A 57,671-nucleotide genomic window follows, 5' to 3' on the forward strand; every position below is an offset into this window, starting at 1 on the left:
TTCACCATCGACACCGAGCGCAATGCCGCCCAGGGCCAGACCAGCGTCAGTGAATTCCTGCAGAAGTCGGCGATCGGCGCCGCCGAAACGCAGATCACCAATCAGTTCGGCGGCTTCACCACCAATGGTGGTACCGGCGTACAGACGTTCTCGCTACGCGGCCTGGGTGCCAATCGCACGCTTATCCTGCTTGATGGCCAGCGTCCGGGCCCGGCCGGTACCCGCGGCGCGGTCGGCGCGTTCGACCTGAACGTGCTGCCCACCGCCGTCCTGCAGCGTGCCGAGATCGTGAAGGATGGTTCGTCCTCCATCTATGGCTCCGATGCCGTCGCCGGCGTGGTCAATCTGATCACCAAGAAGAACTTCGACCGTCCCGAGCTGACCGTCAGCGGTCGCGTTCCGACCGAAGGCGGCGGTGAAGTATTCTCGGCGTCGCTGGCCAACGGCTGGAACTTCGACAATGGCAGCATCGTCGCCGCCGTGGAATGGTACCGCCAGAACGAACTGACCCGCGGTGACCGCGATTTCTTCAAGTGCGCCGAAGATATCGTCTGGGACGACAAGGGCAACCGCATCGACCGCGTCGACCGCTCCATCCTGGCCGGCACCAACCTGGCCAACTGCCAGAACATGCTGCACAACGTCATCGACGTCGGTTCCGTCCGTTACGTGCCGAGCACCGATGGCAGCACGGTTGGCCCGTTCCCGGGCTATCGTCCGCGCGCCAACCAGACCTATGCCAACGGCAACCCCGTGGCGACGTATCAGGAGCCGTACAACTTCCAGGCTTACGGCCAAGCCCAGATCATCAACCGCCAAGAGCGCAAGACGGTCTACTTTGCCACTGACTTCGGCTTTGATTCGTTCAACTGGAAGACCCAGTTCCTCTACAACAACCGCACCACGGACAACTTCTCGTGGCGCCAGTTCTTCCCGACAGTGCTGATCCCCGGCACCACCACCCGCGCTCAGCCGGTGCTGCCGTTCAAGTCTGCTTCCGAGACCGAAGTTGATTACTACTACTTCGCCAACAAGTTCGATGGCGGCTTCGGCAGCAGCACCTGGGGCTGGGAAGTCAATGCCAACTACAGCCACTCCAGTGGCAAGTACAGTAACCTTGGCATCCGCAACTCGATCAGCGGCGACATCGGCCGTCCGGGTACCGGCACTGCAGCTGCGAACTACTTCGACCCGGGCTATCTGAATGGCTCGAAGGTCGACGAGCTGGTCTCGATCCTCGGCGTCTGGGCCAAGGGCAAGACCACCTACGATCAGACCACGGTCAACGCCGTGTTCAGCGGTGAGCTGTTCGATCTTCCGGCCGGTGCCGTGGCTTCCGCCGTCGGTGTCGAGTACCGCAACTACAAGATCGACGACCAGCCGGGTGCCGATTTTGCCGACATCTGGGGTTCGACCACCGCCGGTCGCACCAAGGGCGACGAGAAGGTGAAGGAAGCGTTCGTCGAACTGGATGTGCCGGTCTTCAAGGGAGTTCCGGGCATCGAGTCGCTGTCGCTGAACGGCTCGGCCCGCGTCTTCAAGTACGACACGGTGTCCGGTTCGGACAAGGTGTGGAAGTTCGGTGTCAACTGGCAGATCATCCCGTCGCTGCGCCTGCGCGGCACCATCGGTACCTCCTACCGTGCACCGGGCCTGTATGAGCTGTACCTTGGCAATCAGACCGGCTTCCAGGCGCAGACCGCGATCGATCCCTGCATCCGCTGGGCTGAAGGCAACAACAGCAACGCTGCTGCCAACTGCGCCGCTGCCGGTATCCCGGGCGACTACACCGCCGCAGGCAACAGCAGCGCCACCGTCTTCACTCGTGGCGGCGCTGGCGGCGACCTGAAGCCGGAGACCTCGCGTGCACGCAGCATCGGCCTGGTGTTCACCCCGGAATTTGCTGACCTGAGCGTTGCGATCGACTACTTCGACTACGAAGTCAGCGACCAGATCACCGCGCTGAGTGCAGCGTCCATCCTGGAAGGCTGCTACGAGTCGACCACCTATCCGAACCGCTACTGCGACCTGATGCGTCGTAATCCGAATTCGGGTACCAACGCGAACATGATCACCGAGGTGTATGCGCAGTACCTGAACATCAACCGCCAGCGCACCCGCGGCTGGGATCTGACCCTGAACTGGGAACACGAGTTCAGCTTCGGCAAGTTCTCGCTGGACTCGCAGGTCACCTACACGGTTGAAGACACCGCCGAGCTGTTCGACAGCGCAGCGGCCAGCGGCCTGTCCTCGTCGGACCAGCTGGGTGATTTCGGTCGCCCGGACCTGGTCGGCAACCTGGGCCTGAGCCTGGAGCGTGGCGACTGGACCTACAACTGGATGACCCAGTACATCGCGTCGACCAAGGACCCGGACCTGCTGGAGACGTTCACCTATCAGGGCCGTCCGAATTCCTACCGCGACATCACCGCTGGCAGCCGCTGGTATCACACCGCCTCGGTGAGCTACGAGCAGGCCGATTGGCAGATTCTGGTGGGCGTCTCCAACGTGTTCGATGCCAAGCCGCCGCTGATCTCCAGCAGCGTCTACTCTTCGCGCTACGGCAACACCCACCCGTTCGCCACCCAGTACGACTACTACGGTCGCACCCCGTTCGTGCGCCTGAAGTACAAGTTCTGATCCACCGCTGACCGCAACACCCGACAGACCCGGCTTTTGCCGGGTCTGTCTTTTCCGGGCCACCAAGCGGCCCCCTTGCACCCAGCCGTGACCTTCGACACCCTTGCAGGTCTGGCCGGCGGCGTATCGTTCGGCCCACGGCCGTCCCACGGCCTTTCCCTGACTCACTCGGCCTGGAGGCCATCAAAGTGACCCGTACTCCCAAGATCGTGCTGCTGACCCTGGCCGTTTCGGCCGCGCTGGTCGGCTGCGGCAAGACTGAAACCCCGGCCAAGGACGCCACCGCCTCCACGCCGGCCGCGGCCGAAGCCACCAACTACACGCTGGACGAAAGCAAGCTGCCGGCCTACAACGCTTTCCAGCCCAGCGATCTGGATCCCACCAAGGACGCCTGCGGCGCCTTCGGCGACTATGTGAACAGCAAGTGGCTGGCCGCCAATGAAATTCCGGGCGACCGCACCAGCTGGGGTGCGTTCACCATCCTCGACGAGCGCTCGGTGGCCGTGCAGCACCAGCTGGCCGAACAGGTGGCGCAGGTCAAGAATCCGAACCACATCGAGAAAATCGTCGGCGACCTGTGGGCCACCGGCATGGACGAGGCCAAGATCAATGCCCAGGGCATTGAGCCGCTGAAGGCCGACCTGGCCGCCATCGACGGCCTGCAGGACAAGGCGGCCATCGCCGATTACCTGCGCACCAGCGCGGCCAGGGGCGACAACGTCCTGTTCGGCTTCGGTGCCGAAGCGGACTTCAAGAACTCGGCCGTGAACATGGCCTACGCCAGCCAGGGCGGCCTGGGCCTGCCGGACAGCACCTATTACACCGACGCCAAGAATGCCGACAAGCTGAAGGCCTACCAGGCGCACGTCGCCAAGGTGCTGGAGCTGTCCGGTGTCGCCGCTGCCGACGCCGCCAAGCAGGCCGAGGACGTGGTCAAGTTCGAGACCCGCCTGGCCAAGGCCTCCAAGTCGCGCGTGGAGCTGTCGCGCAACGTCGAGCTGTACTACAACCCGGTCACCCTGGCCGATGCCGACAAGCTGACCCCGAACTTCAGCTGGACCGAGTTCTTCAAATCGCAGGGCGTGGCCGCGCCGGAGAAGTTCTCGCTGGCCATGCCGGCCTTCCATGAGGAAGTGAGCAAGGCGCTGGGCGATACCGACCCGTCGGTGTGGCGCGCCTACCTGCGCTTCCACACCGTGGACAGCGCCTCGCCGTACCTGGCCGATGCCTTCGTGCAGGAAAACTACGAGTTCTACGGCAAGACCCTCAACGGCCAGAAGGAACAGAAGCCGCGCTGGAAGCGCGTGCTGAGCACCATCGAAAACGATGCGGGTGAAGCCTTCGGCCAGCTGTACGTGAAGGTTGCCTTCTCGCCGGAAGCCAAGGCGAAGATGGAAGAACTGGTGAAGAATCTGGCCGCCGCGCTGAAGGAGCGCATCCAGGGCTTGAGCTGGATGAGCGAGGAGACCAAGGCCAAGGCCATCGCCAAGTGGGAAACCTTCACCCCGAAGATCGGCTACCCGGACAAGTGGCGTGACTGGTCGGGCCTGCAGACCCAGCGCGACAGCTTCCTGGGCAACGTGCGCGCGGCCAACGAGTTCAACTACAAGTTCAACCTGTCCAAGATCGGCAAGCCGGTGGACAAGACCGAGTGGGGCATGACCCCGCAGACGGTCAATGCCTACTACAACCCGCTGCAGAACGAGATCGTGTTCCCGGCCGCCATCCTGCAGCCGCCGTTCTTCGACCCGAAGGCCGACGACGCATTGAACTACGGCGGCATCGGCGCGGTGATCGGCCACGAAATGACCCATGGTTACGACGACCAGGGCGCGCGCTTCGGGCCGACCGGCAACATGGAAGACTGGTGGACCGCCGCTGACAAGAAGAACTTCGAAGGCCTGACCGGCAAGCTGGTCAAGCAGTTCGACCAGTACAAGGTCGACGGCCAGGCGGTGAACGGCCACCTGACCCTGGGTGAGAACATCGCCGACCTGGGCGGCCTGGCTACCGCCTACGATGCCCTGCAGAAGGCCAGCGCCGGCAAGGAAGACCCGAAGGTGGACGGCTTCACCCGCGACCAGCGCTTCTTCTTCAACTGGGCCACCGTGTGGCGCACCAAGTACACCCCGGAGAACGCCAAGGTCCGCCTGGCGACCGACCCGCACGCCCCGGCACAGTTCCGCGCCATGGGTGCACCGTCGAACCTGCCGACCTTCGCGGCCGCGTTCCAGTGCAAGGCCGGTTCGCCGATGGCCCGCACCGGCGAGCAGCAGGTGGTGATCTGGTAAGTCCTGGCTGACGCTGTTGCAGACCTGCAAAGGCCCGGGAATTCCCGGGCCTTTGTTTTTCCGGGGTGTCTTTCATCCACGCATGGCGTGGATCTACTGATCCCGGCGCTCCCCGGTAGCTGCCGACCTTGGTCGGCGAATGCACCGCGACGCGTGCATCCCGCGCCCATGCCTGGCTTGCTATAGTGCGCGCGCCCTCAATCCATCACGGATTCGTTCCACATGCCCAACTTCCGTCCGCTTGCCATCGCCCTGGGCATCAGCCTGGCGACCCTGGTCCCGACTCACGATGCGTTCGCCGCCAAGAAGAAGGCCGCACGCGCTCCGGCCGTCAGCGCCCAGTGCAGCGACTTCTACGACGCCACCAATGCAGGCTGGCTGAAGGCCAACCCGGTGCCGCAGACCGGCGCCGTCACCGCGCTGGGACAGCTGGTTGACCGCAGCCGCCAGCAGCAGCGTGAACTGCTCGACGCCGCGATGAAGTCGCCGCAGGGCAATGTGCAGAAGCTGCTGGGCGACTTCTGGGCCAGTGGCCTGGACGAAGCCGCCGTGGAAGCAGACGGCTCCAATCCGATTGCGCCGCTGCTGACCCGCATCAACGCCATCAAGAAGGCCAAGGATGTGCCGGCCTCGATCGCCGCGCTGCACCAGGTCGGCATCCCGGTGGCCTTCAACTTCGGCCCGGACGTCGACCTGAAGGCGCTGGATCGTCACATCGGCTACTTCATGCAGGGCGGCATGGGCCTGCCGGATCCGGCGTTCTATACCCGCACCGACGCCGACACCGTGGCGCTGATGGGCCGCTACCGCAACTACGTCAAGCAGATCCTGGCGCTGACCGGTACCCCGGCCGCCAAGCTGGATGCCGAGTCGCAGGCGGTGATCGCGCTGGAAACCGAACTGGCACGCAATGCGCAGTCGCTGGCCGGCATCAACAACCCGTTCAACAACTACGCGCCCATCTCCACCAAGGAGCTCAACAGCCGCTACCGCAACCTGCAGCTGGATGCCTTCCTGAAGGCACAGGGCGTGGACGATGACCTGGTCTCGCTGGCCGACCCGGGCCTGTTCAAGCAGCTCGATGGCATGGTCACCAAGCTCAAGCCGGAGCAGTGGAAGGCGTACCTGCGCTGGCGCGTGGGCGACTCGATGGCGCCGTACCTGTCCAAGGCCTACCGCGACGCCGAGTTCGAATTCCGTGGCCGTGTGCTGCGTGGCCAGACCCTGCCGCCGCAGCGCTGGGAATCCGTGCTGGATGCAATCAATGTGGCCGCCGGCCCGATGGTCGGCCGCGAGTACGCCGCCCGCTACCTGTCGGCCGAAGATCGTCGCCAGGCCGCATGGATCGTCGACAAGGTGCGCGAAGTACAGATCGAGGCGGTAAAGAACAGCAGCTGGATGAGTGCCGAAGCCAAGACCGAAGCGCAGGCCAAGCTGGCTGCGCTGAAGATCGAGATCGGCACTCCACTGCGCGACCTGGACTACAGCGTGCAGCCGATGGGCCGCGGCTCGTTCGGTGGCAATATGCTGATCGCGTCGACCTGGCGCCATCGCGAGGAAATGAAGCGCATCGGCAAGGGCAACGCCGACCGTCGCTGGGACGTGCTGCCGCAGCAGCCGTCGCTGGCCTATGACCTGGCGCAGAACCGCCTGATCGTCACCGCCGCGATCCTGCAGGGCCCGGTGTTCAACGCCAAGGCCGACGCCGCCGACAAGTTCGGCAGCTTCGGTGGTCTGGTCGGCCATGAACTGACCCGTGCGATCGATGCCAAGGGCGCGCTGGTCGATGCCAAGGGTGAGCTGCGCAGCTGGTGGACTCCGGCCGACAAGACCGCCTGGACCCTGCTCGGCAATCGCGTGGCAGCGCAGTACAGCGCCTACGACTTCCCGGGCGTGAAGGGTGCCAAGGTCAACGGCACGCTCACCCAGGAAGAGAACCTGGCCGACATCGCCGGCCTGGAACTGGCCTGGGCCGCATACACCGCGCAGGAGCCGAAGGCCAAGCCGGCACAGCAGCAGGGCTTCTTCCGCGCCTGGTCGACGTTGTGGGCGCAGCAGCTGTCGCCGAACGAGGCCGCGCGCCGCCTGACCGCCGACATCCGCGCGCCGGGCCTGTGGCGCAGCAATGGCACGCTGGCCAACCTGCCGGCCTTCGGTGCCACCTTCAGCTGCAAGGCCGGCCAGCCGATGCAGCGCAGCGAAGCCGACCAGATCAAGGTCTGGCGCTGAGCCAGCCGTCACGCTGGGGATGCAGAGGGCGCCTTCGGGCGCCCTTTTTTTTGCGGATGCAGCACGATCCCGGGTTAACACCGCCCGTGCTATCGCTGCGCCTTCGTCCGCTGCGGAGCCCGACCATGGCACACAAGAACACGATCTGTATCTGGTACGACAACGGCGCGCTCGAGGCCGCCACCTTCTATGCCAACACCTTTTCCGACAGCGCGGTGACCGCTGTCCACCACGCCCCGGGCGACTACCCGGACGGCAAGGAGGGCAACATACTGACCGTTGAATTCACTGTCTGCGGTATTCCCTGCGTCGGCCTCAACGGCGGCACCGCGTTCAAGCACAGCGAAGCCTTCTCCTTCCAGATCCAGACCGAGGACCAGGCCGAGACTGACCGCTTGTGGGACGCCATCGTCAGCAACGGTGGCCAGGAGAGCCAGTGCGGCTGGTGCAAGGACCGCTGGGGCATTTCCTGGCAGATCAGCCCGCGCATGCTGATCGAAGCGGTGACCAGCCAGGACAAGGCACTGGCCAAGCGCGCCTTCAACGCAATGATGCCAATGAAGAAGATCGACATCGCCAGCATCGAAGCAGCGATCAAAAAAGGGGACGGAGGGGATTAAGTCGTTTTTCCCCATTGTCTGTGACCCAATGCGAATTGCGACTTAATTCCCTCCGTCCCCTTTTTCCGAGGTGCTGATGTCCTGGGATGCGATCATCATCGGTGGCGGCCACAACGGCCTGGTCTGCGCGGCCTATCTCGCACGCGCTGGCAAGAAGGTGCTGGTGCTGGAACGTCGTGGCGTTCTCGGCGGCGCGGCGGTCACCGAGGAATTCCACCCCGGGTTCCGCAACTCGGTGGCGTCCTACACGGTATCGCTGTTGCAACCGAAGGTGATCGACGACCTGCAACTGCATGCGCATGGGCTGCGCATTGTCGCGCGCCCGGTCAACAACTTCCTGCCATTGCCGGACGGCCGCTACCTGCTGTCCGCACCGGGCCGCACCCAGGTCGAGGTCGCGAAGTTCTCCGAGCGGGATGCACAGCGGCTACCCGAATACGAAGCGCGCCTGGAGATCTTCGCCGACGTGCTGCGCGCTTGGGCCCTGCGCGCGCCACCGGACCTGGGTGTAGCAGGCGGTTGGCGTGCGCTGCCCGCGCTCTGGCAGATGGGCCGCCTCGGCCGCGAACTGGCAACGCTGGATGCTTCGCTACGCCAGGAACTGCTGGACCTGTTCACGCTGTCGGCCGCCGAGTACCTGGACCGCTGGTTCGAAAGCGAGCCGATCAAGGCCCTGTTCGGCTTCGACGGCATCGTCGGCAACTACGCAAGCCCGTATACACCGGGCAGTGCCTACGTGCTGCTGCACCACGTATTCGGCCAGTGCAATGGCATGAAAGGTGCGTGGGGCCATGCGATCGGTGGCATGGGCGCGATCAGCCAGGCCATCGCCACTGCCGCGCGGGAGGCCGGGGCCGAGCTACGCGCGGATGCCGGTGTGCAACGCCTGCTGATCGAGCAGGGTCGTGTCGTGGGCGTGGCACTGGCCAACGGCGAAATCCTGCGCGCACGCGCGATGATCGCCAACGTCAATCCAAAGCTGCTGTACGAGCAGATGCTGGCACCGGAGCAGGTACCGGACGCAACGCGCGAACGCATGGCGAACTGGCGCTGCGGTTCCGGCACGTTCCGGATGAATGTCGCGCTGTCGCAGCTGCCGGACTTCCGGGCTCTGCCCGGTCCCGGCGATCACCTCAGCGCCGGCATCATCATGGCCCCAAGCCTGGATTACATGGACCGTGCCTGGCTGGATGCGCGTCGCAATGGCTGGTCACGCGAACCAATCGTGGAAATGCTCATTCCCAGCACGCTGGACGATTCGCTGGCGCCGCCGGGGAAGCACGTCGCCAGCCTGTTCTGCCAGCACGTGGCGCCCGTGCTGCCCGGTGGGCGTCACTGGGATGATCATCGTGAAACGGTGGCCGATCTGATGATCGCCACCGTTGAACGGTATGCGCCGGGTTTCGCTGGCAGCGTACTGGGCCGCCAGGTGCTGTCACCGCTGGATCTGGAGCGCACCTTCGGCTTGATCGGCGGCGACATCTTTCACGGAGCGCTCAGTGCCAACCAGTTGTTCTCGGCACGGCCGATGGTTGGCCAGGCTGGCTATCGTGGCGCCCTGCCCGGCCTGTATCTGTGCGGGTCGGGAACACATCCCGGGGGGGGCGTGACCGGTGCGCCGGGGCACAACGCGGCACAGGTAGTGCTGCAGGATCTCTAGAGCCGTGCCGACCAACGGTCGGCACCTACCGCGTCAGATGATCCTGGCCAAGGTGTGCCAACCGAGGTTGGCACCTACCCGCGTGAAGCGAGGCGCATCGCGCCTCACTTCACGCTGCGCAGATGGTTCGGGCGCTTCGGGGGGCCGGGCGGGCGGCGCTTGTTGAACGGCGATTGCCCGCGCCAGTAACGGATCAGCAACCAGCCAAACAGCATGCCGCCCAGGTGCGCGAAGTGGGCCACGCCTGGCTGCCAGCCGGTCATGCCCAGCACCAGTTCGCCCACACCGAACAGGATCACGAAGGTCCGTGCCTTCATCGGGATCGGCGGGAACAGCAGCATCACCCGCTGGTTCGGGAACAGCATGCCGTAGGCCAGCAGCAGGCCGAACACGCCGCCGGAGGCGCCCAGCACCGTGGCCGGATTCTCCAGCAGGGTACCGACCAGCAGCTGGCAGACACCGGCGCCAGCCACGCACACCAGGTAGTACAGCAGGAAGCGCTTCTCGCCCCAGGTCTGCTCCAGCGGCGCGCCGAACATGAAGACCGCCAGCATGTTGAAGAACAGGTGGCCGAAGCTGCCATGCAGGAAGCCATAGGTCAGCAGCTGCCACGGCTGGAAGTTGCCGCCCGGCGAGAACGCATCGAAGCCCTGCTGCAGCGGTTGCAGCATGAACGGCTCGAAGGTCTGCATGCCGAGCAGGAACGGCTGCTGCAGCAGGAACAGGATCGCGTTGGCGATCAGCAGGGCCTTGGTGACGGTAGGCAGTCGCGGGAACATGGGAGCACCGGCATGGAACGGCCTCCATCATAGCCGCAGCACCGTGTGTTGTTGGCGACCGGCAGGCGCAGCCTGTTCAGTCGCCAGCGGTGCTCAGCCCGGGCCCCACACGGCGGCATCCAGCGCCGCGGCCGGATCGGTGGCCGGCATCCGCACCCGGCCGTTCTCCACCACCACACCTTCGGCACGCAGCCGTTGTGACTGCTCGCGCCAACCAGCCGACCCTTCTTCCATGGCAATGCGCCCGTCCGAACGCAGCACGCGATGCCAGGGCAGGTCCGGGTCGTCGTTCTGGCCGAGGATGCGCGCGGTCAAGCGCGCACGCCCCGGCAGGCCGGCACGCATCGCCACCTGGCCATAGCCCATCACCTGCCCCGCCGGGATCGCGCGGATCACCGCCAGGATGCGCGCCCGCGCCTGCTCCGGCGTCAGCGCCGCAGGCGGGTCACCAGTAGTACACCGATCAGCACCAGCACGGTGCCGGCGATCTGTGCCGGCCCCATCGGTTCGTCGAGCAGCCATAGGCTCATCACGATGGTGGAAACAGGGCCCAGCATACCGACCTGCGCGGCCAGCGACGAACCCACGCGCTGCACCGCCAGCATGATCGCCAGCACGGGCAGTACCGTGCACACGGTGGCATTGACCAGCGACAGCCATTGCACCGGCGCCGGTGCCTGCCACAGCAACGGCAGCGGATGGGTCACCGCGAAATGCAGCAGCACCAGCACGCTGGCCACGCAGCTGGCGTAGGCGGTGAGGCGCACCGCACCGATGCGCGCGACCACCTGGCCACTGCCGAACAGGTACAGCGCGTAGCTGAGCGCACTGCCCAGTACCAGCAGGCTGCCGACGATGATCTGCCCGCCCTCGCGCTGAAGATCGTGGCCGAAGGCGAGCAGCACGCCCAGATAGCTCAGCACCAGCGCACCGATCTGCCAGCGGCCCGGGCGCTGCCGTGCCAGCAGCACGTTGATCAGCAGCACCAGGGTCGGGTTCAAGTAAAGAATCAGCCGCTCCAGGGTCACGCTGATGTACTGCAGGCCCTGGAAATCGAGCAGGCTGGACAGGTAGTAGCCGGTGAAGCCCAGCCACAGCACGCGGGCGCGGTCGGCCCAGGACAGCGGCTCTGCCCGGCGCGCAGCCCACAGTGCCATCAGCACGAACAGCGGCAGCGCCATCAGCATGCGCAGGGCGAGCAACGTGGTGGCATCGACGCCGTGGCGCAGGCCGAGCTTGACGATGATGGCCTTGCCGGAGGCGGCGATGGCGCCGATCGCGGCCAGGCCGATACCCCCCAGCGCGATGCGCGGGGAAGCGGTGGCGATACGGGAAGCGGGGCTGGACATCAGGACGACGGCGGGCCGCATAGGGCGGCCCGGAAACGCATTGGGGGGCGCCCAGTATCGCATGGGGGCGCCAGGTTCCCTGTAGAGCCGAGCCTGCGCTCGGCTGCACCATGTCTGCACGGAATGCAGCCGAGCATAGGCTCGGCTCTACAACTGCGGGCTCAGCGCATCAGCACCACTTCCTCGGCCGAGGTCGGGTGGATCGCCACGGTGTCGTCGAACTGGGCCTTGGTCGCCCCCATCTTCACCGCCACCGCGAAGCCCTGCAGGATCTCGTCGGCTGCTTCGCCCAGCAGATGGATGCCCACCACGCGTTCTTCCGGGCCGGCACAGACCATCTTGAACAGGCTGCGCTGGGTGCCGTTGGCCAGCGCCTGCAGCATCGGGCGAAAGCGGCTGTGGTAGATGCTCACCTGGTCGAAACGCCGGCGCGCTTCCTCCTCGCTCATGCCCACCGCGCCCAGCGGCGGATGCGAGAACACCACGCTGGCCACGTTCTCGTAATCCATCTTCGACTGCGGGCGGCCCCCGAACAGGCGATCCATCAGGCGCCGCGATGCAGCCACCGCCACCGGGGTCAGGCCAACCTTGCCTGCGATGTCACCTACCGCATGCACGTTCGGCACGCTGGTGGTCTGCCATTCGTCCACCTCCACCTGCTGGTGCTCACCGATGCCGATGCCCAGCGCTTCCAGGCCCAGGTCGCGACTGTTGCCGCGACGGCCGGTGGCGAAGAACACCGCATCGAACACGCTGTCGAGCGGGCCGTCATGACCGAACGCACGTACGCGTTCGCCATCGCGCTGCAGTTCGCGCAGGCGATAGCCGAAATGGATGCGCACGCCCTGCTGCTTCAGGTTCTCGGCCAGCTGATCGGTCAGCTCGTAATCGAAGCGATCCAGCAGCCGCTGGCCGCGCACCAGCAGGCTGACCTTGCTGCCCAGTGCCTGCAGCAGGCCGGCCAGCTCCACCGCAATGTAACCGCCACCGATGATCGCCACCTCGGCCGGTGCCGCGCGCAGATCGAAGAAATCATCGGAGACCAGGCCCAGTTCGGCACCGGGAATGTCCGGGCGCAGCGGGTGCGCGCCGGTGGCGATCAGGATGTGCTCGGCGCTGTAGCGCACGCCATCGCTGCAGGCCACGGTATGGGCATCGAGCAGATGACCACGCGCCGGAATGCGCACCACGCCGGTTTCGTCCAGGCGCTTGTGGTAGCTGGTGTGGATGTTGCTGATATAGGCCTGGCGATGGATCACCAGTTCCTTCCACGACAGCGCCGGGCGCGCTTCGACATCGAAGCCCATCGCACTGGCCAGGCCGATGCGCTCGTGCAGGTCGGCCGCCAGCCACATGGCTTTCTTCGGCACGCAGCCGACATTGACGCAGGTCCCGCCCAGTTCGCCAGGCTCCAGCATCGCCACGCGCTTGCCGTGCTGCGCGGCGCGGATCGCGCCAGCCAGGCCGGCGGAACCGCCGCCAAGGACGATCAGGTCGTAATCATAGGGTGCAGTGCTCATCGGAATCGCTCGGGTCGGTAAGGGGCAGGATCGATCGCCGGCGTGCGGCCGCAGACGAGATCGGCGATCAGCTGGCCGGTGCCGGCGCTCATGCTGATGCCGAGCATGCCATGCCCAGCTGCAAGCCAGACGTGAGGATGCGCGCCCTGCATCGATCAGCCCTGCCCGGCTCCACGCCGCATCGGTGGCCACTGGCGATAGGTCATTGCACGCCATAGCCATTCCACCGGACCAAAGCGGAAGCGCGCCAGCCACGCGTGCGAAACAGCCACCTGCGCTGCGAATACCAGCAGCGCGAACAGCAACTGCACGCTGCGCGGCATCCGCTCGAACCCGCCCAGGCCATAGTGGTAGAACAGCCAGGTACACAGCAACGACTGGGCCAGGTAGTGGGTCAATGCCATGCGCCCCACCGGCGCCAGCCATCCCAGCCGCGCGCGCCAACGCACGATCCACGCCAGGTAACCCAGGCACATCGGCAGCCCGCCGATCGTCACCAGTGCCATCGCTGCGGTCACCGGCAGGTCGTAGGCGCCCGGTGCCAGATACGGCTTCCAGGCAACGCCGAGCAGCGTGACCGCCAGGCCCAGCGGCAGCGCCACCCAACGCAACAGCACGTACAGCCGTGGGAAGCGCTCGGGTGATACCAGTGCACCGCTGCTGGCGAACCAGCTGCCGATCAGGAACATGCCCAGCACTTCCGGACCGGTAATCAGCAGCGCGCCCATCGACGATCCGAACTCGTGCAGGCGCTGTGCGGTGGCCTGCATCCAGCTGCCGTGCCCGTACACCAGGCGCTGCTGCGCGATGGCCTGCTGTGCTTCGGCAAGCATCTTCTGCATGTCTTCGGCCGAAGCCATCGACACCATCGCACCCACCAGCAACATCATCGCTACACCGCCGAGGTAGACGATCACGCCCATCCACGGCAGCCAGCTGCGCGGCGCCTCGCGGCAGGCCAGCAACGGCAACGAGACCAGTGCATACATCACCAGGATGTCGCCGGACCAGACCAGCAGTGCATGGCACAGGCCGATCAGCAGCAGGCCGGCGCTGCGGCGCAGGTAGAACGGGGTGAAGTCGCGCCCGGCCACCTCGGCGCGTTGCGCCATCACCGCAAAGCCGGCACCGAACAGCAGCGAGAACAGGGTGAAGAACTTGCCCTGCACGAACACATAGACGAAGGCGTCGGCCCAGTAATCGATGCCCCGCCAGTGCACGTCAATGCCGGTGAAGGCCAGGTCCAGCGGACCGCTGAAGGCCTCGATGTTCATCAGCAGGATGCCCAGCAGCGCGGCACCACGCAGCACGTCCAGCACGGCGATGCGTTCGCCGGAAGCCACCGGCTGCAGGGAAGGAGAGACAGCGTTCACGGGGCGTCCGTCAGGCAGGTCCGCCATTATGCCGCCGGCCCGCGCGCCATGGATGGCCGCGCCATGTTCCAGAAACGCAACGGCCCGCCGAAGCGGGCCGTCGCATCCATCACGATCGCGCTGCGATCAGTGCTGGTGACCACCGTCGCCGTGGACGTGGCCGTGGTCGAGCTCTTCCTTGCCGGCTTCGCGCACATCGACGATTTCCACGTCGAAGTGCAGGTCCTTGCCGGCCATCGGGTGGTTCAGGTCGACGTCCACGACGCTCATGCCGACCTTCTGCACGGTCACCGCACGCGGGCCGAAGTTGGTCTGCAGCACCACCTGCTGGCCCGGGGCCAGCTTGGTGTTGCCGAAGTGCTTCTTCGGCACGCGCTGGGACAGGCCCTCGCGGCGCTCGCCGTAGGCATCGGCCGCCTTGACGTCGACGCTGAAGGTCGCGCCGGCTTCCTTGTCCATCATGGCGTTTTCCAGGCCCGGGATGATGTTGCCATGGCCGATCAGGATCGCCAGCGGCTCGCCGCGGTCCTTGGACGATTCAATCGGCTCCTGGCCGACTTCGGAAACGGTGTAGTGGAAGCGGACAACGCGGTCTTTTTCGATCTTCATGCGCAACTCTGTCTGGATCTGCCGGAGGCAGGCGGGTTGGGGCGGGTTGTCGCCCGACGGGGACGCCGCCATCATGACGGCCATTCCAAGGTGGCGCATTATCCGGAGATCATGCACATCACGCCAGTTTCGTCCGGCCCGCGCCGGTTTCTCGCCCCGGCCCTGCTGCTGGCCCTGCCCGTGTTGATGACCGCCTGTGGCGGCGGCAAGGCCACCCGCCCGGCGCCGCCCCCGCCGACGGCGAACTGGCCGAAGACCGTGCCGGACAACCCCGAGGCCGCCAACTCGGTGCTGATGCGGGCCATCAGCCTGGTCGGCACGCCCTACCGCTATGGCGGCAACACCCCGGACTCGGGCTTCGACTGCAGCGGGCTGGTCGCCTATGTCTATCGCGAGATGCTGGACCTGCGGCTGCCGCGCACCTCGCGCGACCTGGCGGCGGTACAGGGCCCCAGGATCGATCCGCAACGCCTGGCCACCGGCGACCTGGTGTTCTTCGGCAGCCGCGGCAGCGTCACCCACGTGGGCATCTATGTAGGTGAAGGGCGTTTTGTGCACGCGCCGAGTACCGGCGGTACGGTTCGCCTGGACTCGCTCAGTGGCCCCTACTGGAAAGACCACTACACGGGCGCGAAACGTGTCCTTCGCTAAGCTGAACAGGCGATATGTCTAAAACTGTGACATACGTCACTATATAAATAACGATTTTATAACGGAATTTTTAACTTATCCGCGCTTTTACAGGGCATGATGCCCCATCGTTTTTTTCCTGTGACCGACGCGTGACGACTGACGACCTGAAAAGCGAAGGCCAGACTTCCGTATCTTCACGTAGTGCCCGCCCGCTGTTGCTTGGCCTGGCACTGTGCCTGACCAGCCTTCCGGCCTGGTCGCAGACTGCTCCAAACCGTTCCGATGTGACCCCGGCCCCGGTGGCCGAGAGCACCGCCCGACCGGCCGCCAAGGCCGAGGCTGCCGCTCCGCAGCGCAGCCGAGTCGATGCCGCCGCCAGTGCCACGCTGGCCGCCCTGCTGCCGCACCTGGCCGCCAACGACACCATTCCGCTGATGGATCGCTCGGCCGTGGTGGCCGGTGACCTCAGCCGCCTGCTCGCCAACTACGACACCAGCAGCGCCGCCAATGGCAGCGTCGTCGGCACCGCCGCCGACAACGGCAAGGTGCAGTCGCTGCTGCGCCGCGCGATGACCCTGCTGGGCACCCCGTACCGTTGGGGTGGCAGCAACCCGGACAGCGGTTTCGACTGCAGCGGCCTGGTCGGCTATGTGTTCCGTTCGGCGCTGGGCATCGAGTTGCCGCGCGTCTCGCGCGAGATGGCGCACGATGACAACGCCGAACTGATCAACGACCGCACCGCGCTGGCGGCGGGCGACCTGGTCTTCTTCGGCCGCAAGGGCCGCGTCGACCACGTCGGCATCTATGTCGGCGACGGCCGCTTCCTGCACGCCCCCAGCTCGGGCAAGGATGTGCGCGTGGACACCCTGCTCAGTGGCTACTGGGGCAACAAGTTCATGCAGGCCCGCCGGGTGGATCTCTGACCCCTGGCGCTACAGCGCCGCCTGATGCAAGAAGCCGCTGCCCTGCAGCGGCTTTTTTGTTGGGCCCGTAATGGTGGGTGGCTGCCGACCTTGGTCGCCACCGGCTCCATCCATACATGGTGTGGATCAAGCGGAGGCCGCCTTGGCCGACACCGCCTCGGCCATCCCCCAAAAAAAAGGCCCGCCGGTCAGGGCGGGCCTTTCAATTCAGCACACCACCTCAGGCGCGTGGTGGTGTCGGGTCGGGATCATCCACGCCCACATTGCTGGACGGGTTGTCGTACACCGCCTGGTCGAGCAACCCGGTCTCCTTGGCCACGATCACCGGTACCAGCATCTGGCCCGTCACGTTCGTCATCGTGCGCATCATGTCCAGGATGCGATCAATGGCATACAGGTAGCCGATGGTCTCCAGCGGCAGGTTGGCCGCACTCAGCACCACCGTGGCCATGATCACCGCAGTACCCGGCACGCCGGCGGTACCGAAGCTGCCCAGCACTGAGGCGATCAGCACCACCACGTACTGCTCCGGAGTCAGCGGCACACCGCTGTACTGCGCGATGAACACCGCGCACAGCGCCGGGTAGATCGCGCCGCAGCCGTCCATCTTGATGCTGGCGCCCAGCGGCACCGCAAACGAACCGTAATCCTTGTTCACGCCCAGGTTGTGGGTGATCGAACGCAATGCCACCGGCATCGCCGCGAAGCTGGAAGAGCTGACGAACGCAACCTGCATGCCCGGCGCCGCACCACGGAAGAACTTCAGCGGGTTCAGTCCGTGCGCCAGCAGCAGTGCGCTGTAGACCACCACGATGTGCAGGGCGCAGGCCACGTACAGCGCCAGCACGAAATGCCCCAGCGGCAGCAGCTTCTCGAACCCGTAGCTGCCGACCAGACCGGCGATCAGGCCAAAGGTGCCGATCGGGGTGACTTCCAGCACGAAGCGGGTCACCTGGATCATGATGTCGCTCATCTGGCCGACCAGCTTGCGCGCCTCGGTCACCTTCTCGCCGAGCTTGACGATGGCGAAGCCGACCAGGCCAGCGAAGAAGATGACCGGCAGGATCGAGCCACGGCCGGCGGCCAGCACGGTTTCGCCGGCCGCGTTGACCTTGGTGCCGATACCGGACAGCGCATAGAAGACATTGGCCGGTACCACGTCCAGCAGCACCTGCACCACGCTGGGCACTTCGCGCGGCACGTAATTGCTGGCCATCGTCAACTGCAGGCCACCGGCGCCGGGCTGCAGCACGGTGCCCACGCCCAGGCCGACGCACACCGCCAAAGCAGCAGTGATCACGAACCACAGGAAGGTGCGGCCACTGAGCGCGGCAACCGACTTCTGGCCGTGCAGCGACGAGATCGCATTGATCACCGCGAAGAACACCAGCGGCACGGCGATCATCTTGATCAGGGTGACGTACAGCTCGCCAAGCGGGCCGAACCACGTTTCCGCGGCCGGGCCGAGCGCCCAGCCTGCCAGCGCGCCGAGCACGAAGCCACCGACCACGCGCTGCCAGAATGGAATCCGCAGCCAGGCAGAGACCAGCTTCATAGGCAATCCAGAGGGAAGGAAGGGATGCTGGCACGATAGCCCATCAACGGCTGGGGAACGACCGCCCGACCGGCAAATCAGTGTGTCATCGGCGTGCCTTGCGAGGGCGGGCATAATGAACGTCCCGTTACAGTTTGTGAGATCCCAGCGTCCATGCGCCGTTCCGTCTCCCTGTTGGCCGCCTGCGCCACCACCCTGCTGCTGGGCGCCTGCGCCAGCACCACCCCCGCCTCTGCCCCGGCCGGCCTGAAGGTCGCCGTCGATCCCGTCGCCCACCCGGCCGGCGAAACCCCGCAGTGGTGGTACCGCAGCGGCGCTGCCCAGGCCGCCGCCAACGGCGCGATGTCCGGCAAGGCCAAGAACGTCATCCTGTTCCTCGGCGACGGCATGAGCCTGACCACCGTGGCCGCCTCGCGCATCTACGAGGGCCAGCGCAAGGGGGGCTCCGGTGAAGAGAACCTGCTGTCCTGGGAGCGCTTCCCGGCCACGGCGTTCAGCAAGACCTACAACACCGATTCGCAGACCCCGGATTCGGCCGGCACCATGACCGCCATCACCACCGGTGTGAAGACCCACATGGGTGCGATCGGCGTCAGCGCCGGCAGCCGCACCGACTGTGCCGACAGCCTGTCCAAGGGCCTGCTGACCTGGCTTCAGCTGGCCGACAGCGCCGGCCTGGCCACCGGCGTGGTGTCCACCGCGCGCCTGACCCATGCCACCCCGGCCGCGACCTACGCGCACTCGCCCGAGCGCAACTGGGAAAACGATACCGACCTGACTGAAGCGGCGAAGGCGGCCGGCTGCAAGGACATCGCCCAGCAGCTGCTGTCGACTTCGCGCTACGGGCGCGGCCCGCTGGTCGCCCTCGGCGGCGGGCGCGGGGAATTCACCACCGTGGAAGAGCGCGACCCGGAGTACGACGACAAGGTCGGCCAGCGACTGGATGGGCGCAGCCTGGTGCAGGAATGGCAGCAGGCCCATCCGCACGGCGCCTACGTGTGGAACAGCAAGCAGCTGGCCGCCGCCGCCAACGCACCGGCGATCCTCGGCCTGTTTGAACCGGACCACATGCGCTACGAGTACGAGCGCCCGCAGGATCCGGGCGGTGAGCCGAGCCTGGCCGAACTGACCGCGGCGGCGATCAAGAATCTGTCGAGGCACCCGGAAGGCTACGTGCTGATGATCGAAGGCGCACGCATCGATCACGCCAACCACAGCGGCAACGCCTACCGTGCACTGACCGAAACCGTGGCGCTGTCCGATGCGGTGCGCGTGGCCAGCGAGCTGACCTCGGCCGACGACACCCTGATCATCGTTACCGCCGACCACTCGCACACGCTGAACTTCGTCGGCTACCCGGCGCGCGGCAACCCGATCCTGGGCAAGGTGAAGGACAAGGGCGGCGAAGATGGCGCCGGCAAGCTGGACTACGCACTGGACGGCACCGGCCAGCCGTACACCACGCTGAGCTACGCCAATGGCCCGGGCCACACCGGCAGCAGCAACCAGCAGCCGGCCGGCCCGAAGCGCTATCCGCACAACCCGAGCAGCTTCGAACCGGCCAACGGCCGCCCGAACCTGCGCGAGGTCGACACCGAGCATCCGGACTACATGCAGGAAGCGCTGGTGCCGATGAAGTCCGAATCGCACGGTGGCGAGGACGTCGGCATCTGGGCACGCGGCCCGGGCAGCAAGGCGATCCGCGGCACGCTGGAACAGAACGCGATCTATCACATGATCGTGCAGGCCACCCCGGCCCTGCGCGAGCGCCTGTGCCAGGCCGGCACCTGCGATGACAAGGGCGTGCCGGTGCAGCTGCCGGCACCGACCGCGTTCGAGCGCAAGGCCGAGGCCAAGTGATCGCACGGCAGGCCCGCCCTGACGCTGCCAGCGGCTGCTTCGCGCGGTCGCTGGCCCTGCTTGGCGTGCTGGTCAGCGCCACTGCAGCGGCACAGGCTCCGGCATGCAGGCTGCTGACCGACGAACACGGGTTGTGGCCGCTGCCCAACTGCGAGGTGATCGATCACCGGCCGAAGATCAGTACCGAGACGTTGAAGGGCCTGAACTACGACGACCACGGTCTAGCGGTGGTGTACGCCGACCAGGGTTTCCACTACGTCGACCGCAAGGGCCGCAGCCTGCCGGTGCTGACCTGGGACAACGGCCCGGAAACGCCGCAGGAAGGCCTGCTGCGCGGCCGCGTCGGCAATCGCGTGAGCTACTTCGATCTGGAATTCCGCCAGGTGGTGCCGGGCACCTTCGATTTCGCCTGGCCGTTCCAGGATGGCGTGGCCGAGGTCTGCAACGGCTGCCGGCGTGGCATGCCGGATGCCGATGGCCACACGCCGATGGAAGGCGGAGAGCGGTTCCGCATCGACCGCTCGGGCCGCCGGGTGAAGTAGGGTTTCGGCAGGGCTGCGCCCTGCACCTGCAGACGCAACGGCAACGGCAACGGCCGGAAGCAACAGCAACAGCGTGCATCCCGTGGGATGGCGGGGCACTGTGGGTGTGCGGGGACGGCGCGAGTACGTCCATGTAGCCTTGGTCGCCGCATCCATGCGGCTCACACCCCGCAAACCCACAGTGCCCAGCCTTCGACAGTTTTCCGGCGGCTGTTGGTAGGTGTCGACCTTGGTCGACACATCTGTCAGATATCGAATGAGTCATCCACGCATGGCGTGGATCTCTGTGTCCACCAAGGTCGACACCTACCAAAGCGGTGCAAGACGCCGTTCCGACAGATCGCGGCAATCTGTCGAAGGCGGGGTGGGTCCGGTTGCGGGGGCGTGAGCCGCATGGGCCCGAGGCATGCCTCGGGCGGGTTGGGCAGGACGCCCAACCCCGGTCTTGCCGTGTGCGCAGGACTGCGCACACGTGCAAGCGGCGACCGAGCTTACATGGGTGAGGGGGCTTTGCTTGCGAAGCACTGCTTCGCAAGCGCCCGAACGCACAGCCGCCAGCGGCTGGGCCGGGCCCCGGAGGGGGACTTGCAGCGTCCCCCGCAACCGGACCCACCCCGCCATCCCTCAGCAGACCAGCTGTTGCTGTTGCTCTGGCTCGTAGCAGGTGCAGGGCGCAGCCCTGCCAAGCAAACCCCACCCTATACTTGCCGCCGTGACTGCCTTCCCTGCCCTCGTTCCGCTGGATGCGCCGCTGCTGGTGGGTTACAGCGGCGGTGTCGACTCGACCGTGCTGCTGCACTGGCTGTGGCGCTGCGCACAGGCCTCCGGCACGGCGCTGCGTGCGGTGCACGTACACCATGGCCTGCAGGCCGATGCGGACGCCTGGGTGCTGCATTGCCAGCAGCAATGCGCGGCACTGGGCATTGAACTGGCCGTGCATCACGTGCAGGTCGACAAGCGCGCGGGCCTCGGCCTTGAAGGCGCGGCGCGGCAGGCACGACGTGCAGCGTTCGCCGCCGAACTGCGCGACGGCGAAACACTGGCACTGGCGCAGCACCAGGACGATCAGGCCGAGACCTTCCTGCTGCGGGCCCTGCGCGGATCCGGCGTCGACGGCCTTGCAGCGATGTCTGCACACAGCCATCTTGGCGAACATCCCCTGTGGCGACCACTGCTGTCGACGTCGCGCGACGCGCTGCTCCACTACGCCCGGCAGCACGCGCTTCAATGGATTGAAGACCCCAGCAACGCGGAAGACCACGCCGATCGCAACTTCCTGCGCCTGCAGGTGTTGCCGTTGCTGCGCCAGCGCTGGCCGCACGCGGCGTCGGCATTGGCCGGCAGCGCGACGCATTGCCGGCAGACCCGCGAACTGCTGGACGAGGAAGACGCCGAGCTGATCGCGCATCTGGAAGTGGCACCGCGCGTGCTGTCATTGGAACTTCTGCGCCAAGTGTCGCCGGGCCGCGCCGCACGCGTGCTGCGCGCCTGGGTGCTGGGCCATGCTGCAGCACCGTTGCCGGCCACGGTGCTGAAACAGGCGCTGGACGAACTGCTGCCGGCCGGCAACGATCGCCAGGCCCGTGTGCGCTGGCACGATCACGCGATCCAGCAATGGCGCGACCACGCCTACCTGCTGCCAGCCCGGCTACCTGCGCTCCCCCCCGCGTGGCAGGCCGAATGGGACGGACGCGCGCCATTGGCGCTGCCCGATGGCGGACAACTGCGCCTGCAGGGCGCCCCGGCCTTCGAACGCCCATTGCAGGTACGTGCGCGCGCGGGCGGTGAGCGCATCCTGCTACCCGGTCGCCAGCATTCGCACGCGCTGAAGGACTGCCTGCAACGTGAGCGTCTTGCCCCGTGGCGCCGCGCGCAGCTGCCGTTGATCTTCGATGGCCCGCAGTTGCTCGCCGCCGCCGACGTGGTCATCGCCGCGCCCCTGCAGGCCTGGTTGCAGGCGAACGGGGCACAGCTGCGTTGGCGTCCCGGCGGCTGGTGAATTGACCCCCGCGCGCAGCCCGTCCACACTTGCCGCATGGCCAAGAAGTCCCCCGAAAACGCCTCCCCGGTCGCCCAGTTCGAGCAGTCGCTTGAATCGCTGGAACAGCTGGTGGAGCAGATGGAAACCGGCGAGCTGAGCCTGGAAGCCTCGCTCAGTGCTTACGAACGTGGCGTCGGTATGTATCGCCAGTGCCAGCAGGCGCTGGAACAGGCCGAACTGCGCGTGCGCCTGCTCAGCGATCCGGCGCAGCCGGAAGCATCCGAGCCGTTCGATCCGCCCAGCCATGACGGCTGAAGCCCTGTTCGCGCGCTGGCGCGACCGCATCGAGAGCCAGCTCGACGCCGCCCTGCCCTCGCCCGCCGAGGCCCCGCAACGCCTGCACCAGGCGATGCGCTACTCGGTGCTGGGTGGCGGCAAGCGCATGCGGCCGCTGCTGGTGTACGCCAGTGGCCACCTGTTCGGCGCGCAACTGGAGCACCTGGACGCGGCCGCGATGTCCGTCGAGCTCATCCACGCCTATTCGCTGGTGCATGACGACCTGCCGGCGATGGACGACGATGCCCTGCGCCGCGGCAAGCCGACCACCCACATCGCCTTCGACGAAGCTACCGCCATCCTCGCCGGTGACGCCCTGCAGACCCGCGCCTTTGGCCTGCTGGCCGATGCGCCGCTGACGGCCACGCTGCGCGTGGCCTGCCTGCAGACCCTGGCCCACGCGTCCGGTGCCTCCGGCATGTGCGGCGGCCAGGCGCTGGACATCGATGCCACCGGCCAGCAACAGACCCTGGCGGCACTGACCCGCATGCATGCACTGAAGACCGGCGCACTGATCCGCGCGGCGGTGCGCATGGGTGCGCTGTGCGGCCAGGCCCACGAACCGCAGCTGGCCCAGCTCGACAGTTTCGCCGATGCACTCGGCCTGGCCTTCCAGGTCCGCGATGACATCCTGGATGTGGAAGCCAGTTCTGAACAACTGGGCAAGACCGCCGGCAAGGACCAGGCACAGGAAAAGAGCACCTTCCCGGCGCTGCTGGGCATGGACGGCGCCAAAGCACAGCTGCGCGAACTGGCAGCGCGCATGCAGGCAACCCTGGCCGGCCATGGCGAGGAAGCCGATCCGCTGCGCGCGCTGGCAACGCTGGCGGTGGAGCGCAATCACTGATTGCTGGCGGCGACGCTGCGGCACTGCGCTCACCGCGCTTGGCCCGGCACGAGCGCCAAACAACAACGCCCGGCAATGCCGGGCGTTGCATGTATCCGCGTGCGGACGAACTTACTTGATCAGGCGCAGCGCGAACGGGTAGCGGTACGCCTCGCCGTTGTTGGCCTTGACGGCGGCAATGATGCAGAACACCAGGCTGACCAGACCAACGATCGGCATCAGGATCGCGCCGATGACGACGATGGTCAGGATCATGCAGATGACCATGGCGATGGCCACGGTGATCTGGAAGTTCAGCGCTTCCTTGGCCTGGTCGGTCACAAAGGCCTTGCCCGCATCATCCTTGTTGATCAACCAGATGATCAGCGCGCCGATGAAGCCGGTGAAGATGCCCAGCAGGTGCGCAGCCAGCGCCATCGTGCGCTGGTCGGCCGGGGCCTCGGTGGTCGCCGGCGGCGGCGGGACGTTATCGAATTCGCTCACGACAAAACTCCTTTTCATTGGGTGGTCTTGACCCACCAGCACCAAGCTGGCTGCGTCAGGCGGGCATAGCTTACGCCATCGACGCCATCAATCATTACCGGCAATGGTCATCCGCCCCACCAGGATCGAGCCGGTGCGGATGTGCGAGCGCGGGTCAACATCACTGCCCACCGCTTCGATGCTGCTGAACATCTCGCGCAGGTTGCCGGCGATGGTGATGCCATCCACCGGATACTGGATCTCGCCATTCTCGACCCGGAAGCCACCGGCGCCCCGCGAATAGTCGCCGGTCACCCCGTTGACGCCCTGCCCCATCAGCTCGGTCACCAGCAGGCCATTGCCCATCTGCCGGGCGATGTCCTGCAGCGCGCCAGCATTGGCGGCCAACTGCAGGTTGTGCACGCCACCGGCATTGGCGGTGGTCTGCAGGCCCAGCTTGCGTGCCGAGTAGCTGCCCAGCACGTAGCGCTGCAGGACGCCGTCACGGACCAGCGCCGAAGCTCGGGTGGCCACGCCATCGCCATCGAAGGCGGCCGAACGCAGGCCACGGCGCAGGTGAGGCAGTTCCTCGATCTGCATCCAGCCGGGGAACAACTGCAGGCCGACGCTGTCCAGCAGGAAGCTGGCCTGGCGGTACAGGGCACCGCCGGACACCGCCGACAACAGGTGGCCGACCAGGCTGCGCGCCACTTCCGGGGCGAACAACACCGGCATGCTGCCGGTGGCCATCGAGCGAGGCTGCAGGCGGGCGACGGTGCGCTCGGCAGCACGACGACCGACCAGGCCCACCTCCTCCAGATCCTCGCGGGCCAGCGCACTGGTGTACCAGCCATCGCGCTGCATGCCATCGCCCTGGCCGGCAATCAGCGCACAGCCCACCGAATGATGGGTGCCGCGCTCACGGCCGATGAAACCATGCGAATTGGCATAGACCGACAGGCTCTGCATGCTTGACACCGAAGCGCCGTCGGAATTGCGGATCTGCGCATCGGCCTCGCGGCCTGCGTTCTCACAGGCCAGGGCCAGGTCCACCGCCTCGTCGGCCTGCAGCGCCCACGGGTGCCAGGCATCCAGATCCGGGAAGTCGGTGGCCATCAACGCGGCCTCGGCCAAGCCGGCAGCCGGGTCATCTTCGGTATGCCGGGCGATCGCACAGGCCTGTTCGACCGTGGCGGCAAGGCTGGCCTCGTTCAGGTCGCCAGTGCTGGCACTGCCCTTGCGTTGCCCGAAATAGACGGTGACGGCGATACCGCGGTCACGGGTGGACTGCACGGTCTCAACCTCGCCAAGGCGGACATTGACCTCCAGGCCACGATCCTCGCTGCAGCTGACCTCGGCCTGGCTGGCGCCCAGCGCGCGGGCACGGTCGAGCAGCTGCTGGGAGAGGTCGGCCAGCCGTTCCAGCCGGGCCGCGCTGTCGTCGCCGACGGCCACTTCAGGGGCGATCACGTTCAATGCTTTATCCTGTACGGGTTGGGCCCGGCATCACGCCGGGCGACTTTTTTGAAATCAGGTATGGACGATGCGCGGACGCGACGAAGAAACCGGTGAATTCCACGACAAGAGCCGCAGCCAGAACCGGCGCGACGCGCTCGACGTCCTGGCCCTGGGCGAGAAGCTGGTGTCGTTGACCCCGGCCCAGCTGGCGCGCCTGCCGATCCCGGAAGACCTGCTGCCGCATATCGCCGAGTGCAAGCGCATCACCGCCCACATCGCCCACAAGCGCCAGCTGGCGTTCCTGGCCAAGCACATGCGGCGCGAAGAAGAGGCCACGCTGGATGCGATCCGCGACGCGCTGGACGCCAACAGCGAGACCGGCCGCCGCGAAGTGGCAATGATGCATCGCGTTGAGGACTGGCGCGACCGCCTGCTGGCCGAGGGTGACAAGGCACTGGCGGCCCTTCTCGACGATTATCCGCAGGCCGATCGCCAGCAGCTGCGCACGCTGGTGCGCAACGCGCAGGCCGAAAAGGCCAGGAACAAGCCGCCGCGCGCCTACCGTGAGATTTTCCAGGTGCTGCGCGGCCTGATGCTGCCGGCCGCGCTGGGCCTGAAGACGGCGGGCGACGAAGACGCCGGCCACGTCGAGACCGACGAAGCCGACGAGGACTGAGTCCGCGCCGGTCGGGGCGGTGGCGCTGGCCATCGCCCGGCTCAGGCCTGGGTACCGCCGACGGTGATGCCCTCGATCAGCAGCGAGGGCTGGCCGACACCCACGGGCACGCTCTGCCCGTCCTTGCCGCAGACGCCCACGCCCTCGTCCAAGGCCAGGTCATTGCCGACCATGCGCACCTTCTGCATGGTTTCCGGACCGTTCCCGATCAGGGTCGCGCCCTTCACCGGCGTGGTGACGCGGCCATCCTCGATCAGGTAGGCCTCGGTCGCCGAGAACACGTACTTGCCGCTGGTGATGTCGACCTGGCCGCCGCCGAAGTTGACCGCGTACAGGCCCTTCTTCACCGAACGGATCATCTCCTGCGGGTCGTGCTGGCCGGCACGCATGTAGGTGTTGGTCATGCGCGGCATGGTCATGTGCGCGAATGATTCGCGGCGGCCATTGCCGGTAGGCGCCACGCCCATCAGGCGCGCATTGAGGCTGTCCTGCATGTAGCCGACCAGGATGCCGTCCTCGATCAGCGTGGTGCACTGGCTGGGATGGCCCTCGTCATCGATGTTCAACGAACCGCGGCGTCCGTCCAGCGTGCCGTCATCGACGATGGTCACGCCCGGGGCGGCAACGCGCTCACCGATGCGGCCCGCGTAGACGCTGGTGCCCTTGCGGTTGAAGTCGCCTTCCAACCCGTGGCCAACCGCTTCATGCAGCAGCACGCCCGGCCAGCCCGGACCGAGCACCACCGGCATCACCCCGGCCGGAGCCGGAACGGCGTCCAGGTTCACCAGCGCCTGGCGCAGCGCCTCGCGGGCGAAGGCCTCGGGGCGCCCGTCCGCAAACAGTTCTTCATACCCGTAGCGGCCACCGCCGCCTGCATAGCCGGACTCGCGGCGACCGTGGTGCTCGACGATCACCTGTACGTTCAGGCGCACCAGCGGCCGCACATCAGCACCCAGCACACCGTCGCTGCGTGCGATCAGCACCGTGTCGACGCCGCCGGACAGGCTCACCATCACCTGCTTCACGCGCGGGTCGGCGGCACGCAGGTAGCCATCCAGGCGCTTGAGCACCTCGACCTTGGCCTCGTTGCCGATACCATCGATCGGGTCCAGCGCCGGGTACAGCGCGCGCGCGTTGCCACGCAGCAGCGATCGCCCGGATTGGGCACCGCCTTCGCGTGAGATCGCACGTGCCGACTGCGCCGCCGCCAGCAGCGCGTCGGCGTGGATGTCATCGGAATAGGCGAAGCCGGTCTTTTCGCCGGAAATTGCCCGCACGCCCACGCCCTGTTCGATGGAATGGGCGCCATCCTTGACGATGCCGTCTTCCACGCTCCAGCTCTCGCGGCGGGCATGCTGGAAGTAAAGATCACCGAAGTCCACACCGGGGCCAAGCAACTGGCCGAAGGTGCGCTCCAGGCCAGCGGTATCCAGGCCGCCGGGGCGCAGCAGGCGGTCTTGGGCAAGCGTCAGGGCGATGTCAGTCATGGTTCTCGATCTGGGGATGCGGGGGCGCTCAGGCAAGCCCCGTGAACAGGAAGGCCGCGCTCACTGCGGGCGCGGCAGGCCGGTGACGGTCGGTGGAATGGCCGGCGCCGGTGCCGGCGCGGGTGGTGGAGCCTTGTCGCGGCTGCGTTCGATCACTTCCACCTTGGGCTCCTTCCATGGACCGGTCACCTTGTAGGTACGGGCGCCAATCTCGCCCAACGGCTTGGACAATACCGCATTGGTGGCCGCGCCCAACGCCGCTCCCACCGGGCCACCGGCCACTGCCCCCACCACGGTCAGCAGATTGCCGGCACGCGGGTTGACGTCGATGGTCTGGTCGAACTGCTGGTTGCGCAGGTCGGCCTGGCCGCGGATGGTGATGTTGGCTGCCGGGCCTTCGATCAGCACCTTGTCGGTGCGCGCCATGCCCTGGCCGAACTGCATGCTGCCGTCGATCTGGTTGAACGCGAAGCCCTTGGAGAAGAAGTCGCGGAAGTCGAACATCAGGCGCCGCGGCAGCTGGGTCACGCTGAGCAGGCCCAGCACGCGGCCAGCACCCGGCTCCAGCTCCAGCAGCTGGCCGTTGCGTGCGTGCAGGTCCAGGCGGCCCTGCAGGTTGCCCAGCTGGAAGTCCGACGGCCCCCCGCTCCAGGTGGCCTGCAGCTGGGCCTGGCCGGAGCCACCACGCAGCTGGCCGCCGTAGTCCAGGTTCTGCATCAGTCCGCCCAGATCCTCGCTGCGCACCTGGGCGGTCAGCTCGGTGCGGGCTCCGCCGGCACGGCCCAGCCAGCGACCGCTGATGTCGATCTCCTGGTCCGGCGCGCGGAAGCGCAGCTCGTCCACGTTCAGGCCATTGGCCAACGGTCGTGTGCGCAGCACCGCCTGGCCCAGCACCACCTTGCCGAACTTGAGGTCGGCGATGTCCAGCGCGAACGGCGGCAGCTTGGCCGGGTCCATATCGTTGGCGCCGGCCTGGACCCGGGCGGGTGCGGCCGGTGCATCCGGAGCTGCCGGCAGCGATTGCCAGTGCACACGGTCGAGCTGGCCGCTGATGGTGCCGCCGTCAGCATTGGGGACAGTCAGGCGCCCGGCCAGCGACGGGCCCGCCAGGCGCACGTCCAGCGCCTGCGCGCCCGGATGCAGCTGCAACCGGGTCTGCTCGAAAACGCCACCGATCAGCTTCAATTGACCGACCTGCACGTCCACCGCACGCAGCGGCATCGTGTTGTCATCGCTGCCGCCCCGCGCCAGGCCGATCCACTCCAATGCGTCCAAGGTCGGGCTGCGGCCGTTGACGGTCAATCCGCTGGGCGGCGGCTCGCGATCGACATGGTCGCTGCCCAGCGTCACCTGCACGCCGGTCTGGTTGTTGTGGCTGCGCGCGGCCAGCGCCAGGCGCTGGCCGGACGCCACATCGATGCGGCCGGCACCCATCGGCAGCTGTGCGGCTACGGTGGTCGCCAGCGGCTCGGCAGCCGGTTTGTCCAGCGGCGCCGGCAGATCCAGCCGGGTGCCGACCAGATCGGAGCTCAAGCGCAGCTCGCTGGGCGGCGCAGGAGCACCTGGCGCCACCTTGGGAAGGTTGACCGCGATGGTCCACGGCGAGGTCCCGGTGATGTAGGGCTTGAGCCAGGCCATCTCCGGTGCGCGGTCGATCAGCACGCCGGCGTCAAGCGTGGCCGACAGCTTCGATTCGAAGGCCAGTCTGCTGTCGTGCACGTAGCCACCAGCACGCAGGCTCAGGCGGCCGTCCTGGCCGAGGTGGCGCACCGACAGTTCCTCGGCATCGAAACCGCCATTGCTGTAGCGCGCCTGCCCGTGCATGTTGTCGAAGGCGAGCTGGAAACGCTTGTCGACCAGCTTCACGCCGGCCAGGTCAACCGTCCCCTGCAGATGGCCACCGCCTTCATCGTGGTGCAGCGGTTGCAGCAGATCGAAGGTCACATGCGCCGGGCCCGCTGCGGTGAGGTTGTCCAGGGTATCGCCATAGTCCTTGTGCAGCGGGCTCTGCCGCAGCATGGCCAGCAGTCTGCCGGCCTCGCTCTGTGCATCGGCGCGCACGTACAGCGGCTGCTGCCCGAAATCCTGGATGCCCGCCTCGAACTTCTGCACCGCCACGCCGGCCAGGTCGCCGCGCCCATGCATGTCGAAGCCGGGGCCGATGAAGGCGATATCGGCATCGACCTGGCTCATCAGCGGCCAATCATGCTGGAAGCGGATGTCGCCATTGGTGATGTGGCCGGTGGCCTCGAAGCGGCCATCGTTGTTGTCGAACGGCCAGTCGTCCAGGTCACCGGTGACCAGGCCGACGCCGCCACGTACCTGGCCGCCGGCCAGTGCCATGTCCAGCCAGTCGGTGGCGCCCTTGCTCATCTTGGAGTGGATCCAGAAGCGCTTGGCCGCCGTCATCGGCACGTCGTCCAGCTTGGCGGCCAGCTGCAGCCACGGCCGCGTACCGTCGCCCTGGAACCACACACCGCCGCGCACGTCGGCCGCATAGTCGGTACCTTCCACACGCATCGCCGGCGTCCCGATCCGCCAACCACCGCCCTCGTCGCGCCAGCCCACGATCTGCCCGGCCAGCTGCAGGTCGTGGCGCACGCCGAAGCCGGTGGGCCAGTCGAACTGCAGCTGCCGTTGCGGCTGCAGCTGCAGGCTGAAGCCGTTGGCATCGCCTTCGAAACGCCCGCCAAGGCCGCGCAGCCCCGGTGAATTGCCGACGCTTGCAAAGCCCAGCGACTGCAGTTCACCCTGCGCCCACAATGGGCCATCGCGTTCGCCGGCCAGCTGCAACGCGCGCACGTCCAGCTGCGGCCTGGACAGGAACAGCCAGCGACGCAGGCCCGGCTCAAGGCGATCGCTCAGGGCCAGCGCACGCAGCGCGATGCCGGCCTGCACTTCACCGGAACGCACCCGCAGCTGTTTGCCGACCTGCAGCTGCAGGCCATCGAGGCGCTGCTCGCCGTCTTCATTCTTCAGCCGCAGCCGCGGTACCTGCAGCGCCCAGCCCTCGGCCTGGCGCTGCCAGCGCAGGCGGGCCTGCAGTCGCTGCAGCTGCAGCTGCGGCGCCGCCATGCCGGGTATCGGTGCGCCATCGATGCGCACGTCGCGCAGGTCCGAATCCGTGGTCACCGCCACCGGCACGAAATCGCGCAGGGTCAACCACAGGTTGAGTTCGCCCTTGCCCTCGCGCAGGCGCACACCGCCGGCCGCCAACAGCGGAGACCAGGCATGGAAATCGACCGGATCGGCGCCCAGCCAGGCCTCGCCGTTGCCACGCGTGCGGTCCACATCCAGCACCGCAGTCAATGGCAGCGCTTCGGCCTGGGCCCAGGCGCGCACGCCCACGCGCAGGCGATCGCCATTGACCCGCAGGCGCAGGTCGATGCGCGGCAGCGTGGTGTCGATGCCCAACGTCGGCGAGTGCACGCCCAGGCGCCCCCCGATCACCTGCAGCTCGCCCAGCCGGCGCAGCGCATCCAGCGGATCTCCACCGTCGGCGGACTGTGGCAGCCCACGCACCGACCAGCGACCGCTTGCATCCTGCTGCAGATCCAGCGCCAGCCCACGCAGGCGCAACTCGGTCAGCGAACGGCCAGGCAACAGGCCGCTGTACATCGATACCAGCACCTCGGCCTCGCCAATGGCCAGGCCGCGGCCCGCGCCGATATGCAGGCCTTTGAGCTGCAGCAACGGGCCACGACGGGTCCAGGCCGTCTGCAGCTGGTCGAAACGCACCGGCTGGCCGGCACGTTCGCTCAGCCAGGCCGCAATCCTGTCGGGGTGGCGCTCGGCCAGCGGCAGCAGCTGGCTGAGGGTGCCCACCAGCAGTGCCAGCCCGACCAGGCCCACCGCGCAGGCGGCAATGAGATGACGGCGGATCCTTCGCAGTCGCAGGCGCGGCGGCGCGCTCATCGGCCACCGCCGGCCTGCAGCCGGCGAGGATCAGAGCAGAACGACATCGAACTGCTCCTGCAGGTATTGCTCGTCCGCCTGGAAGCGGATGCTCTTGCCGAGGAATTCCTCCAGCTCGGCCACCGCCGCCGATTCCTCGTCGGTGATGCGCGCGACCACCTTGGTCGAGGCGATCACCAGCAGGCGCGCGGCGTCGAACTGGCGCACCGCGCGGGTGATCTCGCGGAAGATCTCGTAGGTCACCGTCTCGGTGGTCTTGATGCTGCCGCGGCCGCTGCACTGCGGGCAGGTTTCCGACAGCTGGCGCTCCAGGCTTTCCACCGTGCGCTTGCGGGTCATCTCCACCAGGCCCAGCGGCGAGAAGTCATAGACTGTTGTCTTGGCATGGTCGCGCGCAAGCGCCTTTTCCAGCGTGCGCAGCACCTGGCGGCGGTGCTCGGCATCATCCATGTCGATGAAGTCGATGATGATGATGCCGCCCAGGTTGCGCAGCCGCAGCTGCCGCGCCACCGCCTGCGCAGCCTCCAGGTTGGTGCGGAACACCGTTTCTTCCAGGTTGCGCTGGCCGAGGAACGAACCGGTATTGACGTCGATGGTGGTCATCGCCTCGGTCTGGTCGATCACCAGGTAGCCACCGGATTTCAACGGCACCTGCTTGTCCAGCGCGCGGCCGATCTCGTCCTCCACCCCGAACATGTCGAAGATCGGGCGATCGCCGGAATACAGCTCCAGCTTCTCGGCCAGCACCGGCATGTACTTGGCGACGAAGGCCTGCAGCTGGCCGAAGGTCTCCTTCGAGTCCACCTTCACCTTGTCCACGTCCTTGCGGATCAGGTCGCGCACCGAACGCAGCGGCAGGCTCAGGTCTTCATAGATGATGCTGCACGAGGGCGCTTCGCGGCCACGGCGCTCGACCACGTTCCACACGCGCGACAGGTAGGCGATGTCCTCGGCGATGGCCTCGGCCGGCTGGCCTTCGGCGTTGGTGCGCACGATGTAGCCGTAGCCGCCGTGCTGCGCCGACAGCTCGGTCACCAGCGCCTTCAGGCGGGCGCGCTCGGCTTCGTCCTCGATGCGCGCCGACACGCCCACCACCTTGGACTGCGGCAGCAGCACCATGTAGCGCGAGGGAATGCTGATCTGCGTGGTCAGGCGTGCGCCCTTGGTGCCGATCGGGTCCTTCACCACCTGCACGACGATGTCCTGGCCGTCACGCAGCAGCTCGACAATCGGCACGCTGGCCGGCGGCGGCAGGGTGGTGTTCTCGGTATCGGCACTGGCCACCGGCGCCGGCCGCACCACGTCATTGGCGTGCAGGAACGCGGCGCGCTCCAGCCCGACTTCGACGAAGGCGGCCTGCATGCCGGGCATGACCCGCTGCACCTTGCCCTTGTAGATGTTGCCGACCACACCCCGGCGCCAGCCACGCTCGATGTGCAGTTCCTGCAGCATGCCATTTTCGATCACCGCGACCCGGGTCTCGCGCGGGGTCACGTTGACCAGGATTTCCTCAGACATCTGCAGCCTCCCTGGCGGCATCGGCGGTGGGGGCCGGCACGCCGCAGCGCGCCAGCAAACGATCGGTGTGCAGCAACGGCAGCCCCATGACGCCGGAGTAGCTGCCGGACAGGTGCTCGATCCAGCGCTCGGCCCCGCCCTGGATGGCGTAGGCACCGGCTTTGTCCAGCGGTTCGCCGGTGGCGACATAGGCGGCGATGTCGGCAGCGTCGATCGGGGCGAAGGTCACTTCGGAAATGACCAGTTCGCTGTCCAGCCCGTCCGCGCCGACCACCACTACGGCCGTCATCACCTGGTGGGTACGCCCGGCAAGACGCGCCAGCATCCCCCGGGCATCGGCAGCGTCGGCGGGCTTTCCAAACACCTCGCCATGCAGCACCACCTCGGTGTCCGAACCAAGCACCCGCGCCTGCGGGTCATTGGCCAGCACCCGGGCCAGGCCGGCGCGTGCCTTGTCGGCGGCGACCCGGCAGACGTACTGTTCGGCGCTTTCAGCGGGCGCACGCTGCTCGACGACCTCCAGATCCAATGGCTGGAAGGGGCGTCCGAGTCGGGCCAGCAGCTGGTTGCGTCGGGGGGAGCGGGAAGCTAGGTAGAACATCGGCACAGCATAACCTGAGGCCGCCACCTGAATCGTCGGCAACCCGTCCCGGAACGCGTTCAACCCCGAACGGACTCACAACGCGTTCATCGCTACGACACCACCCTCAACGGCACAACAAGGAGATCCCATGCGCCTGACTGCCACCCCGCTGCTGCTCGCCCTGTCCCTCGCCCTTGGAACCTCGATGACCGCCCATGCCGCTCCGTCCTCGCCATCGATCGCCGCACCGGCCGAGGGCACGCTGCTGAACATCTCGGCCAATGCCGAGGCCACCCGCGTGCCTGACGTGGCCACGCTGTCGGCCGGCGTGGTGAGCCAGGCTGCCGATGGCAACAGCGCCATGCGCCAGAACGCCCAGCAGATGGACAAGGTGCTGGCCGCGATCAAGGCCGCCGGCATCGCCGAGCGCGACGTGCAGACCAGCGGCGTCAGCCTCAACCCGCAGTACCGCTACGCCGACAACGAAGCGCCGAAGATCACCGGTTACCAGGCCAGCAACACGGTCAGCCTCAAGGTGCGCGACATCGCCAAGCTCGGCAAGGTGCTGGACGCGCTGGCCGCGCAGGGCGCCAACCAGATCAACGGCCCGAGCTTCGAGATCGACCAGCCGGAACCAGTGTATGACGAAGCCCGCCTGGCTGCGCTGAAGAAGGCCCAGGCCCGCGCCCAGACCTATGCCAAGTCACTGGGCCTGCAGGTGCGCCGCATCGTCAGCATCTCCGAGAACAGCAATGGCGGTTTCCGCCCGATGCCGATGATGCGCACCATGGCGGCCGGTGCGGCGATGGACAAGGCCACCCCGGTCGCGCCGGGTGAATCCACCGTCTCGGTCAACCTGGACGTGGTGTTCGAACTGGGTCGCTGAGCCGTTGGTCATTGCCGACAGAGGCGGGTTCCCCAGGGGACCCGCCTTTTTTCGTGCATTCCGACGGCAGTGGCTGAAGGCCAGCCCAACACGGCTGCCCCTGCCTCTATGCAGTGGCCGCCCGGGCGCGCTACTGATGCACTGCCAGCCGCGTGCGGCAACCCCGCCACGGGCCCTGGTGCGTTGAGGACTTCGTCACTGGCATGGAGGTGGACCATGGTTCGTACGTATCCCGTTGCATCCCTGCACTTCGACCCCGCCCGCGTTGCCGCCTGGAGCGCGGCGATCGCCCTGCACCTGCTGGCCTTCCTGTTGTTGCTCATCCCTGCGACCTACCAGGCCGTGCAGGCCCCGCGTGAAAAGACCACGGTCAGGCTGATCGAGAAGATCCCGCCAACGCCGCCGCCCCCGGTGCTGGAACAGCCCAGGGAGGTCGCCCGGGTCGTACCGAAGCCACAGACGCAGCCGGCCGCGCCGCCGCTTCCAGCTCCTACCGCAACCGTGGAAGAAGCCCAGGGCATCGCGCTGCCGGCCGCCGAACCGGCCCCGCCCCAGCTTGCACCGAGCATCGATACCTCCGCACCACTGGCCGGTGCCCAGCTGCAGTACCGCAGCGCCCCGCCGCCGGCCTATCCGCTGGCGGCATTGCGCAACCGCGAACAGGGCACTGTGCTGTTGCGGGTAGAGGTGGACACCCGCGGGCAGCCGACGGGGGTCAGCATCGAGCGCAGCAGCGGTTCGCGCAGCTTGGACCAGGCCGCGCGCCTGCAGGTGCTCCGGCACTGGCGCTTCGAGCCGGCCCAGCGTGATGGCGTGGCGGTACCGGCCATCGGCATGGTGCCGGTGCAGTTCTCGCTGCCGGAGTGAAGTGATCGCCGGCCCGGCCACCTGCCGGGCCGGCGCTTCCCTGCACGTGCCAACGGACGGAACCGGATCAACCGTTACCGATTAAGCAAAAATTCACGACTTCGTCACCTACCGGAAACCTAGATTGATCCGTCCCGGAATCTTCCGGAGACAGCCCTCAACGCTACGGTTTTCCAGTTAGGAGAGAAGCTGTGAAACACCTGATCCAACGGCCCGCCAGCCGCCGCCGCAGCACTCTGGCATCGTCCATCACCCATATCCTTACCGGCAGCACCCTGTTGCTGGTTGGCGCCGCGGCTTCCACCTCCGCCTTCGCGCAGGACAAGGCCACCAACCTGGACCGCATCACGGTCACCGGTTCGAACATTCCGCGCACCAACACTGAAACGCCGTCGCCGGTGCAGGTAGTAACCCGCCAGGAAATCGACCGCACCGGCAAGACCACGGTTGCCGAATACCTGCAGACCCTGACCGCTGATGGCTCCGGCTCCATCCCCAAGACCTTCGGCAACGGCTTTGCCGGCGGTGGCGCCGGCATTTCGCTGCGCGGCCTGGGCGCGGGCTCGACCCTGGTCCTGTTGAACGGCCGCCGCATGGCCACCTACGGCCTGGCCGACGACGGCCAGAAGGTCTTCACCGACCTGAGCACCATTCCGCTCGATGCCGTCGAGCGCGTGGAAGTGCTCAAGGACGGCGCCTCGGCAATCTATGGCTCCGATGCCATCGCCGGCGTGGTCAACATCATCCTGCGCAGCGACTTCCAGGGCGCCATCCTGCGTGGCTCCTATGGCCTGTCCGGTGACAGCGATGGCGACGCGAAGAAGGCGACCCTGACCGCCGGCACCGGCGACCTGGCCACTGACGGCTGGAATGCCTTCTTCAGCCTGGACGTCGGCAAGACCGACGCGATCAAGATCAGCGATCGCAAGAACCGCAAGTGGATCGGCACCGGCGACATCCGTCCTTGGGGCTATGGCAACAATGCCCAGTTCCTCGGCGGCGCCTACCTCAATGGCCGCACCAGCGGAGGCGTCGGTCCGAATGGCTCGGTGTATGACGACCGCAATGTCACGGCGACCAATCCGGCAAGGCTCGTGCCACTGCCCGGCTGCCAAGGCCTGACCACCATCCCGGGCCAGACCGACGCGTCAGTGGCGGCCCAGGGCTGCCTGTGGGATCCGGCGCAGCAGTTCCGTGATCTCACGCCTGAAGAGAAGTACGTCAACGTGTTCGGCCGCGCCAGCTTCGCCTTCGGCGAAGGCGGCGAGGTCTACACCGAGATCGGCTACTCGAAGAAGGAAACGATCTTCAGCAACACACCGTCCGGCGTCTCCGGCAGCTGGGGCTATCCCCTTGGCCCGCGCAATGCCAGCAGCGGCCCGGGCGCCGTGGTGCTGTCGCCGACCCATCCCGACAATCCGATCCAGGGCCAGGCCTCGCGCCTGCGCTACTCGGCCTGGGATGTCGGTCCGCGCGTGACCAACAACACCAATGAGTTCAACCGCTTCCTGGTCGGCGTCAAGGGCAACTGGGGTGACTGGAGCTACGACACCGCCTACCTGCACTCCGGTACCGATCTGGTGAACAAGCGCACCGGGTTCCTGCGCTACAGCGCTGTACAGTGCGCGCTGGGCAACCCGAACTGTGCCGGCGGCGTGTGGCGTATTGGCGACAATGCCAACCTCAACTCGCAGGCGCTGTACGACTTCATCTCGCCGACCATCAGCGCACGCGCCAAGTCCAGCCTGGACATGTTCGACTTCACCGTGTCGCGCAGCCTGATGGACCTGAAAGGTGGTCCGCTGGGCCTGGCAATCGGTACCGAGTGGCGCAAGACCAGCAACAGCCTGACCCCGCAGACTTACACCGACCAGGGTGACATCATCGGCCTGGGCTATTCGGCCTATGACGGTACGCAGAATGTCTACGCCGGCTACGTCGAACTGTCGGCACCGGTGCTGGAGCAACTGGAACTTTCCGGCGCGCTGCGTTACGACAAGTACGAAAGCGGCGAAGGCAAGGCCACGCCGAAGCTGGGCATCAAGTGGACCCCAGCCGACTGGATCGCTCTGCGTGCCAGCTACGCCGAAGGCTTCCGCGCCCCCAACCCGGCCGAGAACGGCGATGGTGGCCTGGCCGCCTTCTCCAACGCCCGCGATCCGGTGCGCTGCGCCGTCAGCCCGCCGGCCGATGTCGGCACCAACTGCAGCTCGCGCCCGGTCGCGATCATCACCCGCCCCAACAAGGACCTGAAGCCGGAAGAGTCCAAGAGCTACTCGGTGGGCATCGTGCTGCAGCCGACCTCCACCACTTCGATGACCGTGGATGCCTGGCAGATCAAGCGCACCAACGAAATCGCCCAAGGCTCCACGGCCGATGCCATCGCCGCCGGCAACGTGCTGCGTGACATCGACCTGATCAACGGCATCGCTGGCACCGGCAGCATCCTGGCGGTCAACACCGCGTACATCAATGCGGCATCCACGCGCGTGCGCGGTATCGATACCGATATCCGCCAGACCTTCGATATCGGCCCGGGCCAGCTGGAAATGGACCTGCAGTGGAGCCATGTGCTGAAGTACGAGCGCACCGACTCCGACGAGACCTTCGACTATGCAGGCACCCACGGCAACTGCGACGTGACCAACTGCATCGGTACGCCAAAGGATCGGATCAACTTCGGTACCACCTGGCGTCAGGGGCCGTGGAGCGTGAGCGGCGTCGCCAACTACATCTCCAAGATGGACAACAAGGATTTCCGTGGTCCGGAGGGTTCGTACCAGTTCTCCTACGCCGACGGTACCGACGTCACCAAGATCTCCTCGTTCACCACCTTCGATTTGTCCGGCCGCTGGAACATCACCGAAGCCTTCGAACTGAACGCCTCGGTGCAGAACGTGTTCGATCGCATTGCTCCGCTCGATCCGACCACCTACGGTGGCGTGAACTACAACCCGCTGCACTTCAGCGGCGCCATCGGTCGCTACTTCACCGTCGGCGCCAAGTACACCTTCAAGTAATACCGTTCAACGCATCAACTTCGGAGGCCCGGGCAGCAGCCCGGGCCTTCGTCGTTGCACGCCTTGCATGCACGTTCACGGGCACGTGGCTACCGTGTGCAAGCGGCACTACCGCCGCAGGGGATCACCATGGCCACGACATCGCAACGCCTGGGCCTGCCCGCGTTGACTGCACTGGTAGTTGGCTCGATGGTAGGCGCCGGCATCTTCTCATTGCCGCAGAACGTGGCGCGCAGCGCCGGGCCGGCCGCCGCGCTGATCGGCTGGGCGGTCAGTGGCGCCGGCATGCTGATGCTGGCCTTCGTGTTCCAGGCCCTGGCCAACCGCCGGCCGGATCTTGATACCGGCATCTACGCATACGCGCGTGAGGGCTTCGGCAACTACATCGGGTTCTCTGCGGCCTGGGGCTACTGGGTCGCCTCGGTGCTTGGCAATGCCAGCTTCTTCGTGCTGATCTTCAGCGGCCTCGGCCATTTCCTGCCAGTGTTCGGCGAAGGCAACACGCCTGCCGCCGTGGCGGCGTCGTCAGTGCTGCTGTGGACCGTGCACCTGCTGGTGCTGCGTGGCCTGCGTACGGCGGCCATTGTCAATGGCCTGGTGACGGTGGCCAAGCTGCTGCCGATCACGCTGTTCCTGATCCTGGCAGCAGGTGCGTTCCGCATGGAGGTGTTCCGTGCCGATTTCCTTGGCACGCCCGCGCTCGGCGATCTCGGCCAGCAGCTGCGCGGCATGATGCTGGTGACCGTGTGGGTATTCATCGGCATCGAGGGCGCCAGCATCTATTCACGGCGTGCGGCGCGCCGCGCCGACGTTGGCCGCGCCACGGTGATCGGTTTCCTGGGGGTCTGGCTGCTGCTGGTGCTGGTCAGCCTGCTGTCGATGGGCGTGCTGTCGCAGGCCGAACTGGCCGGGCTGCCCAATCCGTCGATGGCCTATGTGCTGCGCGCCATCGTCGGCGAATGGGGCGCGACGGTAATCATCATCGGTTCGATCATCTCCGTCCTCGGTGCATTGCTGGCCTGGGTGCTGCTGTGCGCCGAAGTGCTCTATGCCGCCGCGGGCGACGGCACCATGCCCGCCTTCCTCGGCCGCGAGAACGCGCGTGGTGTGCCGGCCAATGCACTGTGGTTGAGCAATGGCCTGATCCAGTTGTTCCTGCTGCTGGTGCTGGTCAGTTCGGGCAGCTACACCGGGCTGGTGCTGCTCGCTGCGTCGATGAGCCTGGTGCCCTACTTCCTGTCCACGGCATTCGGCGTGCAGCTGGCCTGGCGCGGGCAGGCCTACGCCGATGAGCCCAGTGTGCGCTGGCGTGATTTCGCGGTTGCGCTGCTGGCCAGTGCGTACGCGCTTTGGCTGGTGTATGCCGGCGGCCTCGACAACCTGCTGTTGTCGGTGTTGCTGTACGTGCCCGGCGTGGTGCTGTTCGCACTGGCCCGGCGCCAGCGCGGCGAGCTGGTATTCACGCGTTGGGAATGGGTGCTGTTCGGCGCGATCCTGGCGGTGGCGATCGCCACGCTGGTCGCGTTCTGGAAGGGCCTGATTACGCTGTAGCGCCGAGCCCATGCCCGGCTTCGAGGATGCAGCCGAGCATGGCCTCGGTTCTACAACACGAAAAAAAAACCTGCATCTTGCGATACAGGTTTCTCAAGGTGGCGCCCGAAGTTGGACTCGAACCAACGACCCCCTGATTAACAGTCAAGTGCTCTAACCGGCTGAGCTATTCGGGCAGACGACTAGTATAACCATTCTTCACGCGCGATGGTAGGGGTGATTGGCGATCATTGCGGCAGCCCGATACAGCTGCTCGGCCACCACCAGCCGCACCAGCATGTGCGGCAGCGTCAATGGTCCAATCGACCACTTCTCATCGGCCAACGCGGATACTTCCGGCGAATGCCCTTCCGGGCCACCGATCAGGAACGCCAGGTCCCTGCCCTGCCCGCGCCAATGCTCCAGGCGTTGTGCCAGCTGTTCGGAGCTGAGCTGGCGGCCCGGCACATCCAGCGCCACCACATAAGCGTTCTTCGGCAGCGCAGCGATTACCCGCCTGCCTTCATCCTCCGTGGCGCGGCGCGGATCGCGGCCCTTGCCGCGCAGGCCAGGCTCGATTTCGACCAGCTCGAACGGCAGCCAGTGCGACAGCCGCTTCTGGTACTCGGCGAAGCCCTGCGCGACCCAGCTGGGGGCGCGTTCACCGGTGGCGATCAGGCGGGCTTTCATCAGCGGTCCTCCAAAACGTCGACGGCGCCATCGGCGCCGTCGAAGGGATGCATCATCGTGTGGCTCAGGCCACTTCGTCGTCGCTGGACGGCGGCTGGTCGCCGACGGTCCACAGGCGCTCGAGGGCGTAGAACTCACGCACGCGCGGCAGCATCACGTGGACGATCACGTCGCCCAGGTCGACCAGCACCCACTCGGCCTCGCGCTCGCCTTCCACGCCCAGTGGCATCACGTCCAGGTTCTTGGCGAAGCGCACGACTTCATCGGCAATCGACTTGACGTGGCGGGTCGAGGTGCCCGAAACGACGATCATGTAATCGGCAACGCTGGACCGGCCGCGCACGTCGATCTCGACCAGGTCCTTGGCCTTCAGGTCTTCGGTGGCTTGGCGGACGCTGGCCAGCAGTTCCGGCACGGACGGCGGCGGGCTGGGAAGATCGACCTTGATGGTCTGGGGCTGGGTCTGGTTGCTCAAAGTGGATCGACTCGATAAACGTGGGGGCGATTATACGGGGATGGCGCGGCCGCGCCATTCACGCCGTGGCCGGGCGGTACAGCCCGTGTGCAGCGACATAGTCGGCCACGGCCGGTGGCAGCAGTGCGCGCCAGGGGCCGCCAGCGGCAATCTGCGAGCGCACGGCGCTGGCTGATTCCTCGCGCAGCGGGTGGTGCAGGCGCAGGACGCGCCCGGCCGGGCTGGCGAACAGGGCCTGCTCATTGTCGGCCCAGCGCCCTTGCAGGGCACGCCCCAGCTCGCCATCGATCGACGCCTGCAACGGACTGCCCGGCCGTTCGGCCACCACGAAGTGGGCCAGGTCGAACAGGGCCTCCCATTCGTGCCAGCCGGACAGGCCCAGCAGGCTGTCGGCGCCCACCAGCCAGGCCAGCGGCCGGCTCGGGCCCAGCTCGCCACGCAGCTCGCGCAGGGTGTCGACGGTGTACGACGGACGACCGGGACAGCGGGCGGCACGATCCAGTTCGCGGCGGTCCAACAACAGCCCCGGCTCGTCGCCGATGGCCAGCGACAACATCGTGCAGCGCTGCTCAGCGGTGGCACCGGGCACCGCGCGGTGCGGCGGATCGGCGGCCGGCAGCAGGCGCACGGCGACCTGCAGTTCATCACGGGCCGCACGCGCGATCGCCAGGTGCCCCAGGTGCACCGGATCGAAGGTGCCCCCGTAATAGATCCGCAGGCTCATTGCTCAGGCCCGCGCCAACAGGCGCACGGCACGCGGTTCGGCCACCACCACCAGCAGGCGCTCCAGCGCCAGCCAGGCATCACCCTCGGCGCGGCCCTTGGCGATGCGGTCAACCAGCCCGGCTTCGGCCACGAAGCGTTCCCAACGCTTGCTTTCCGGATGCCGTTGCAGCGCGCGCTTGTACGGGGCCTGCCGCGATTCCCAGATACCGCGCGATTTCATTTCAGCCGCCAGGTTGCCGCCACGGGCCTGCACCCGGGCCAGGCCAGCGCCCGCCAGCAGCTCGCGGATCACCATCGGCATCAGCGCAGCCACCGCCTCGCCCTCGCCGCGCAGTCCGGCCAGCATGCGCAGCACCGCCGGCGGTTGGCCGGAAAAGGCCGCTTCCACCAGCCGGAACACGTCATAGCGGGCGGCATCGGCCACCAGCGACTCCATGCGCTCCACGTCCAGCGGCTGGCCATCGGCCAGCAACGCCAGCTTGTCGATTTCCTGGGCAGCAGCCAGCAGATTGCCTTCCACCCGCTCGGCCAGGCGCTGCACGGCGGCAGGATCGGCACGCAGTCCCTTGCCACGCAGGCGGCGCTCGATCCAGTCCGGCAATTCATGCGGCTTGACCGCCCAGGCCACCGACAGCACGCCGATGCGGTTGATCGCTTCGGCCCACTTGCCCTGGTGGGCCTTGCTCCATTCACTTGCGGTGATCATCAGCACGACGTCCGGCGCCGGGTTGGCACAGAACTGGCTGATCACTTCGGCCCCGTCCTTGCCAGGCTTGCCGCTGGGCAGGCGCACCTCAACCAGGCGGCGGGCACTGAACAGGCTGGGCGCGTTGAAGCTGGCGTCGAGCTGGTTCCAGTCGAAATCACGGCCATCGGCGTCGAACACTTCACGTTCGCCGATGCCGGCGGCGCGTGCGCGTGCGCGGATGGCGTCAGCTGCCTCCAGCACACGCAGGGTTTCCGGGCCGGCAATCAGGTAGACCGGCGCCAGCGCGGTATCAGCGCCCTGGCTGGCCAGCTGCTCCGGACGCAGTTCCATGGCCGCGGCTCAGTGCTTGGCTGCGGGGACCGGCTCGGCCGGTACCGCGCCTTCAATCGGCTTGGCTTTCGGCGCCGACAGGCTGCCGCCCTTCTCGAGCTCGGCACGTACCACGCTGTCGATGCGGCGGATGATCGAGGCGGACATTTCCCGGCGCAGCTCGTTGGCCAGGATCTCGCGTTCGGTGGTGGTACCGGTGGCGTCGGTCGGTGGCGACACGTAGTCACGCGAGAGCTCGATCACCTGCTGCGGCACCAGTTCGCTGCCATCCTCGCGACGGAAGATGAAGATCACCGCATAGCGCAGGCTGTACTCCTGGGCGCGGCCCTGCGAGTCGATGGCGATCGGCAGGTCGCCCCAGCGCTCGGACAGCACCTGCAACTGGGTACTGGGTTCGTTGCTGTCCTCATCAGCCAGCCTGGCACCGGAAGCCAGCAGGCTGCGGTTGAGCAGCTTGACCAGTTCACTGTACGGGGCGGTGGATACCACCTTCACCGGGGCGGTGTCGGTGGGCAGCATCAGCTTGTTGCGCAGATGGAAGCCGCAGCCGGCAAGGCCGAGGACAAGAACGAGGGCAAGCAGGATTCGGGTCATGGAGACAGTCTGGCGGAGCCGGGCGATCACGGCAACACACAGCCTGCCCGAAGCCGCGTGAATGCAGGGCCATCAGACGCCTGGCCCTGCACCGGAATGGCACCGGCCACCTCGCGGGCGCCGGTGCGGATACATCAGGCGGCGACGATGTTCACGATCTTGCCCGGCACGATGATGATCTTGCGCACCGTCAGGCCTTCCAGGAACTTGGCCGCGTTGGGCTCGGCCAGCGCCAGTGCCTCCACCTGCTCGCGCGCGGCGTCGGCCGCCACGTCGATGGTGCCACGCAGCTTGCCGTTGACCTGCACCGCCAGGGTCAGCGCGTCGCGCACCAGCGCACTGGCATCGGCCTGCGGGAACGGTTGGTCTTCCAGCAGCGTCTCCGCGTGACCCAGCACCTGCCACAGGGCGTGGCTGGCATGCGGGGTGATCGGGTTCAGCAGCAGCACGATGGCCTGCAGCGCTTCCTGGCGCACCGCACGGCCCTGCTCACTGCCGTCCTCGAACTTGGCCAGTGCGTTCATCAACTCCATCACCGCAGCGATCGCGGTGTTGAAGCTGTGGCGGCGGCCGTAGTCGTCACCGACCTTGCCGATGGTTTCGTGGGTCTTGCGGCGCAGCGCCTTCTGGTTGGCGTCCAGTGCTGCAACATCCAGCGCCGGGGCGGCGCCGTCGGCGGCATGCTTCTGCACCTGGGCCCAGAGGCGGCGCAGGAAGCGGGCCATCCCGTCCACGCCGGCCTCGTTCCACTCCAGCGACTGTTCCGGCGGCGCGGCGAACATCGAGAACAGGCGCACGGTGTCGGCGCCGTACTTGCCGACCATCGCCTGCGGGTCCACGCCGTTGTTCTTCGACTTGGACATCTTCTCGGTGCCACCGACCACCACCGGCTGGCCGTCGGCGATCAGGGTGGCGCCGGTGATGCGGCCGCGCTCGTCACGCTGCACTTCCACATCGGCCGGGTTGATCCAGTCCTTCGAGCCGTCCGGGTTCGGGCGGTAGTAGGTCTCAGCAATCACCATGCCCTGGCACAGCAGGTTGCGCGCCGGTTCGTTGCTGTCCACCATCCGCGCGTCGCGCAGCAGCTTGTGGTAGAAGCGGAAATACATCAGGTGCAGGATCGCGTGCTCGATGCCACCGATGTACTGGTCCACCGGCAGCCAGTAGTTGCCGCGCTTGTCGACGGCGTCACGGGCACCCGGCGAGGTGTAACGGGCGTAGTACCAGCTCGACTCCATGAAGGTGTCGAAGGTATCGGTCTCGCGCTCGGCCGCACCGCCGCAGTCCGGGCAGGTGGTCTTGCGCCATTCCGGGTCGGTCTTGATCGGCGAACCGGTACCGGCGAACGCCACGTCTTCCGGCAGCACCACCGGCAGCTGTTCTTCCGGCACCGGCACCGCACCGCACTTGGCGCAGTAGATCACCGGAATCGGGCAGCCCCAGTAGCGCTGGCGGCTCACGCCCCAGTCGCGCAGGCGGTAGTTGACGCGGCGCTGGCCCTGGGCCTTGCGCTCGAAGCGTTCGGCCAGCGCTTCGAACGCGCCCTGGAAGTCCAGGCCGTCGAATTCGGCCGAGTTGACCAGCTCGAAGGCACGGCTCTTGTCGCTGTACCAGTCCTGCCAACGGCTGCCGTCCCAGGTGCGCTCTTCGTCGGTGCGCGGATCCTTCAGCGCGATGACCTGCTTGATCGGCAGCCCGTACTTGTTGGCCACTTCATTGTCGCGCTGGTCATGGCCCGGCACCGCCATCACCGCGCCGGTGCCGTAGCCCATCAGCACGAAGTTGGCGACCCACACCGGGACCGGCTCGCCGGTCACCGGGTGCAGCGCGCGCAGGCCGGTATCCATGCCGCGCTTTTCCTGGGTTTCCAGCTCGGCTTCAGACACCCCCCCCTGCTTCAGGTCGACCAGCAGCGCGGCCAGTTCCGGATTGTTCTTCGCCGCGTGCAGCGCCAGCGGGTGTTCGGCGGCAATCGACACGAAGGTCACGCCCATCACCGTGTCCGGGCGGGTGGTGAACACACGCAGCGGGTCCAGCGCGCTGCCGTCGACATCGCGCACGTCGAACTGGATTTCCAGGCCTTCGGAACGGCCGATCCAGTTACGCTGCATGGTCTTGACCGATTCCGGCCAGCCGTCCAGCTCGTCCAGGCCATCCAGCAGCTCCTGGGCATAGTCGGTGATGCGCAGGAACCACTGCGGGATCTCGCGCTTCTCGACCAGGGCACCCGAGCGCCAGCCGCGGCCGTCGATGACCTGCTCGTTGGCCAGCACGGTCTGGTCGACCGGGTCCCAGTTCACCACCGCATTGCGGCGATAGGCCAGGCCCTTGCGCATCAGGCGGGTGAACATGCGCTGCTCGTGGACGTAATAGTCCGGGCGGCAGGTGGCGAACTCGCGCGACCAGTCGATGGCGTAGCCCAGCGACTTCAGCTGGCTGCGCATGTGGTCGATGTTCTTGTAGGTCCACGCCGCCGGCGCGGTCTTGTTCTTGATCGCGGCGTTTTCCGCCGGCAGGCCGAACGCGTCCCAGCCCATCGGCTGCAGCACGTTGTGGCCGGTCATGCGCTTGTAGCGGCTGATCACGTCGCCAATCGTGTAATTGCGCACGTGGCCCATGTGCAGCGCACCGGACGGGTACGGAAGCATCGACAGGCAGTAGTACTTCGGCTTGTCCGAAGTCTCGTCGACCTCGAAGGCACGGGTAGCGTCCCAGTATTGCTGGGCGGCGGATTCAACCTGCTGCGGGTCGTAGGCGTTGGTTTCAGCGCTGGTCATGGAACACGCGGATGCGGCGGCAAAGCGGTACAGCGTACCGCAGTGCGGCAAACGTCTCCAATCCTGCCCGCCGGAGGCAGGCGCCGCGACGCCCCGGGAGGCGTCTCAGCGTGGGCGCGACAGCGGCAGGGCCGCCCCCAGCCAGACTGCCCAGCACGCAAACGCCAGCCGTTGTGCCAGCGGCGCCGGCAGTACGCCCTGCAGGGCAAACGCGGCCAGCGCGGCCAGCATGCCGCAGCCCAGCGCCAGTACGCCCAGCGCGCGGCCATGCACCTGGCGCAGACCGGATACGGCCAGCAGCAGGGTTCCGGCGACAAAACCCAGCACCCAGATCATCCAGGCGCTGGCATGCAGTTGGCTGGCCGGCCCGTGCAGGTCATCCACATCCAGCGGCAGCAACCCCATCGCGGCGAAGGCCAACCCGGCCAGCAGCAGCATCTGGCTGCCCACCCGTGGCGCCCAGCCGGCGGTTGCCGGCAGCCCGCGGCGCAGGCACTCGGCCACGATCGCCGCCAGCAGGCCCGGCAGCACGAAGCCCAGCAGATTGAAGGCCAGCGCATGCGGCACCCCCTGCGCGCCCAGCAGTGCCACCGGATGACGGGCTTGTGCGTAGCCGTCCAGGCCGGCGCCGAAACCGATCACCGCCAGTACAAACAGCAGCGCGGCGACCAGGCCAGGCAGGCGCAGCAACGGTGACAGGGACGACATGCAGACTCCGGAAAGTACGGCGAGAGGAAGACTGCATTGTCAGGCATTTACCACAACCCGGGTTGAGACCGGCATCGATCGTCACCATAGAATCGGACTCCAGACGCCAAACGATGCCTCCCCCATGACCGAGACGACCTACGTATTCGACGCCACCACTGCGACCTTCGAGGCCGAAGTCCTGCAGAAGTCGCTGCAGACGCCGGTGCTGGTCGACTTCTGGGCCACCTGGTGCGGGCCGTGCAAGACCCTGGGCCCAATGCTGGAAAAACTGGCCGCCGAGTACAACGGCGCCTTCGAACTGGCCAAGGTCGATGTCGACAAGGAACAGCAGATCGCAGCGGCCTTCCAGATCCGCTCGGTGCCGACCGTGTTCCTGGTCAAGGGCGGCCAGCTGGTGGATGGCTTCCCGGGCGCGATTCCGGAAGGCCAGCTGCGTGAGTTCCTGGCCCAGCACGGCATCGTGCCGGCCGATGTCGGCGACGCCGCGCCCGAAGATGACGCCCCGCTGGACCCGCAGGCGCAGGTCGATGTGCTGCGTGCCCAGATCGCCGCCGAGCCGGACAAGGACGAACTGAAGCTCGACCTGGCCCTGGCCCTGCTGCAGATCGGTGGCGTGGACGAAGCCGGCACCCTGATCGACGGCCTGCCCGCCAATCTGGCCACCGACGACCGCGCCGTGCGTGGCCGCGCCCGCCTGGCCTTCGCCGCCGCGCTGAAGGATGCCCCGGCCGCTGAAGTGCTGGACGCCCGCATCGCCGCCGATGGCAAGGACCTCAAGGCCCGCCATCTGCGCGGCGTGCAACTGTTGCTCGGGGGCCATGACGAAGCTGCGTTGGCCCAGTTCCTGGAAATGCTGCGGATCGACCGCACGTTCGAGGAAGGGCTGCCGCGCAAGGCCCTGATCGACGCCTTCAATGTGATCTCCGACGAGGACCTGGTCGGCCAGTACCGTCGCCGGATGGCCTCGCTGCTGTTCTGAACGGGAGCCGTCCTCGTTCAGAATCCCTGCACTGAACGCGGGCAATAATGCACTGGATGGCGGCCGTGCGGCCGCCACGATCCGTTCGGGGGGATGAGGTCGGGGCCATGGGGTCTTGCAGCTGCGCCCCCGCATTGCCGGGATTGCAAACTGTGACCTTCGTCCGCTCGCTGTCGTTCGCCATGCGCTTCCAGGGCGCGCTGCTCTGCGCTCTTCTCTTCCTGCCGGCCATTGCCGCGGCCCAGGACTGGAACTACCGGGTCCGTCCCGGCGATACCCTGTGGGACCTGGGTGGCCTGTATCTCAAGCCCTCGGTACGCTGGCAGCAGCTGCAACAGCACAACCGCATCGACAACCCCTACCAGCTGCCGCCGGGGCAGCTGCTGCGCTTCCCGATCAGCTGGCTGCGCATCGAACCAGCCCCCGCCCGCGTGCTGTCGGTAAGGGGCAAGGTCGAACTGTCCGGCGCCGATGGCAGCGCCACGCGCGCGCTACTGGCCGGGGAACAGCTTCGCATCGGTGACACGGTGCAGACCGAGGGCGACTCCAGCGTCACGCTTGAATTCGCCGACGCTTCCCGCCTGCAGCTGCGCGAGCATTCCCGGCTGCGCCTGGACCAGCTCAGCCGTTACGGCCACACCGGCATGGTCGATACCCGCGTGCGCCTCCAGCAGGGCCGCGCCAGCAACCGGGTGACGCCTGCCCGTGGCCCCGCCTCGCGCTACATCATCGATGCACCTACGGCGACCAGCAGCGTACGCGGTACCGTATTCCGGGTCAGCGCCGGTGACGCCGGCCACGTGGCTGCCACCGAAGTGCTGCAGGGCAAGGTGCAGGTCGGCAACATCCACGGCAAGCGCCTGGTCCAGCCTGGACAGGCCAGCCTCAGCAGCAGCGCCGATTCGGCGCCGGATGCTGTCTCCGCGCTTCTTCCAGCACCGCAGCTGCGCAGCGACGCCATGCGCCTGGCGCCCTTGCCGGCCCTCCTCGCTTGGGACCCCGTCGACGGCGCCGCCCGCTACCGCGTTGAAGTGGTGCTGTCGGCAACGCCGGAAATCCTGCTGTTTGCCGCCACCACCACCGATACCCGGCTGGCGATCGGCGACCTGCCCCCCGGCCAGTTGCGCATCCTGTTGCGCGCCGTGGATGCGCAGGGTGTGGAAGGCCTCGACGCCAGCGCCGATTTCGAACTCGGCGACCAGCCCCCGCCGCCACTGACGGTGGCCCCGCTGCACGGGCAGACCATCAACAGCGACCGACCGCGCTTCCGTTGGAGCCAGGCGCCCGGTGCGCGCAGCAGCGTGCTGCAGATTGCCGCCGAGCCGAACTTCGAGCAACCGCTGCAGGAACAAAGCACCCCGGGCACCGACCTGCGCCTGGCGCAGCCGCTGCCGCCCGGCCAGTACTTCTGGCGGGTGGCCTCGCGCGATGGCAACGGCCACCAGGGCCGCTATGGCCAGGCCCTGCCCTTGCAACTGAGCAATGAACCGGTCGACCCGGCCCTGCAGCCGCCTGAGGCCACGCGTGGCGAACTGACCCTCCGCTGGCAGGCCGGCAGCGAAGGCCAGCGGTACCGGGTGCAGGTGGACCGTCGAGGCGACTTCCGGGCCCCCCTGGTCGACCAGACCGTAAGCGAGCCGCAGGTCAGCTTCAAGCAGCCGTGGAGCGGCACCCTGCATGTGCGCGTGCAGTACATCGACGACGACGGGCATGCGGGCGAGTACTCGCCGGCCCAGCAGATCAAGCTGCCTTGCCGTCTGTGCTACGGCGCTGGTGGCGGCGCCCTGCTGCTGTTGCTGTTGCTATGAGGCGCTCGCCGCTGCCTTGGTCGAAGCGGATTCTGCTGGCACTGCTGGCCGGCGTGCTGACGGTGATCGCCAGCCACGGCCAGTGGCTGTGGCGCCAGGACGAAGCCGCCTATGACGCCATGGTTGGGAATTGGGAGTACCGCCCCGACCCCAGCGTGCTGATCGTGGCCATCGACGAGGGCAGCCTGCAGCGCATCGGCCAATGGCCCTGGCCCCGTTCGGTCCATGCGCGCCTGCTGGACCGGCTGACCGACGCCGGCGCCGAGCGCATCGCACTGGACCTGATGCTGTCTGAGCCGGATCGACGCGACAGCCAGCAGGACGATGAACTGGCCACAGCGATCCGCCGCAGTGGCCGGGTGGTGCTGCCAGTGCTGGCGGCGCCGGCCGCCGGCGACCGCATGGCCGAGGAAATGCTGCCGATTCCGCAGATCGCGAGCAGTGCTGCGGCAATCGGCCATACCGATGTGGAAGTGGACGGCGATGGCGTCGCGCGCGGTGTGTATCTGCATGCGGGCATCGGCAAGGCCCATTGGCCGGCATTGGGCCTGGCGCTGGCCGACCTGCCGCCGGGCACGGTGCACGGCCTGCCCGATCCCGATCCGCAGATCGGTTCGCCCTATCAGTGGCGACGCGACGACTACGTGCGCGTGCGCTATGCGGGGCCGCCCGAGCGCCTGCCGCAGGTGTCCTATGCCGACGTACTTGATGGTCACGTGGACACGGCGATGCTGCATGGCCGCCGCATCGTGGTGGGCATGACGGCCAGCGGCATCGCACCGCGGCTGTTGACCCCGACCACCCGCGAGTACTGGATGAGCGGCAGCGAATACCAGGCCAACATCGCGTCGATGCTGCTGCAGCACAAGCAGATCGATCTGCTGCCACGCCTCTGGCAGCACGCCATCAGCGGCGTGCTGGCCGCGTTGTGCGTGCTCCTGCTCGGCCTGCGCCTGCCATGGCTTGCCGCACTGTGCTCGCTGCCGCTTCCACCGCTGCTGAGCTGGTTGCTGTTGCGTGCCGGTGACCTGTGGTGGGCACCGGCAAGCGCAATGCTGGGCATCCTGCTGGTGTTGCTGTCCTGGGCGATCTGGCGGATCTCGGCCTGGCACCGCCAAGCCAACCGTGATGCGCTGACCGGCCTCGGCAATCGCCTGCGTTTCGAGCAGTCACTGCAGCAGGAATGCGATGCCGCGCGCCGCAGTGGCAGGTCCTTGAGCCTGGCACTGATCGACGTCGACCATTTCAAGCGCCACAACGACCGCCACGGGCATCAGGTCGGCGACCGCGTGCTGCGCGATGTTGCACGGCTGATCGGTGCGCATGCTCGGCGCCCACGCGACATGGCCGCGCGCTACGGTGGCGATGAGTTCGCACTGGTGCTGCCGGATACCCCGGCCGAAGGCGCACGCCAGGTCATCGAGGACCTGATCGCCTGCGTGCGTGCACTGCCGGCCCCCGGTGATGGCAGCGACGGTGCCGTCACCCTCACCATCGGCGTGTTCACCCGCGTGCCTGACGGCACGCTGCAACCGCATCATTTCGTCGAAGGCGCCGACGCCGCGTTGTACCAGGCCAAGGCCAACGGCCGCGACGGGTATGTGATCGACGACAAGGCGTGACCCTCGCCGCCGCCGGGGTGCAACATACGCATGCGAATGGCTAGACTGGGCGCCTCGCCCTGCGTCCCCGCACCCGCATGAACGCCCACCTGTTCCGCTTCGGTATCAATCTCTGGCCACCGTTCCTGTTCACCGGCATCCATGTCACCCGCATCACGCCGGACTACCGGCAGATAGATGTCGAGCTGCGCCTGCGGCCATGGAACCGCAACTACGTCGGCACGCACTTTGGCGGCAGCCTGTTCGCGATGACCGATCCATTCTGGATGCTGGGCCTGCTGCACATCCTCGGGCGCGACTACTACGTGTGGGACCGAGCAGGCGCCATCGACTTCCTCAAGCCCGGCCGCGGCACCGTACGCACGTCATTCCGCATCGACGACGCGCTGCTGGATGAACTGCGCACGGAAGCAGCCAGTGGTGAGAAGGTGCTGCGCTGGTTCAGCAACGACGTGGTCGATGAGAGCGGCGAAGTGGTCGCCCAGGTGCGCAAGCAGGTCTACCTGCGGTTGAAGCCACACGCACGCTGAGCGCGCCTCAATCGCGCGCCAACGCAGCCGAAGCTGGCTCCGCCTGCAGCGGTACCGTCAGCCACGGGTTCTCATCAGCGCTGCGCGCTGGAGAACGACGCGGCACCAGCAGATGGCGGCCATCGACGGACAGCCGCGGCGACCGCACCGGCGACCGGAACTCCGCAGGCAACCGCTGCAGCGCCTCAGCCGGGTCTTGCGCCTGCTGCCGCAACCAGCGCTGGGCGCCAAGCAGGCGCAGCATCGCCGCCGCGTCCTGGGACCGTGACGAATACGCAGGATAGACGGGCGCGGCAATCTCGGTCAGCACGCACCCCATCACATTGGACAGGCAACCGAAATCCCGCTGCGGCGGCGCTTGTAACGGCAGCGGCCGATCGGCCTCCAGCGCGGCCGTGGCGGCTGCGCCACAGGCCCAGCCAAGATTGCCGGCCACGCGCGCCAACGTGCTGCGCCGGTCAAGCACCAGGACGCCACCAAATTCCCGGGCCGAGGACTCGATCGCCGCCCGGCTCATCGCGTACTCGCCCTGCATAGCGCGGCACAGGCTCTGTTCCTCGGCCCGCAACGGCTGCATGGCCTGTTCGCACTCGGCCGGCAGGGGGTGGTCGGCAGGCAGTTCAACCAGCATGTCGGCCAGCAGCTGGGCATTGGCCTGCACCAGGCTGGCACCGATGATGCTCTCGACCAGATAACTGCTGCCGGGCACCAGCCGCCGGCCCAGCTGCAGGCCACGGCAGGCACCACGCAGGGCACCGTCAATGTCACCCTGCACATAGGCCAGCGCGCGTGCACTGGTGGCGTCCATCACTACGCCATAGGCCGGCAACGGGACCAGAATGCCCTCGCCCTTCGGAGGGAACGGCGACGCGAAGTAGTCGGCGTCGGCCAGCTGATCCAGCCGCGCATGCAACTGCTGGTGGCCGGCGTGGGCCTCCACGAAGCGTTGCGGGTCCGCGCGGACCTGGGCGAGACAGCCGCTGGCGGCCGGCCCGCAACTGGCCCCGGGCCGCGAGTGCAGCTCGGCATGGTTGGCTACCAGGTGTGTCCGGCCGCTGCTTCCGCCATGTGCATTGGCTTCCCAGCGCCGTACATCCTCGGCCAGCGCCTGCTCGCGCTGCTGGGCATCCAGATCGTCGAACGGCAGCGTCCACAACAGTGCATATCCATTGCGGCCGCTCACCGGCAGGCGTGCTTCCAGTCGCTGCTGCGCCTGCAGGCGCGATTCGGGCACCGGCCACATGCGCGAGGCGCACCACACCACGATGGCCAGCACCAGCAGGCCTGCCAGGGTCCAGCCCAGTCCGCGCAGAATCTTCAACACAGCTTCCCTTCCATGTGCCGTTGCCGCAGTCGATTCCCCAGCGTAATCGACCGGCCGTGACCGCTACAATGCGCGCATGTCGCTCGAAGCCCCCGCCCTGGTCCCCCGCCCCTCCCTGCAGCGCCTGTTCCTGACCGGCCTGCTGACCCTGCTGCCGATCTGGCTGACCTGGGTCGTGGTCAAGTTCGTGTTCGTGCTGCTGTCGGGTATTTCCAGCCCGCTGGTGGTGCCGCTGTCCGAACAGATCGCAACCAGCTTCCCGCACTATCTGGGCTGGGTCCGCGCCGAGTGGATCCAGGACACCATCGCCCTGCTGGCCACCCTGCTGGTGATCCTGGCGGTGGGCGTGGCCAGCCGCCGCGTGCTCGGCCAGCGCCTGCTGCGCTGGGTCGGCGCGGTCATCAAGCGTATTCCGTTGGCCAGCATCATCTACGACAGCGCCAAGAAGCTGCTGGACATGCTGCAGACCGAACCGGGCAGCACCCAGCGCGTGGTGCTGATCGACTTCCCGCATCGCGACATGAAATCGGTCGGCCTGGTAACCCGCGTGATCAAGGAACACGGCACCGACCGTGAGCTGGCCGCGGTGTATGTACCGACCACGCCGAACCCGACCTCGGGCTATCTGGAAATCGTGCCGGTGGAACTGCTGACCCCGACCGACTGGACCGTCGATCAGGCAATGAGCTTCATCATCTCCGGCGGTGCCGTGGCACCGTCCAGCGTGCCGTTCACCCGCGCCGGCGAACGCACTGGCGAACGCACCGAATGACACCGGCGCCGATCGAGCGCCCGCTGCAGGACCGCGCGGTCCTGCTGTTCATCGTGCTGGCCGCGTTCTTCTGCGGCAACGCGGTGCTGGCCGAGCTGATCGGGGTGAAGATCTTCGCGCTGGAAGACACCCTGGGCATCGATCCGCTGAACTGGAACCTGTTTGGCCAGACCGGCTCGCTCAGCTTCACCGCCGGTACCCTGCTGTGGCCGGTGGTGTTCATCATGACCGACACGATCAACGAGTTTTTCGGCAAGCGCGGCGTGCGCTTCATCTCGTGGTTGGCCGTGGTGCTGATCGCCTATGGCTTCCTGTTCGCCTTCGCAGCGATCTCGCTGGCTCCGGCCAGCTGGTGGGTCACCTCGATGGCCGGCCACGGCGTGCCGGACTACCAGGCGGCATTCGCCGCGGTGTTCGGCCAGGGCATGTGGACCATCGCCGGTTCGCTGGTGGCCTTCCTGCTCGGCCAGCTGATCGACGTGGCCGTGTTCCATCGCATCCGCCAGGCCACCGGCGAGCGCCACGTGTGGCTGCGTGCGACCGGATCCACCGCGATCTCCCAGGTGGTGGACAGCTTCGTGGTGATCTGGATCGCCTTCGTGCTCGGCCCGCAGCACTGGCCGACGTCGCTGTTCCTGGCCGTCAGCAGCGTCAACTACATCTACAAGATGGGCTTTGCGATCGCATTGATCCCGTTGCTGTACCTGATGCGGCGCGCGATCACCCGCTACCTGGGCGCCGACAGGGCCGCCGCCCTGCGCGCCGCGGCTGCGGCTGACTGAAGCCCCAGCGGCAATAAGCTGACTGCGCCTTCACGCTGGCCGTACGCGGCCGGATCGTGCAAGCTCCACGGTCTGTGTTCCACGGAAGCTCCTGATGCCGCATCCCACCCGCGCCCTGGCCGCCGCCATTGCCGCGTTGTTCCTGTTCAGTGCCGTGCCGTCGGCCGAAGCAGCGAAGAAAAAGGCCAGCCGCCCTGCCGCCGCGCAGACCCGCCAGGCTGCCAAGCCCAAGGCCAGGCCCGCCCGCGCCACCGCGCCGGCGCGTGGCAGCTCGGCGCGCCGCGCCGCGCCCCGCCCGGTCGCCCCGGCCCGGGCCGTACCCAAGCAGGTGCAGCTGGAGCGCCTGTACGACGAATACTGGGATGCCTCGATGCGGTTGAATCCGCTGCAGGCGACCTTCCAGGGCGAGGCCCGCTACAACGACCAGCTGCCCAACATCCTGTCCGCCGCCTGGCGCCAGCAGTCGCACGACTTCACCACGCAATGGCTGGGCAAGGTCGAGAAGCTCGGCAGTGACGGCCTGCAGGGCCAGGACCTGCTCAGCTACGAGATCTTCGTGCGCGACGCGCGCGCATCGCTGGCCGCCGAGCGCTACCCGAGCTGGATGATGCCGATCAGCCAGTACTACAACATCGGCAGCATCATGGCGATCCTCGGCTCCGGTGCGGGCGCGCAGCCATTCAACACCGTGCAGGACTACGACACCTGGTCACGCCGTTCGCTGGGCATTCCCGAGCTGTTCGACCAGGCCATCGACAACATGCGCCAGGGCATGAAGGCCGGCGTGGTGCAACCACGCGACCTGATGGAGAAGGTGCTGCCGCAGCTGGATGCGGTGATCAAGCCGACCGCCGAGGAGAGCATCTTCTGGTCGCCGATCCGCACCATGCCCAACACCATCGGGGCGGAGGACAAGGCGCGCATCAGCGCCGAATACAAGCGCATGATCGAGCTGCGCATCATGCCGGCCTACCGCGCCCTGCGCGGCTTCATCGCCACCGAATACCTGCCGGCCACACGCACCAGCAGCGGCCTGGGCGCATTGCCCGATGGCCAGGCCTGGTACGCCAACCTGATCGTGCAGACCACCGCCAGCGACCAGACCGCCGCACAACTGCATGCGCTGGGCGAACAGCGCGTGCAGGAACTGCAGGCGCAGATCGCCACGGTGATGAAGGATGCCAAGCTGCGCGGCACGCCGACCAAGCTGCTGCGCAGCATGCGCAACGACCGCCAGTTCCAGTACGGCGATGCCAACGCGCTGATCAACCGCTACCGCCAGGTGCAGCAGCAGGTCAGCGTACGCCTGCCGCAGGTGCTCGATACGCTGCCGAAGTCCGCACTGGACGTCCGTGCGGTGGAACCGGAGCGTGCGCTCACCGCCGCGGCAGCGGCCTATCAGCCGTCCGCGGCCGGACAACCGGCCGTGTTGTACGTGAACACCCGCGACCTGCCCAGCCGCAAGCGCTGGAACGTGCCGGTGCAGTACCTGCATGAAGCGATTCCCGGCCACCACGTGCAGCTGGGCCTGCAGCAGGAACTGGCCAAGCTGCCACGCTTCCGCCGCCTCGGTGGCGATCTCGCCTTCGTCGAAGGCTGGGGCCTGTATGCCGAAACGCTGGGTGAGAACCTGGGCATCTACACCGATCCCTACGACCGCATCGGCTACCTGTATTCGCGCCTGCTGCGCGCCGCCCGCGTAGTGGCCGACACCGGCGTGAACGCACAGGGCTGGAGCAAGCAGCAGGCCGTCACCTACCTGCAGAAGACCGTGGACATGAGCAGCGACGACGCCAACGCCGAAGTCGAGCGGATCATGGCCCAGCCCGGCCAGGCGCTGTCCAACGTGGCGGGCCTGACCACCATCGTCGCTCTGCGCGACAAGGCCAAGGAACGCCAGGGCGCCGCCTTTGACCTGCGCCGTTTCCACGCCGAACTGCTGAAGGACGGCTCCATGCCGCTGGACGTGCTGGGCCGCAAGATGGAACGCTGGATGGCGCAGCCCGCCAGCGCCACACCAGCCCCTTCACCCTGACCCCTCCGGAGCCGCCATGCGCCCTGCCGTCGCCCTGTTCGCCGTCGTGCTGGGCCTGCTGCCAGTGGCGGGCTCCGCCGCGCCGGTGCTGACCCCACCGGATGCGGGCATCGACGGCCTGATGCAGGCCTACGATGGCCGGGTGCCCGGCGCCGCCGTGCTGGTGCTGCATGACGGGCAGCCGGTGTTCCGCCGTGGCTACGGCCTGGCAGTGGTGGAGGACGGTACTGCGGTCACTGCCGCCAGCAACTTCCGGCTGGCCTCGGTCAGCAAGCAGTTCACCGCTGCGGCGGTGCTGCTGCTGGTGGAGGATGGACGGCTGGGGTTGAATCAGCCTGCACGACAGTGGCTGCCCGAACTGCCGCCGGCTGCAGCGGCCATCACGATCCGCCAACTGCTCTCGCACACCAGCGGCCTGCTCGATTACGAAGACCTGATGGACCCGGCTGACACGCGGCAGGTGCATGACGCCGACGTGCTGACCCTGCTGTCGCGCGAGGACCGCCTGAATTTCGCACCCGGCACGCAGTACCGCTACAGCAACAGCGGCTACGCGCTGCTGGCCCTGATCGTCGGCCGCGCGTCCGGCCAGGATTTCGCCACCTTCCTGCAGCAACGCATCTTCCGCCCGCTGGGCATGGCGCATACCGTGGCCCAC

At 67.2% G+C, this 57,671-nt stretch carries 46 protein-coding genes, 1 tRNA gene and 1 pseudogene (2 of these 48 only partly in view); 25 read left to right on the forward strand and 23 right to left on the reverse strand.

All coding sequences use genetic code 11. The annotated features are described in order from the left end of the window. From AC5P6A_RS14585 to AC5P6A_RS14605, 5 genes are all read left to right on the forward strand, one after another. On the forward strand, positions 1-2,640 hold the 3' portion of the coding sequence (locus tag AC5P6A_RS14585) for a TonB-dependent receptor domain-containing protein (protein WP_019660622.1). It extends 222 nt beyond the left edge of the window; 2,640 of the gene's 2,862 nt are visible here — the last part of the coding sequence; its start codon lies beyond the left edge, outside the window; its stop codon occupies positions 2,638-2,640. Between the two features lie 188 nt (positions 2,641-2,828). Then, a complete protein-coding gene (locus AC5P6A_RS14590) occupies positions 2,829-4,931 on the forward strand; it encodes a M13 family metallopeptidase (RefSeq protein WP_180876540.1) in 2,103 nt (700 codons plus the stop codon). Positions 4,932-5,153: 222 nt separating this feature from the next. Continuing rightward, positions 5,154-7,160, forward strand: coding sequence for a M13 family metallopeptidase (locus AC5P6A_RS14595; RefSeq protein ID WP_021203396.1), 2,007 nt, complete (start codon positions 5,154-5,156; stop codon positions 7,158-7,160). A 125-nt stretch (positions 7,161-7,285) separates the two neighbouring features. After that, positions 7,286-7,780 carry a VOC family protein gene (locus tag AC5P6A_RS14600; protein ID WP_180876538.1) on the forward strand — a complete coding sequence of 165 codons (495 nt, stop codon included), beginning with the start codon at positions 7,286-7,288 and terminating at the stop codon, positions 7,778-7,780. Between the two features lie 76 nt (positions 7,781-7,856). Continuing rightward, positions 7,857-9,440 carry an FAD-dependent oxidoreductase gene (locus tag AC5P6A_RS14605; RefSeq protein WP_180876535.1) on the forward strand — a complete coding sequence of 528 codons (1,584 nt, stop codon included), beginning with the start codon at positions 7,857-7,859 and terminating at the stop codon, positions 9,438-9,440. Between the two features lie 104 nt (positions 9,441-9,544). On the opposite strand, the gene AC5P6A_RS14610 is transcribed toward AC5P6A_RS14605, so the two are convergent. The 7 genes and pseudogenes from AC5P6A_RS14610 to AC5P6A_RS14640 all read right to left on the reverse strand — a co-directional run bounded on the left by AC5P6A_RS14610 (position 9,545) and on the right by AC5P6A_RS14640 (position 15,070). Then, positions 9,545-10,219: a rhomboid family intramembrane serine protease gene (locus AC5P6A_RS14610; RefSeq protein ID WP_032128229.1), complete on the reverse strand. Its 675-nt coding sequence runs from the start codon at positions 10,217-10,219 to the stop codon at positions 9,545-9,547. A 93-nt stretch (positions 10,220-10,312) separates the two neighbouring features. Further along, complete coding sequence (locus AC5P6A_RS14615; protein WP_224329410.1) at positions 10,313-10,651, reverse strand: MGMT family protein; 339 nt, start codon at positions 10,649-10,651, stop codon at positions 10,313-10,315. After that, positions 10,648-11,568, reverse strand: coding sequence for a DMT family transporter (locus AC5P6A_RS14620; protein ID WP_029550870.1), 921 nt, complete (start codon positions 11,566-11,568; stop codon positions 10,648-10,650). The genes AC5P6A_RS14615 and AC5P6A_RS14620 overlap by 4 nt, the downstream gene beginning before the upstream one ends. A 161-nt stretch (positions 11,569-11,729) precedes the next feature. Then, a complete protein-coding gene (gene gorA / locus AC5P6A_RS14625) occupies positions 11,730-13,088 on the reverse strand; it encodes a glutathione-disulfide reductase (protein ID WP_180876532.1) in 1,359 nt (452 codons plus the stop codon). Then, a pseudogene (locus AC5P6A_RS14630) lies at positions 13,085-13,228 on the reverse strand (amino acid dehydrogenase); the annotation flags it as partial. The gene gorA and the pseudogene AC5P6A_RS14630, both read right to left, overlap by 4 nt. A 15-nt stretch (positions 13,229-13,243) precedes the next feature. Then, complete coding sequence (locus AC5P6A_RS14635) at positions 13,244-14,488, reverse strand: DUF418 domain-containing protein (protein WP_180876530.1); 1,245 nt, start codon at positions 14,486-14,488, stop codon at positions 13,244-13,246. A 99-nt stretch (positions 14,489-14,587) separates the two neighbouring features. Next, on the reverse strand, positions 14,588-15,070 hold the full coding sequence (locus AC5P6A_RS14640) for an FKBP-type peptidyl-prolyl cis-trans isomerase (protein ID WP_111098588.1): 483 nt from the start codon (positions 15,068-15,070) through the stop codon (positions 14,588-14,590). Positions 15,071-15,181: 111 nt separating this feature from the next. On the opposite strand from AC5P6A_RS14640, the gene AC5P6A_RS14645 reads away from it, so the two are divergent. Together AC5P6A_RS14645 and AC5P6A_RS14650 are read left to right on the forward strand one after the other, a co-directional pair. Further along, a complete protein-coding gene (locus AC5P6A_RS14645; protein WP_031270212.1) occupies positions 15,182-15,721 on the forward strand; it encodes a C40 family peptidase in 540 nt (179 codons plus the stop codon). Positions 15,722-15,852: 131 nt separating this feature from the next. Further along, positions 15,853-16,626, forward strand: coding sequence for a C40 family peptidase (locus AC5P6A_RS14650; protein ID WP_005414115.1), 774 nt, complete (start codon positions 15,853-15,855; stop codon positions 16,624-16,626). Positions 16,627-16,846: 220 nt separating this feature from the next. Here AC5P6A_RS14650 and AC5P6A_RS14655 read toward each other — a convergent pair whose 3' ends face one another. Beyond that, on the reverse strand, positions 16,847-18,181 hold the full coding sequence (locus tag AC5P6A_RS14655; RefSeq protein WP_019660634.1) for a dicarboxylate/amino acid:cation symporter: 1,335 nt from the start codon (positions 18,179-18,181) through the stop codon (positions 16,847-16,849). A 153-nt stretch (positions 18,182-18,334) separates the two neighbouring features. On the opposite strand from AC5P6A_RS14655, the gene AC5P6A_RS14660 reads away from it, so the two are divergent. The 5 genes from AC5P6A_RS14660 (at position 18,335) to AC5P6A_RS14680 (ending at position 23,747) form a co-directional block, all read left to right on the forward strand. After that, positions 18,335-20,041, forward strand: coding sequence for an alkaline phosphatase (locus AC5P6A_RS14660; protein ID WP_019660635.1), 1,707 nt, complete (start codon positions 18,335-18,337; stop codon positions 20,039-20,041). After that, a complete protein-coding gene (locus AC5P6A_RS14665) occupies positions 20,038-20,583 on the forward strand; it encodes a WG repeat-containing protein (RefSeq protein ID WP_180876528.1) in 546 nt (181 codons plus the stop codon). The genes AC5P6A_RS14660 and AC5P6A_RS14665 overlap by 4 nt, the downstream gene beginning before the upstream one ends. Before the next feature lie 712 nt (positions 20,584-21,295). Then, entirely contained in the window at positions 21,296-22,582 is a 1,287-nt protein-coding gene (tilS, locus tag AC5P6A_RS14670; protein ID WP_180876525.1) for a tRNA lysidine(34) synthetase TilS, read from the forward strand. Between the two features lie 36 nt (positions 22,583-22,618). Next, positions 22,619-22,879 (forward strand): exodeoxyribonuclease VII small subunit, encoded by a 261-nt coding sequence (locus tag AC5P6A_RS14675; protein ID WP_180876523.1) that lies wholly within the window; start codon positions 22,619-22,621, stop codon positions 22,877-22,879. Then, positions 22,869-23,747, forward strand: coding sequence for a polyprenyl synthetase family protein (locus tag AC5P6A_RS14680; protein ID WP_058982172.1), 879 nt, complete (start codon positions 22,869-22,871; stop codon positions 23,745-23,747). Before AC5P6A_RS14675 ends, AC5P6A_RS14680 begins: the two co-directional genes overlap by 11 nt. 111 nt (positions 23,748-23,858) lie before the next feature. Here the strand turns inward: AC5P6A_RS14680 and AC5P6A_RS14685 are convergent, their stop codons facing one another. Together AC5P6A_RS14685 and pmbA are read right to left on the reverse strand one after the other, a co-directional pair. Next, positions 23,859-24,230: a DUF4870 domain-containing protein gene (locus AC5P6A_RS14685; protein ID WP_019662100.1), complete on the reverse strand. Its 372-nt coding sequence runs from the start codon at positions 24,228-24,230 to the stop codon at positions 23,859-23,861. Between the two features lie 87 nt (positions 24,231-24,317). Beyond that, on the reverse strand, positions 24,318-25,685 hold the full coding sequence (gene pmbA / locus AC5P6A_RS14690; RefSeq protein WP_019662101.1) for a metalloprotease PmbA: 1,368 nt from the start codon (positions 25,683-25,685) through the stop codon (positions 24,318-24,320). A 67-nt stretch (positions 25,686-25,752) separates the two neighbouring features. On the opposite strand from pmbA, the gene yjgA reads away from it, so the two are divergent. Then, positions 25,753-26,343 (forward strand): ribosome biogenesis factor YjgA, encoded by a 591-nt coding sequence (gene yjgA, locus AC5P6A_RS14695; protein WP_019662102.1) that lies wholly within the window; start codon positions 25,753-25,755, stop codon positions 26,341-26,343. A 41-nt stretch (positions 26,344-26,384) separates the two neighbouring features. On the opposite strand, the gene tldD is transcribed toward yjgA, so the two are convergent. The 4 genes from tldD to AC5P6A_RS14715 are packed head-to-tail and all read right to left on the reverse strand — an operon-like array spanning position 26,385 to position 33,864. Then, positions 26,385-27,830, reverse strand: a complete 1,446-nt coding sequence (tldD, locus tag AC5P6A_RS14700) for a metalloprotease TldD (RefSeq protein WP_019662103.1) — start codon at positions 27,828-27,830, stop codon at positions 26,385-26,387. Positions 27,831-27,890: 60 nt separating this feature from the next. Continuing rightward, positions 27,891-31,745: a YhdP family protein gene (locus tag AC5P6A_RS14705; protein WP_495222330.1), complete on the reverse strand. Its 3,855-nt coding sequence runs from the start codon at positions 31,743-31,745 to the stop codon at positions 27,891-27,893. A gap of 30 nt (positions 31,746-31,775) precedes the next feature. Then, positions 31,776-33,263, reverse strand: coding sequence for a ribonuclease G (gene rng / locus AC5P6A_RS14710; RefSeq protein ID WP_019662105.1), 1,488 nt, complete (start codon positions 33,261-33,263; stop codon positions 31,776-31,778). Then, positions 33,256-33,864, reverse strand: coding sequence for a Maf family nucleotide pyrophosphatase (locus AC5P6A_RS14715; protein WP_346715157.1), 609 nt, complete (start codon positions 33,862-33,864; stop codon positions 33,256-33,258). The genes rng and AC5P6A_RS14715 overlap by 8 nt, the downstream gene beginning before the upstream one ends. 130 nt (positions 33,865-33,994) lie before the next feature. Between AC5P6A_RS14715 and AC5P6A_RS14720 the strand changes: the two genes are divergently transcribed. From AC5P6A_RS14720 to AC5P6A_RS14735, 4 genes are all read left to right on the forward strand, one after another. Then, positions 33,995-34,732, forward strand: a complete 738-nt coding sequence (locus tag AC5P6A_RS14720; RefSeq protein ID WP_021204307.1) for an SIMPL domain-containing protein — start codon at positions 33,995-33,997, stop codon at positions 34,730-34,732. 216 nt (positions 34,733-34,948) lie between these two features. Then, positions 34,949-35,599 carry an energy transducer TonB gene (locus tag AC5P6A_RS14725; RefSeq protein ID WP_019662108.1) on the forward strand — a complete coding sequence of 217 codons (651 nt, stop codon included), beginning with the start codon at positions 34,949-34,951 and terminating at the stop codon, positions 35,597-35,599. 191 nt (positions 35,600-35,790) lie between these two features. Continuing rightward, entirely contained in the window at positions 35,791-38,619 is a 2,829-nt protein-coding gene (locus AC5P6A_RS14730; RefSeq protein ID WP_021204309.1) for a TonB-dependent receptor, read from the forward strand. Positions 38,620-38,748: 129 nt separating this feature from the next. Then, positions 38,749-40,170 carry a basic amino acid/polyamine antiporter gene (locus AC5P6A_RS14735; protein ID WP_058982163.1) on the forward strand — a complete coding sequence of 474 codons (1,422 nt, stop codon included), beginning with the start codon at positions 38,749-38,751 and terminating at the stop codon, positions 40,168-40,170. A 99-nt stretch (positions 40,171-40,269) separates the two neighbouring features. Here AC5P6A_RS14735 and AC5P6A_RS14740 read toward each other — a convergent pair. The 8 genes from AC5P6A_RS14740 to AC5P6A_RS14775 form a co-directional block, all read right to left on the reverse strand. Next, positions 40,270-40,346: transfer RNA gene (locus AC5P6A_RS14740), tRNA-Asn, on the reverse strand. A 22-nt stretch (positions 40,347-40,368) separates the two neighbouring features. Then, on the reverse strand, positions 40,369-40,839 hold the full coding sequence (gene rlmH / locus AC5P6A_RS14745; RefSeq protein WP_019662111.1) for a 23S rRNA (pseudouridine(1915)-N(3))-methyltransferase RlmH: 471 nt from the start codon (positions 40,837-40,839) through the stop codon (positions 40,369-40,371). A gap of 64 nt (positions 40,840-40,903) precedes the next feature. After that, on the reverse strand, positions 40,904-41,314 hold the full coding sequence (rsfS, locus tag AC5P6A_RS14750) for a ribosome silencing factor (RefSeq protein ID WP_005410536.1): 411 nt from the start codon (positions 41,312-41,314) through the stop codon (positions 40,904-40,906). A 58-nt stretch (positions 41,315-41,372) separates the two neighbouring features. Beyond that, entirely contained in the window at positions 41,373-42,038 is a 666-nt protein-coding gene (gene nadD / locus AC5P6A_RS14755) for a nicotinate-nucleotide adenylyltransferase (protein ID WP_019662112.1), read from the reverse strand. Between the two features lie 3 nt (positions 42,039-42,041). Then, complete coding sequence (holA, locus tag AC5P6A_RS14760; RefSeq protein ID WP_019662113.1) at positions 42,042-43,079, reverse strand: DNA polymerase III subunit delta; 1,038 nt, start codon at positions 43,077-43,079, stop codon at positions 42,042-42,044. Positions 43,080-43,088: 9 nt separating this feature from the next. After that, positions 43,089-43,673 (reverse strand): LPS-assembly lipoprotein LptE, encoded by a 585-nt coding sequence (locus AC5P6A_RS14765; RefSeq protein WP_019662114.1) that lies wholly within the window; start codon positions 43,671-43,673, stop codon positions 43,089-43,091. 134 nt (positions 43,674-43,807) lie between these two features. Continuing rightward, the gene (gene leuS / locus AC5P6A_RS14770; RefSeq protein WP_164145222.1) at positions 43,808-46,450 is read right to left on the reverse strand and encodes a leucine--tRNA ligase; all 2,643 of its coding nucleotides are present in this window, start codon (positions 46,448-46,450) and stop codon (positions 43,808-43,810) included. A 105-nt stretch (positions 46,451-46,555) separates the two neighbouring features. After that, positions 46,556-47,158, reverse strand: a complete 603-nt coding sequence (locus AC5P6A_RS14775) for a DUF998 domain-containing protein (RefSeq protein ID WP_019662116.1) — start codon at positions 47,156-47,158, stop codon at positions 46,556-46,558. Positions 47,159-47,282: 124 nt separating this feature from the next. On the opposite strand from AC5P6A_RS14775, the gene trxA reads away from it, so the two are divergent. The 4 genes from trxA (at position 47,283) to AC5P6A_RS14795 (ending at position 52,100) form a co-directional block, all read left to right on the forward strand. Beyond that, complete coding sequence (trxA, locus tag AC5P6A_RS14780; protein ID WP_495222331.1) at positions 47,283-48,140, forward strand: thioredoxin; 858 nt, start codon at positions 47,283-47,285, stop codon at positions 48,138-48,140. A 107-nt stretch (positions 48,141-48,247) separates the two neighbouring features. Then, a complete protein-coding gene (locus AC5P6A_RS14785; protein ID WP_180876515.1) occupies positions 48,248-49,948 on the forward strand; it encodes a FecR domain-containing protein in 1,701 nt (566 codons plus the stop codon). Then, the gene (locus tag AC5P6A_RS14790; RefSeq protein ID WP_058982155.1) at positions 49,945-51,570 is read left to right on the forward strand and encodes a CHASE2 domain-containing protein; all 1,626 of its coding nucleotides are present in this window, start codon (positions 49,945-49,947) and stop codon (positions 51,568-51,570) included. The genes AC5P6A_RS14785 and AC5P6A_RS14790 overlap by 4 nt, the downstream gene beginning before the upstream one ends. Positions 51,571-51,647: 77 nt before the next feature. Continuing rightward, on the forward strand, positions 51,648-52,100 hold the full coding sequence (locus AC5P6A_RS14795) for a DUF4442 domain-containing protein (RefSeq protein ID WP_019662120.1): 453 nt from the start codon (positions 51,648-51,650) through the stop codon (positions 52,098-52,100). A 7-nt stretch (positions 52,101-52,107) separates the two neighbouring features. On the opposite strand, the gene AC5P6A_RS14800 is transcribed toward AC5P6A_RS14795, so the two are convergent. Continuing rightward, complete coding sequence (locus AC5P6A_RS14800; RefSeq protein ID WP_227844674.1) at positions 52,108-53,424, reverse strand: hypothetical protein; 1,317 nt, start codon at positions 53,422-53,424, stop codon at positions 52,108-52,110. A 76-nt stretch (positions 53,425-53,500) separates the two neighbouring features. Between AC5P6A_RS14800 and AC5P6A_RS14805 the strand changes: the two genes are divergently transcribed. From AC5P6A_RS14805 to AC5P6A_RS14820, 4 genes are all read left to right on the forward strand, one after another. Continuing rightward, positions 53,501-54,196 (forward strand): DUF502 domain-containing protein, encoded by a 696-nt coding sequence (locus AC5P6A_RS14805; protein WP_005414135.1) that lies wholly within the window; start codon positions 53,501-53,503, stop codon positions 54,194-54,196. Further along, on the forward strand, positions 54,193-54,978 hold the full coding sequence (locus tag AC5P6A_RS14810) for a queuosine precursor transporter (protein ID WP_111104278.1): 786 nt from the start codon (positions 54,193-54,195) through the stop codon (positions 54,976-54,978). The genes AC5P6A_RS14805 and AC5P6A_RS14810 overlap by 4 nt, the downstream gene beginning before the upstream one ends. Before the next feature lie 94 nt (positions 54,979-55,072). Further along, on the forward strand, positions 55,073-57,013 hold the full coding sequence (locus tag AC5P6A_RS14815; protein ID WP_180876510.1) for a DUF885 domain-containing protein: 1,941 nt from the start codon (positions 55,073-55,075) through the stop codon (positions 57,011-57,013). A gap of 16 nt (positions 57,014-57,029) precedes the next feature. After that, on the forward strand, positions 57,030-57,671 hold the 5' portion of the coding sequence (locus AC5P6A_RS14820) for a serine hydrolase domain-containing protein (RefSeq protein ID WP_021204316.1). The gene runs 429 nt beyond the window's last position; the window shows 642 of its 1,071 coding nt (coding positions 1-642); the start codon lies at positions 57,030-57,032; its stop codon lies beyond the right edge, outside the window.

Source organism: Stenotrophomonas sp. YJH_SMC_20, assembly GCF_059367845.1.

Excerpts from the sequence above, each read along its gene's own strand:
- AC5P6A_RS14595 (WP_021203396.1), top strand. The coding sequence starts at position 5,154 with ATGCCCAACTTCCGTCCGCTTGCCATCGCCCTGGGCATCAGCCTGGCG.
- AC5P6A_RS14600 (WP_180876538.1), top strand. The coding sequence starts at position 7,286 with ATGGCACACAAGAACACGATCTGTATCTGGTACGACAACGGCGCGCTC.
- AC5P6A_RS14605 (WP_180876535.1), top strand. The coding sequence starts at position 7,857 with ATGTCCTGGGATGCGATCATCATCGGTGGCGGCCACAACGGCCTGGTC.
- AC5P6A_RS14610 (WP_032128229.1), bottom strand. The coding sequence starts at position 10,219 with ATGTTCCCGCGACTGCCTACCGTCACCAAGGCCCTGCTGATCGCCAAC.
- AC5P6A_RS14620 (WP_029550870.1), bottom strand. The coding sequence starts at position 11,568 with ATGTCCAGCCCCGCTTCCCGTATCGCCACCGCTTCCCCGCGCATCGCG.
- gorA (WP_180876532.1), bottom strand. The coding sequence starts at position 13,088 with ATGAGCACTGCACCCTATGATTACGACCTGATCGTCCTTGGCGGCGGT.
- AC5P6A_RS14635 (WP_180876530.1), bottom strand. The coding sequence starts at position 14,488 with ATGGCGGACCTGCCTGACGGACGCCCCGTGAACGCTGTCTCTCCTTCC.
- AC5P6A_RS14640 (WP_111098588.1), bottom strand. The coding sequence starts at position 15,070 with ATGAAGATCGAAAAAGACCGCGTTGTCCGCTTCCACTACACCGTTTCC.
- AC5P6A_RS14645 (WP_031270212.1), top strand. The coding sequence starts at position 15,182 with ATGCACATCACGCCAGTTTCGTCCGGCCCGCGCCGGTTTCTCGCCCCG.
- AC5P6A_RS14655 (WP_019660634.1), bottom strand. The coding sequence starts at position 18,181 with ATGAAGCTGGTCTCTGCCTGGCTGCGGATTCCATTCTGGCAGCGCGTG.
- AC5P6A_RS14660 (WP_019660635.1), top strand. The coding sequence starts at position 18,335 with ATGCGCCGTTCCGTCTCCCTGTTGGCCGCCTGCGCCACCACCCTGCTG.
- AC5P6A_RS14675 (WP_180876523.1), top strand. The coding sequence starts at position 22,619 with ATGGCCAAGAAGTCCCCCGAAAACGCCTCCCCGGTCGCCCAGTTCGAG.
- AC5P6A_RS14680 (WP_058982172.1), top strand. The coding sequence starts at position 22,869 with ATGACGGCTGAAGCCCTGTTCGCGCGCTGGCGCGACCGCATCGAGAGC.
- yjgA (WP_019662102.1), top strand. The coding sequence starts at position 25,753 with ATGCGCGGACGCGACGAAGAAACCGGTGAATTCCACGACAAGAGCCGC.
- tldD (WP_019662103.1), bottom strand. The coding sequence starts at position 27,830 with ATGACTGACATCGCCCTGACGCTTGCCCAAGACCGCCTGCTGCGCCCC.
- AC5P6A_RS14705 (WP_495222330.1), bottom strand. The coding sequence starts at position 31,745 with ATGAGCGCGCCGCCGCGCCTGCGACTGCGAAGGATCCGCCGTCATCTC.
- rng (WP_019662105.1), bottom strand. The coding sequence starts at position 33,263 with ATGTCTGAGGAAATCCTGGTCAACGTGACCCCGCGCGAGACCCGGGTC.
- AC5P6A_RS14715 (WP_346715157.1), bottom strand. The coding sequence starts at position 33,864 with ATGTTCTACCTAGCTTCCCGCTCCCCCCGACGCAACCAGCTGCTGGCC.
- AC5P6A_RS14720 (WP_021204307.1), top strand. The coding sequence starts at position 33,995 with ATGCGCCTGACTGCCACCCCGCTGCTGCTCGCCCTGTCCCTCGCCCTT.
- AC5P6A_RS14725 (WP_019662108.1), top strand. The coding sequence starts at position 34,949 with ATGGTTCGTACGTATCCCGTTGCATCCCTGCACTTCGACCCCGCCCGC.
- AC5P6A_RS14735 (WP_058982163.1), top strand. The coding sequence starts at position 38,749 with ATGGCCACGACATCGCAACGCCTGGGCCTGCCCGCGTTGACTGCACTG.
- rlmH (WP_019662111.1), bottom strand. The coding sequence starts at position 40,839 with ATGAAAGCCCGCCTGATCGCCACCGGTGAACGCGCCCCCAGCTGGGTC.
- nadD (WP_019662112.1), bottom strand. The coding sequence starts at position 42,038 with ATGAGCCTGCGGATCTATTACGGGGGCACCTTCGATCCGGTGCACCTG.
- holA (WP_019662113.1), bottom strand. The coding sequence starts at position 43,079 with ATGGAACTGCGTCCGGAGCAGCTGGCCAGCCAGGGCGCTGATACCGCG.
- AC5P6A_RS14765 (WP_019662114.1), bottom strand. The coding sequence starts at position 43,673 with ATGACCCGAATCCTGCTTGCCCTCGTTCTTGTCCTCGGCCTTGCCGGC.
- leuS (WP_164145222.1), bottom strand. The coding sequence starts at position 46,450 with ATGACCAGCGCTGAAACCAACGCCTACGACCCGCAGCAGGTTGAATCC.
- AC5P6A_RS14775 (WP_019662116.1), bottom strand. The coding sequence starts at position 47,158 with ATGTCGTCCCTGTCACCGTTGCTGCGCCTGCCTGGCCTGGTCGCCGCG.
- trxA (WP_495222331.1), top strand. The coding sequence starts at position 47,283 with ATGACCGAGACGACCTACGTATTCGACGCCACCACTGCGACCTTCGAG.
- AC5P6A_RS14785 (WP_180876515.1), top strand. The coding sequence starts at position 48,248 with ATGGGGTCTTGCAGCTGCGCCCCCGCATTGCCGGGATTGCAAACTGTG.
- AC5P6A_RS14790 (WP_058982155.1), top strand. The coding sequence starts at position 49,945 with ATGAGGCGCTCGCCGCTGCCTTGGTCGAAGCGGATTCTGCTGGCACTG.
- AC5P6A_RS14795 (WP_019662120.1), top strand. The coding sequence starts at position 51,648 with ATGAACGCCCACCTGTTCCGCTTCGGTATCAATCTCTGGCCACCGTTC.
- AC5P6A_RS14805 (WP_005414135.1), top strand. The coding sequence starts at position 53,501 with ATGTCGCTCGAAGCCCCCGCCCTGGTCCCCCGCCCCTCCCTGCAGCGC.
- AC5P6A_RS14810 (WP_111104278.1), top strand. The coding sequence starts at position 54,193 with ATGACACCGGCGCCGATCGAGCGCCCGCTGCAGGACCGCGCGGTCCTG.
- AC5P6A_RS14815 (WP_180876510.1), top strand. The coding sequence starts at position 55,073 with ATGCCGCATCCCACCCGCGCCCTGGCCGCCGCCATTGCCGCGTTGTTC.